Origin of the sequence: Arsukibacterium ikkense (assembly GCF_000987775.1) — a bacterium.
GTDB classification, from domain to species: domain Bacteria; phylum Pseudomonadota; class Gammaproteobacteria; order Enterobacterales; family Alteromonadaceae; genus Alishewanella; species Alishewanella ikkense.
The window spans coordinates 57,341-115,011 of record NZ_LAHO01000016.1 but is presented as its reverse complement, the minus strand read 5'-3'; the positions used below and the strand labels follow the sequence as shown (position 1 = coordinate 115,011).

The 57,671-nt window shown below is 50.2% G+C and carries 58 protein-coding genes (2 of these 58 running past the window's edge); 39 read left to right on the top strand and 19 right to left on the bottom strand.

The window, feature by feature from the left end:
- The 17 genes from miaA to alr all read left to right on the top strand — a co-directional run.
- On the top strand, nt 1–914 hold the 3' portion of the coding sequence (miaA, locus tag WG68_RS15770; protein WP_046558684.1) for a tRNA (adenosine(37)-N6)-dimethylallyltransferase MiaA. 13 nt of this gene lie to the left of the window's left edge; the window shows 914 of its 927 coding nt (coding positions 14–927); the start codon falls outside the window, past its left edge; the stop codon is at nt 912–914.
- Nucleotides 915–1,005: 91 nt separating this feature from the next.
- Nucleotides 1,006–1,269 (top strand): RNA chaperone Hfq, encoded by a 264-nt coding sequence (gene hfq / locus WG68_RS15765; RefSeq protein WP_046558683.1) that lies wholly within the window; start codon nt 1,006–1,008, stop codon nt 1,267–1,269.
- A gap of 21 nt (nt 1,270–1,290) precedes the next feature.
- Nucleotides 1,291–2,586, top strand: a complete 1,296-nt coding sequence (gene hflX, locus WG68_RS15760) for a ribosome rescue GTPase HflX (protein WP_046558682.1) — start codon at nt 1,291–1,293, stop codon at nt 2,584–2,586.
- Nucleotides 2,587–2,626: 40 nt separating this feature from the next.
- A complete protein-coding gene (gene hflK / locus WG68_RS15755) occupies nt 2,627–3,766 on the top strand; it encodes an FtsH protease activity modulator HflK (protein WP_046558681.1) in 1,140 nt (379 codons plus the stop codon).
- Nucleotides 3,767–3,769: 3 nt separating this feature from the next.
- Entirely contained in the window at nt 3,770–4,651 is an 882-nt protein-coding gene (gene hflC, locus WG68_RS15750) for a protease modulator HflC (RefSeq protein ID WP_046558680.1), read from the top strand.
- 67 nt (nt 4,652–4,718) lie between these two features.
- Complete coding sequence (locus WG68_RS15745) at nt 4,719–5,882, top strand: aminotransferase class V-fold PLP-dependent enzyme (RefSeq protein ID WP_046558679.1); 1,164 nt, start codon at nt 4,719–4,721, stop codon at nt 5,880–5,882.
- Between the two features lie 116 nt (nt 5,883–5,998).
- Nucleotides 5,999–7,294 carry an adenylosuccinate synthase gene (locus WG68_RS15740; protein ID WP_046558678.1) on the top strand — a complete coding sequence of 432 codons (1,296 nt, stop codon included), beginning with the start codon at nt 5,999–6,001 and terminating at the stop codon, nt 7,292–7,294.
- Between the two features lie 76 nt (nt 7,295–7,370).
- A complete protein-coding gene (locus WG68_RS15735; protein ID WP_052749133.1) occupies nt 7,371–8,687 on the top strand; it encodes a S41 family peptidase in 1,317 nt (438 codons plus the stop codon).
- Nucleotides 8,688–8,756: 69 nt separating this feature from the next.
- On the top strand, nt 8,757–9,386 hold the full coding sequence (locus tag WG68_RS15730; RefSeq protein WP_046558677.1) for a tetratricopeptide repeat protein: 630 nt from the start codon (nt 8,757–8,759) through the stop codon (nt 9,384–9,386).
- A gap of 68 nt (nt 9,387–9,454) precedes the next feature.
- Nucleotides 9,455–11,842, top strand: coding sequence for a ribonuclease R (gene rnr, locus WG68_RS15725; protein ID WP_046558676.1), 2,388 nt, complete (start codon nt 9,455–9,457; stop codon nt 11,840–11,842).
- 29 nt (nt 11,843–11,871) lie between these two features.
- The gene (gene rlmB / locus WG68_RS15720; protein WP_046558675.1) at nt 11,872–12,603 is read left to right on the top strand and encodes a 23S rRNA (guanosine(2251)-2'-O)-methyltransferase RlmB; all 732 of its coding nucleotides are present in this window, start codon (nt 11,872–11,874) and stop codon (nt 12,601–12,603) included.
- A 139-nt stretch (nt 12,604–12,742) separates the two neighbouring features.
- Nucleotides 12,743–13,138, top strand: a complete 396-nt coding sequence (gene rpsF / locus WG68_RS15715) for a 30S ribosomal protein S6 (RefSeq protein WP_046558674.1) — start codon at nt 12,743–12,745, stop codon at nt 13,136–13,138.
- Between the two features lie 5 nt (nt 13,139–13,143).
- Nucleotides 13,144–13,449 carry a primosomal replication protein N gene (gene priB, locus WG68_RS15710; protein WP_046558673.1) on the top strand — a complete coding sequence of 102 codons (306 nt, stop codon included), beginning with the start codon at nt 13,144–13,146 and terminating at the stop codon, nt 13,447–13,449.
- 11 nt (nt 13,450–13,460) lie between these two features.
- Nucleotides 13,461–13,688, top strand: coding sequence for a 30S ribosomal protein S18 (gene rpsR / locus WG68_RS15705; RefSeq protein WP_008218940.1), 228 nt, complete (start codon nt 13,461–13,463; stop codon nt 13,686–13,688).
- Between the two features lie 18 nt (nt 13,689–13,706).
- Nucleotides 13,707–14,159: a 50S ribosomal protein L9 gene (rplI, locus tag WG68_RS15700; RefSeq protein ID WP_046558672.1), complete on the top strand. Its 453-nt coding sequence runs from the start codon at nt 13,707–13,709 to the stop codon at nt 14,157–14,159.
- 156 nt (nt 14,160–14,315) lie between these two features.
- The gene (dnaB, locus tag WG68_RS15695) at nt 14,316–15,701 is read left to right on the top strand and encodes a replicative DNA helicase (RefSeq protein ID WP_052749132.1); all 1,386 of its coding nucleotides are present in this window, start codon (nt 14,316–14,318) and stop codon (nt 15,699–15,701) included.
- Nucleotides 15,701–16,786 carry an alanine racemase gene (gene alr / locus WG68_RS15690; protein WP_046558671.1) on the top strand — a complete coding sequence of 362 codons (1,086 nt, stop codon included), beginning with the start codon at nt 15,701–15,703 and terminating at the stop codon, nt 16,784–16,786. The genes dnaB and alr overlap by 1 nt, the downstream gene beginning before the upstream one ends.
- 9 nt (nt 16,787–16,795) lie before the next feature.
- Here alr and WG68_RS15685 read toward each other — a convergent pair whose 3' ends face one another.
- Both WG68_RS15685 and zur read right to left on the bottom strand, forming a co-directional pair.
- Entirely contained in the window at nt 16,796–17,260 is a 465-nt protein-coding gene (locus tag WG68_RS15685) for a chemotaxis protein CheX (RefSeq protein ID WP_046558670.1), read from the bottom strand.
- A gap of 102 nt (nt 17,261–17,362) precedes the next feature.
- Nucleotides 17,363–17,803, bottom strand: a complete 441-nt coding sequence (gene zur / locus WG68_RS15680) for a zinc uptake transcriptional repressor Zur (RefSeq protein ID WP_046558669.1) — start codon at nt 17,801–17,803, stop codon at nt 17,363–17,365.
- Nucleotides 17,804–17,968: 165 nt separating this feature from the next.
- Here zur and dusA point away from each other — a divergent pair, with 165 nt between their 5' ends.
- From dusA to WG68_RS15650, 6 genes are all read left to right on the top strand, one after another.
- A complete protein-coding gene (gene dusA, locus WG68_RS15675; protein WP_200897613.1) occupies nt 17,969–18,943 on the top strand; it encodes a tRNA dihydrouridine(20/20a) synthase DusA in 975 nt (324 codons plus the stop codon).
- A 224-nt stretch (nt 18,944–19,167) separates the two neighbouring features.
- Nucleotides 19,168–19,422 carry a hypothetical protein gene (locus tag WG68_RS15670; RefSeq protein ID WP_046558668.1) on the top strand — a complete coding sequence of 85 codons (255 nt, stop codon included), beginning with the start codon at nt 19,168–19,170 and terminating at the stop codon, nt 19,420–19,422.
- Nucleotides 19,423–19,653: 231 nt separating this feature from the next.
- On the top strand, nt 19,654–20,091 hold the full coding sequence (locus tag WG68_RS15665) for a copper chaperone PCu(A)C (protein ID WP_052749131.1): 438 nt from the start codon (nt 19,654–19,656) through the stop codon (nt 20,089–20,091).
- Between the two features lie 9 nt (nt 20,092–20,100).
- Nucleotides 20,101–21,078 carry a DUF2333 family protein gene (locus tag WG68_RS15660; RefSeq protein ID WP_046558667.1) on the top strand — a complete coding sequence of 326 codons (978 nt, stop codon included), beginning with the start codon at nt 20,101–20,103 and terminating at the stop codon, nt 21,076–21,078.
- Between the two features lie 5 nt (nt 21,079–21,083).
- Nucleotides 21,084–21,854: a TIGR04219 family outer membrane beta-barrel protein gene (locus WG68_RS15655; RefSeq protein WP_046558666.1), complete on the top strand. Its 771-nt coding sequence runs from the start codon at nt 21,084–21,086 to the stop codon at nt 21,852–21,854.
- A gap of 137 nt (nt 21,855–21,991) precedes the next feature.
- Nucleotides 21,992–24,142, top strand: a complete 2,151-nt coding sequence (locus WG68_RS15650) for a response regulator (protein ID WP_152663131.1) — start codon at nt 21,992–21,994, stop codon at nt 24,140–24,142.
- A gap of 8 nt (nt 24,143–24,150) precedes the next feature.
- Here WG68_RS15650 and WG68_RS15645 read toward each other — a convergent pair whose 3' ends face one another.
- Nucleotides 24,151–25,053, bottom strand: coding sequence for a TIGR03899 family protein (locus WG68_RS15645; protein WP_046558664.1), 903 nt, complete (start codon nt 25,051–25,053; stop codon nt 24,151–24,153).
- A 188-nt stretch (nt 25,054–25,241) separates the two neighbouring features.
- On the opposite strand from WG68_RS15645, the gene WG68_RS15640 reads away from it, so the two are divergent.
- Nucleotides 25,242–27,482 carry a two-component system response regulator gene (locus tag WG68_RS15640; RefSeq protein ID WP_046558663.1) on the top strand — a complete coding sequence of 747 codons (2,241 nt, stop codon included), beginning with the start codon at nt 25,242–25,244 and terminating at the stop codon, nt 27,480–27,482.
- A 72-nt stretch (nt 27,483–27,554) separates the two neighbouring features.
- On the opposite strand, the gene ppa is transcribed toward WG68_RS15640, so the two are convergent.
- Complete coding sequence (gene ppa / locus WG68_RS15635; RefSeq protein ID WP_046558662.1) at nt 27,555–28,082, bottom strand: inorganic diphosphatase; 528 nt, start codon at nt 28,080–28,082, stop codon at nt 27,555–27,557.
- A 57-nt stretch (nt 28,083–28,139) separates the two neighbouring features.
- The gene (locus WG68_RS15630) at nt 28,140–29,111 is read right to left on the bottom strand and encodes a class 1 fructose-bisphosphatase (protein WP_046558661.1); all 972 of its coding nucleotides are present in this window, start codon (nt 29,109–29,111) and stop codon (nt 28,140–28,142) included.
- Between the two features lie 136 nt (nt 29,112–29,247).
- Between WG68_RS15630 and mpl the strand changes: the two genes are divergently transcribed.
- The 5 genes from mpl to panP all read left to right on the top strand — a co-directional run bounded on the left by mpl (nt 29,248) and on the right by panP (nt 34,753).
- Nucleotides 29,248–30,603 (top strand): UDP-N-acetylmuramate:L-alanyl-gamma-D-glutamyl-meso-diaminopimelate ligase, encoded by a 1,356-nt coding sequence (mpl, locus tag WG68_RS15625; protein ID WP_046558660.1) that lies wholly within the window; start codon nt 29,248–29,250, stop codon nt 30,601–30,603.
- Between the two features lie 2 nt (nt 30,604–30,605).
- Nucleotides 30,606–31,250, top strand: coding sequence for a flavin prenyltransferase UbiX (locus tag WG68_RS15620; RefSeq protein ID WP_200897612.1), 645 nt, complete (start codon nt 30,606–30,608; stop codon nt 31,248–31,250).
- Nucleotides 31,247–32,173, top strand: coding sequence for an ABC transporter ATP-binding protein (locus WG68_RS15615; protein WP_046558658.1), 927 nt, complete (start codon nt 31,247–31,249; stop codon nt 32,171–32,173). The genes WG68_RS15620 and WG68_RS15615 overlap by 4 nt, the downstream gene beginning before the upstream one ends.
- Nucleotides 32,173–32,943 carry an ABC transporter permease gene (locus WG68_RS15610; protein ID WP_046558657.1) on the top strand — a complete coding sequence of 257 codons (771 nt, stop codon included), beginning with the start codon at nt 32,173–32,175 and terminating at the stop codon, nt 32,941–32,943. Before WG68_RS15615 ends, WG68_RS15610 begins: the two co-directional genes overlap by 1 nt.
- A 154-nt stretch (nt 32,944–33,097) precedes the next feature.
- Complete coding sequence (gene panP / locus WG68_RS15605; RefSeq protein WP_046558656.1) at nt 33,098–34,753, top strand: pyridoxal-dependent aspartate 1-decarboxylase PanP; 1,656 nt, start codon at nt 33,098–33,100, stop codon at nt 34,751–34,753.
- A 9-nt stretch (nt 34,754–34,762) separates the two neighbouring features.
- Here panP and frdD read toward each other — a convergent pair whose 3' ends face one another.
- From frdD to WG68_RS15580, 5 genes are read right to left on the bottom strand one after another with little or no spacing between them, the layout of a single operon-like run.
- Nucleotides 34,763–35,152: a fumarate reductase subunit FrdD gene (gene frdD, locus WG68_RS15600; RefSeq protein WP_046558655.1), complete on the bottom strand. Its 390-nt coding sequence runs from the start codon at nt 35,150–35,152 to the stop codon at nt 34,763–34,765.
- Complete coding sequence (locus WG68_RS15595) at nt 35,149–35,550, bottom strand: fumarate reductase (RefSeq protein ID WP_046558654.1); 402 nt, start codon at nt 35,548–35,550, stop codon at nt 35,149–35,151. Before WG68_RS15595 ends, frdD begins: the two co-directional genes overlap by 4 nt.
- A 14-nt stretch (nt 35,551–35,564) precedes the next feature.
- Nucleotides 35,565–36,275 (bottom strand): succinate dehydrogenase/fumarate reductase iron-sulfur subunit, encoded by a 711-nt coding sequence (locus WG68_RS15590; RefSeq protein ID WP_046558653.1) that lies wholly within the window; start codon nt 36,273–36,275, stop codon nt 35,565–35,567.
- Entirely contained in the window at nt 36,272–38,068 is a 1,797-nt protein-coding gene (gene frdA, locus WG68_RS15585) for a fumarate reductase (quinol) flavoprotein subunit (protein WP_046558652.1), read from the bottom strand. Before frdA ends, WG68_RS15590 begins: the two co-directional genes overlap by 4 nt.
- 15 nt (nt 38,069–38,083) lie before the next feature.
- Nucleotides 38,084–38,980 (bottom strand): prenyltransferase, encoded by an 897-nt coding sequence (locus WG68_RS15580; protein WP_046558651.1) that lies wholly within the window; start codon nt 38,978–38,980, stop codon nt 38,084–38,086.
- Between the two features lie 159 nt (nt 38,981–39,139).
- On the opposite strand from WG68_RS15580, the gene WG68_RS15575 reads away from it, so the two are divergent.
- From WG68_RS15575 to WG68_RS15560, 4 genes are read left to right on the top strand one after another with little or no spacing between them, the layout of a single operon-like run.
- The gene (locus WG68_RS15575) at nt 39,140–39,775 is read left to right on the top strand and encodes a DUF2959 domain-containing protein (protein ID WP_046558650.1); all 636 of its coding nucleotides are present in this window, start codon (nt 39,140–39,142) and stop codon (nt 39,773–39,775) included.
- 53 nt (nt 39,776–39,828) lie between these two features.
- On the top strand, nt 39,829–40,053 hold the full coding sequence (locus WG68_RS15570) for a hypothetical protein (RefSeq protein ID WP_046558649.1): 225 nt from the start codon (nt 39,829–39,831) through the stop codon (nt 40,051–40,053).
- 50 nt (nt 40,054–40,103) lie between these two features.
- Nucleotides 40,104–42,053 (top strand): SLC13 family permease, encoded by a 1,950-nt coding sequence (locus WG68_RS15565; RefSeq protein ID WP_046558648.1) that lies wholly within the window; start codon nt 40,104–40,106, stop codon nt 42,051–42,053.
- Entirely contained in the window at nt 42,050–44,407 is a 2,358-nt protein-coding gene (locus WG68_RS15560; RefSeq protein ID WP_046558647.1) for an SLC13 family permease, read from the top strand. Before WG68_RS15565 ends, WG68_RS15560 begins: the two co-directional genes overlap by 4 nt.
- A gap of 9 nt (nt 44,408–44,416) precedes the next feature.
- Here the strand turns inward: WG68_RS15560 and WG68_RS15555 are convergent, their stop codons facing one another.
- Entirely contained in the window at nt 44,417–44,941 is a 525-nt protein-coding gene (locus WG68_RS15555) for a cytochrome b (protein ID WP_046558646.1), read from the bottom strand.
- Complete coding sequence (locus WG68_RS15550; RefSeq protein ID WP_046558645.1) at nt 44,934–45,914, bottom strand: catalase family peroxidase; 981 nt, start codon at nt 45,912–45,914, stop codon at nt 44,934–44,936. The genes WG68_RS15555 and WG68_RS15550 overlap by 8 nt, the downstream gene beginning before the upstream one ends.
- A gap of 323 nt (nt 45,915–46,237) precedes the next feature.
- Here WG68_RS15550 and WG68_RS15545 point away from each other — a divergent pair, with 323 nt between their 5' ends.
- From WG68_RS15545 to WG68_RS15530, 4 genes are all read left to right on the top strand, one after another.
- Nucleotides 46,238–47,008: a GGDEF domain-containing protein gene (locus WG68_RS15545; RefSeq protein WP_052749130.1), complete on the top strand. Its 771-nt coding sequence runs from the start codon at nt 46,238–46,240 to the stop codon at nt 47,006–47,008.
- A gap of 58 nt (nt 47,009–47,066) precedes the next feature.
- Entirely contained in the window at nt 47,067–47,681 is a 615-nt protein-coding gene (locus WG68_RS15540) for a hypothetical protein (protein ID WP_046558644.1), read from the top strand.
- Nucleotides 47,682–47,875: 194 nt separating this feature from the next.
- Nucleotides 47,876–48,439, top strand: a complete 564-nt coding sequence (locus WG68_RS15535) for a flavodoxin family protein (RefSeq protein WP_046558643.1) — start codon at nt 47,876–47,878, stop codon at nt 48,437–48,439.
- A gap of 11 nt (nt 48,440–48,450) precedes the next feature.
- A complete protein-coding gene (locus WG68_RS15530; RefSeq protein ID WP_046558642.1) occupies nt 48,451–49,002 on the top strand; it encodes a YIP1 family protein in 552 nt (183 codons plus the stop codon).
- Nucleotides 49,003–49,085: 83 nt separating this feature from the next.
- Here the strand turns inward: WG68_RS15530 and WG68_RS15525 are convergent, their stop codons facing one another.
- From WG68_RS15525 to dksA, 7 genes are all read right to left on the bottom strand, one after another.
- Complete coding sequence (locus WG68_RS15525; RefSeq protein WP_046558641.1) at nt 49,086–49,940, bottom strand: DUF72 domain-containing protein; 855 nt, start codon at nt 49,938–49,940, stop codon at nt 49,086–49,088.
- 3 nt (nt 49,941–49,943) lie between these two features.
- Nucleotides 49,944–50,786 carry a pantoate--beta-alanine ligase gene (gene panC / locus WG68_RS15520; protein ID WP_046558640.1) on the bottom strand — a complete coding sequence of 281 codons (843 nt, stop codon included), beginning with the start codon at nt 50,784–50,786 and terminating at the stop codon, nt 49,944–49,946.
- Nucleotides 50,787–51,581 carry a 3-methyl-2-oxobutanoate hydroxymethyltransferase gene (gene panB / locus WG68_RS15515; RefSeq protein ID WP_046558639.1) on the bottom strand — a complete coding sequence of 265 codons (795 nt, stop codon included), beginning with the start codon at nt 51,579–51,581 and terminating at the stop codon, nt 50,787–50,789.
- 19 nt (nt 51,582–51,600) lie between these two features.
- A complete protein-coding gene (gene folK / locus WG68_RS15510; RefSeq protein ID WP_046558638.1) occupies nt 51,601–52,173 on the bottom strand; it encodes a 2-amino-4-hydroxy-6-hydroxymethyldihydropteridine diphosphokinase in 573 nt (190 codons plus the stop codon).
- Nucleotides 52,166–53,629: a polynucleotide adenylyltransferase PcnB gene (pcnB, locus tag WG68_RS15505; RefSeq protein WP_046558637.1), complete on the bottom strand. Its 1,464-nt coding sequence runs from the start codon at nt 53,627–53,629 to the stop codon at nt 52,166–52,168. Before pcnB ends, folK begins: the two co-directional genes overlap by 8 nt.
- A gap of 122 nt (nt 53,630–53,751) precedes the next feature.
- Entirely contained in the window at nt 53,752–54,666 is a 915-nt protein-coding gene (gene gluQRS, locus WG68_RS15500; protein WP_046558636.1) for a tRNA glutamyl-Q(34) synthetase GluQRS, read from the bottom strand.
- Nucleotides 54,667–54,683: 17 nt separating this feature from the next.
- Entirely contained in the window at nt 54,684–55,133 is a 450-nt protein-coding gene (gene dksA, locus WG68_RS15495; RefSeq protein ID WP_046558635.1) for an RNA polymerase-binding protein DksA, read from the bottom strand.
- Between the two features lie 305 nt (nt 55,134–55,438).
- Here dksA and pepB point away from each other — a divergent pair, with 305 nt between their 5' ends.
- Together pepB and hrpB are read left to right on the top strand one after the other, a co-directional pair.
- Nucleotides 55,439–56,755 carry an aminopeptidase PepB gene (pepB, locus tag WG68_RS15490; RefSeq protein ID WP_046558634.1) on the top strand — a complete coding sequence of 439 codons (1,317 nt, stop codon included), beginning with the start codon at nt 55,439–55,441 and terminating at the stop codon, nt 56,753–56,755.
- Nucleotides 56,756–57,671, top strand: partial view of an ATP-dependent helicase HrpB gene (gene hrpB, locus WG68_RS15485; RefSeq protein WP_235357755.1) — the beginning only. 1,637 nt of this gene lie beyond the right edge of the window; 916 of the gene's 2,553 nt are visible here — the first part of the coding sequence; its start codon is at nt 56,756–56,758; its stop codon lies beyond the right edge, outside the window.

Below are 57,671 nucleotides of genomic sequence, written 5' to 3'. Positions count from 1 at the left end.
TACCTGTTATATTTATTATGGGGCCGACGGCATCCGGTAAAACTGCCTTGGCGATAGAACTACTAAAGCACTTGCCGGCCGAGCTTATCAGTGTCGACAGTGCATTAATCTACCGCGGTATGGATATTGGTACAGCTAAGCCGACGGCAGCAGAGCTGCTGCAGGCGCCACATCATTTAGTGGATATACTGGAACCTGAGCAAAGTTATTCCGCAGCCGATTTCCGGGATGATGCGTTACGGTTGATTAGTGAAATTCAGCGCCGGGGCCGGATCCCGATTTTTGTCGGTGGCACCATGTTGTACTTTAAAGCGTTGCTTGACGGTATTTCACCCTTGCCGGCTGCTGACAGTAAAATCCGGGCAGCATTAGAGGCCGAAGCAGCCAGCAAAGGCTGGCAAGCATTGCACCAGCAATTGCAACAGATTGACCCGGTATCGGCCCAGCGTATTCATCCAAACGATCCGCAGCGGATTAACCGGGCGCTGGAAGTGTATAGGTTAACCGGCAAAACCATGACGGAATTAACTGCAGAAAAAGGGGAACCTTTTCCGTTTAAAGTACACCAATTTGCCATTGCACCTACTGATCGTGCGGTATTGCATCAGCGTATAGCGCTAAGATTTGAGCAAATGCTGGCCAGTGGTTTTGTTGAGGAAGTGGCCAATCTGCAGCGCCGCGTGGCCTTGCATCCAGACTTGCCAGCCATGCGCTGTGTTGGTTATCGCCAGGTCTGGCAGTATCTGGACGGTGATTATAGTTACGATGAGATGGTGGCCAGAGGGATCGCGGCTACCCGGCAACTGGCCAAGCGACAGCTTACCTGGCTGCGGGGCTGGCCGGGTGTCATCTGGTTAAAAAGTGAAGCCAGTGCCACAGAAAACTTGCAAGCGGTACTTTCTTCGCTAAGCTAGATAAGATGGAAAAAAAGTTAGCTTTAACAACTTGAAATAAAAAAAATAATACCTATATACAGCTCACTAATAAAAAAAAGGAAAGCGGCACATGGCAAAGGGCCAATCTTTACAAGATCCATTTTTAAACACCTTAAGACGCGAGCGCATTCCGGTCGCTATTTATCTGGTGAATGGAATTAAACTGCAGGGGCAGATTGAGTCTTTTGATCAATTCGTCATTTTGCTGAAAAACACGGTAAGCCAAATGGTTTACAAGCACGCTATCTCTACTGTTGTGCCATCCCGGGCAGTTAACACCATGGTGAGCCATGGCGCCGGTCAGGGCGACAGTGAAGGCGAGGATGTGGAATAATAACGCCAGGAGCAATAGCGCTTGTTTGACTTAGCTGAGCTTGCAGAACAAGCTATTCTGGTTCATGTAAATTTTCCGCAAGAGCATAGCAACGAAGATTTGCAGGAGCTTACCATGCTGGTAGCTTCTGCGAACGTGACTGCTATGCATACGATTACTGCTAATCGCAGCGCACCTGATACCCGCTTGTTTGTCGGCTCTGGTAAAGCCGAAGAAATCAAAGACGCGGTTGAGCAATTTGCGGCTTCTGTGGTTATTTTTAACCATGTGTTAAGTCCCAGTCAAACCCGTAATCTGGAGCAGTTGTTCCAGGCCAGAGTGATAGATCGCACCACCCTTATTCTTGATATTTTTGCCCAGCGTGCACGCACCTATGAAGGTAAGCTGCAAGTGGAACTGGCTCAGCTGCAGCATTTAGCCTCTCGCCTGGTGCGGGGCTGGGACAATGCTGAACGGCAAAAAGGCGGTATTGGTTTACGCGGCCCGGGTGAAACCCGATTGGAAACCGACAGACGCCTGCTGCGTGAGCGGGTGCGGGCGTTATTGCAGCGGCTGGAAAAAATCAGCACCCAGCGTGAGCAGGGGCGTAAAGCCCGGCAACGCAGTGCAACGCCTGTGGTGTCGATAGTGGGGTATACCAATGCTGGAAAATCAACTCTGTTTAACCGGTTAACGTCTGCCACAGTGTATGCTGCAGATCAACTGTTTGCGACATTAGACCCGACCCTGCGCCAGATTAAACTGGACAATTTCGGGCCCATAGTGCTGGCTGATACCGTCGGTTTTATCCGTCATTTACCCCATAATTTAGTGGCTGCGTTTAAATCTACCTTGCAGGAAACCCGCGACGCTGATTTACAACTGCACGTGATTGATGGCGCAGATCCCAGAAAAGAAGATAACATAGCCTCGGTACAGCAAGTGTTAACAGATATTGACGCTGCGGAGGTGTTGCAGCTGCAGGTGTTTAATAAAGTCGATCAGTTTGGCCAGAGCGCCCGTATAGAATATGGTGATGATGGCCTGCCGCGGGCCGTCTATTTGTCCGCTCTGACGGGTGAGGGGATGCTGCTGTTACAGCAAGCCATCGCTAACCTGCTGTCGGTAGAGCATTTACAGCTAAGCTTAGCGTTACCGCCGCAATGTGCGGCCTGGCGGGCAAAGTTACATGAGCAGCAGGTCATCAGCGCTGAACGCTTTGACGAACAGGGGACATGTTGGTTGGATATCCGGTTATCGGTAGCGCAATGGGCCCGGATGTTAAAGCAAAGCGATGGTGAGTTGGAAAACTATATCGTCATAGCGCCTGTTATTTGATACATTAACCTTTAATTTATAACTTGAGATGGAGTTAAACATGGCTTGGAATGAGCCGGGTAACAATGGCAAAAACAACGACCCCTGGAAACAGGGTGGTCGTGACCAGGGTCCACCCGATTTAGATGAAGTATTCCGCAACTTTGGCAAAAAATTTGGCGGTATTTTTGGTGGTGGTAATAAGTCATCAGGCAATGGTGCTTCAGCTGCGTTTATCCTGATTTTGGTTATTGCCGCTGTGGTATGGGGCATAAGTGGTTTCTACACCATTAAAGATGCTGAACGCGGGGTGATCTTGCGGTTTGGCCAGTACCACACTGAAGTTGGTGCAGGTATTCATTGGAAACCGACCTTTGTCGATACGGTAACGCCGGTAAACGTGCAGGAAGTAAAATCACTGCGTGCCGATGGCTTTATGCTGACCCAGGATCAAAATCTGGTGCGGGTAACGTTCGAAGTACAGTACCGGATATTCAATGCCCGGGATTATTTGTTTTCAGTGGTGAATGCTGATCGCAGTTTAGGTGAGGCAACAGACGCCGCGCTGCGTTTCGTAATTGGTCATTCCATCATGGATGACGTGTTAACCCGTGGCCGGGAAGTGGTGCGCCAAAATACCCGTCAGGAGCTGGAAGGCATTATCGAACCGTATAACATGGGTATCACCCTGGTTGATGTTAACTTCCGCGATGCACGGCCACCAGAAGAGGTGCGTGATGCTTTTGATGATGCAATTAAAGCGCAGGAAGATCAGGAGCGTTTTGTGCAGGAAGCGACTGCTTATGCCAGAGAAATCGAACCACGGGCTCGTGGTCAGGTTAACCGGGTTATGCAGGAAGCCGAAGCGTATAAGCAGCAAATTGTGTTGAAAGCCCAGGGTGAAGTAGCCCGCTTTGAACGGCTGTTACCAGAATATCTGGCTGCACCGAAAGTCACCCGTGACCGCCTGTATCTGGAGACCATGGAATACGTTTATAGCAATACGTCAAAGGTATTGGTTGACGTGAAAAACAGCAATAATATTATGTATTTACCGTTAGACCAGCTAATGAAGCAAGGTGGCGGCAGTACCGGTAGCAACAGTGCGAACCCAATGCCATTGCCAGCCCGTAGCAGTGATACCATCACGCCGCGGCAGGATACGGTACGTGGTAGTACGACGCGTAGCGGAAGGGGCTAATTTATGAAAAACTTTATTATTGCAATTATTGTCGTTGTTGCGCTTATTGTGGTTTCCGCCTTATTCGTGGTGCCGGAGGGGCAACGCGCTATTGTTACGCAGTTTGGCAAAATTCAGCGTGATGCTACTGGTCAGGTTGTAGTGTATGAACCGGGTTTACACATAAAAATACCGATGATAGAAATGGTACGTAAGCTTGACTCCAGGGTGCAAACTTTGGATGACCAGCCAGACCGTTTTGTCACCGCTGAGAAAAAAGATTTATTGGTCGACAGTTATGTAAAATGGCGGATTAAAGATTTTGGCGCTTACTTTCTGTCAACCGGTGGTATTTCTGCTCAGGCTGAAGTGCTGTTAAAGCAATATATCAACAACGGCCTGCGTACTGAGTTTGGTACCCGTACCATTCAGGAGATTGTTTCTGGCGAGCGAACTCAGCTGATGCAAAGCGCCCTGGCGCAAGCTGCCGCTGCGGCTAACGAGCTGGGTATCGAAGTGATTGACGTACGGGTTAAACAAATTAACCTGCCAACGGAGATCAGTGAGTCAATTTTTGCCCGGATGCGCGCCGAGCGAAAAGCAGTAGCTGATGAGCATCGTGCCCGTGGTCGTGAGCAATCAGAGATTATCCGCGCCGATGTCGACGCCCGCGTTACGGTAATGCTGGCAGATGCCGAGCGTAACTCACGTTCAGTGCGCGGTGAAGGTGATGCGTTAGCTGCCCGGGTGTATGCTGATGTGTACAACCGCAATGCTGAGTTTTACTCTTTTGTGCGCAGCCTGGAAGCGTATCGGAACAGCTTTAACAGCAAAGACGATATTCTGGTAGTGCAACCGGATAATGACTTCTTTAAATATATGAAGTCAGATAAAGTGCAAAACTAACTTATCATCTGTATTAAAAAGGCCCGCAAGGGCCTTTTTTGTCTGAGCGAAAGACAGCGGAGTTATTATGTATCAACAATTTTATCAGCGCTTTTTACAGGCCAATCAGGGTAAGCAGCATTTTACCAGCCACTCACATCACTACTGGCCTGATGTTACCCGCGATGCCACCATTGCCTATTGGGACGACAGTGCCCGTTTGGTAGACGATAAATGGCAGCATATATTTGGTGCAGTGATACCGCAGACCCAGCAATTGATTGCAGATGTACTGAACCTGCCCACACCAGAGCAAATTGTTTTTGCCGGTAATACCCATGAATTAGTGATGCGGTTGTTTAGTTGTTTTGATTTAACTAAACCGCTTAAGGTGTTAAGCACCGACAGCGAGTTTTACAGTTTTCAGCGCCAGGCGAAGCGCTTGGCCGAGTTTGATAACATTGAACTCATCACCGTGCCGACTGAGCCCTTTGCCAGCTTTACCGAACGCTTTATTGCCGCCGCTTCGGCACAGCAGCCGGATATGATATTTTGTAGTCAGGTGTTTTTTAACTCTGGTTACGCGATAACTGATTTAGCGGGTTTTGTCATGGCGCTGGCAGAGGTAAGCGACGCCATGCTGGTGATTGACGGATATCATGGCTTTATGGCACTACCGACCGATTTATCAGCGGTTGCCGAGCGCGCCTTTTATCTGGCGGGCAGTTATAAATACGCCCAGGGTGGTGAGGGGTGCTGTTTTATGGCGGTACCGCCCGGTAGCCAGCAACGGCCCTGGTATACCGGCTGGTTTGCCGAATTTGGTACCTTAGCGGCGGAAAAATCAGCTCTGGTGTTATACAGCAAGGATGGTAATCACTTTGCCGGTGCGACCATGGATTATACCGCCCTATACCGGCTGCATGCGGTATTGCTGTTATTGAAACAACAGGGCATCACCGTGGGCCGTATTCATCAGTATGTGCAGCAGTTGCAGCAGAGCTTTATGACTGAGCTGGCACGCCAGCAGCATCCGAAACTTAATTCGCACAATTTACTGTTAAACGACCCGGAACAACATGGCCATTTTTTCACTTTTAAACTGGCCAGTACCTGTGAAGTCGCTGAACTGGCTGCTTTTTTAAAAAACAATGACATTTTTACCGACTATCGCGCAGACCGTTTGCGGTTTGGCTTTGGCTTGTACCAAATCGGTAGTTCCTTTGATTTATCTTGTCTGCGACAAGCCTGATTATTGGCATTTACGGCAAGCCGAATAAAAAACCGGCTTTTTTTTGGTAACACAGCTGTAAGTTGGCTAACGATTTGGTAGAATCCACGCCTAATTTTTTCCATGATGTAGGAACCATGGCCAAAAACGTTGTTGTTCTCGGCACTCAATGGGGTGACGAAGGTAAAGGTAAGATCGTTGATTTACTAACGGATAAAGCCAGCTATGTGGTGCGCTATCAGGGCGGTCACAATGCCGGCCATACGTTGGTTATTGACGGTGAGAAAACAGTACTGCATTTAATTCCATCGGGCATTTTGCGTGCAAACGTAAAGTGTGTGATCGGCAATGGTGTAGTGCTTTCTCCAGAAGCCTTTTTAAAGGAAATGACCATGCTGGAACAGCGTGGCGTACCAGTTAAAGAGCGCTTACTGATCAGCGAAGCCTGTCCGTTAATTCTGCCCTTTCATGTAGCACTTGATGTTGCACGCGAAAAAGCCCGTGGTGATAAACCTATTGGTACTACAGGGCGTGGGATTGGTCCGGCGTACGAAGATAAAGTGGCGCGCCGTGGTCTGCGGGTAGGTGATCTGTTTAATCCGACGTTGTTTGCGGAAAAACTGAAAATCGTGATGGACTTGCATAACTTTACCCTGACCCAGTACTACAAGGTCGAGGCTATTGATTATCAGACCACGCTGGACAATGCATTAGCGATGGCTGACTTACTGAAATCCTTAGTGGTTGATGTGACTGATTTGCTGGATAAAGCCCGCAAGAACGGTGACAAAATCATGTTTGAAGGCGCCCAGGGTACCTTGCTGGACATTGATCACGGCACCTATCCTTATGTAACGTCATCAAACACGACTGCCGGCGGTGTAGCCACCGGTTGTGGTTTTGGGCCGCGTTATCTGGACTATGTATTAGGTATCGTCAAGGCCTATACCACCCGTGTAGGCTCAGGTCCCTTCCCAACGGAGCTGGATTGCGCTGTCGGCGAACATCTTGGCGTGAAGGGGCACGAGTTCGGTGCTACCACCGGCCGCAAACGCCGTACCGGCTGGTTTGATGCTGTAGCCGTGCGCCGTGCCGTGCAGCTGAACAGTATCTCAGGTTTTTGTTTAACCAAACTGGATGTGCTGGATGGCCTGGAAAGCCTCAGTATTTGTGTTGGTTATCAGCAACCCGATGGCACTGTGCTGGATACGCCACCTTTGGCCGCTGAAGGTTATGAGCTGGTTACGCCAGTGTATGAAACCATGCCGGGCTGGTCTGACAATACCTTTGGCATTCAGCAGCTGGAGTTACTGCCACCAGCGGCACGTAATTACATTCAACGGCTGGAGCAGCTAACCGGGGTACCGATAGATATTGTCTCTACCGGGCCAGACAGGGTGCAGACCATAGTGTTAACGCATCCATTTGCGTAACGCACTCGTATAAAAAAACGCTGCCATTTGGTGGCGTTTTTTTATACGCTGTAACCATCAATGTGAGAGGTGTCTGATGAACAAGTTCCTGGTTATGGCGTGTTGCCTTGTGCTGGCTGGTTGTGGTGGCTCTGATAGTAGCGACAGTGCTGACAATAACATCGCTGAGTGTGGCCGTAATGATATTAACAGTCAGTTGTATTGTAAGCTGCACGCTGACTATCTGTGGTACAACGAACTGAAAACCGGTGTTGACCCACTGGCGTTTAGCACCCCTGCCGCTTACTTAAGCCGGGTGCTGGCTGATCGTGACCGTTACAGCTTTGTCATAACAGAGCAGCAATATCAGGATCGCTATATTAATGCCGTTTTTTTCGGCTTCGGTTTTGCTACTCAACGCACGGATAACAATACCGCATTACAGGTGTTGTATGTGTTCGATGCCGGATCCGCAGCCCAGCGAGGCTTGCGCAGGGCTGATAAAATTATGGAAATAGACGGTATCAGCGTGGCGGAATGGTTAGCCAGGCTGGATGCAGGCACCGCTACTAATGACGATATCTATGGCCCAAACGAAGAGGGCGTGGTTCGCAATTTTGTCTGGCGTAAGCCTGACAGCAGCCAGCAGCAGGCCGATTTTGTTAAAGGAACGGTCAGCACCAATACGGTAATGCATCGCTCGGTTAGTCAGGTTGCTGAGAAAAAAGTAGGGTATCTGGTGTTTAACACCTTTATCGAATTATCGGAAACTGAACTGGAACAGGCATTCAGTTATTTTGCTCAGCAAAATATTGATGAGTTGGTGTTGGATGTGCGTTATAACGGCGGAGGGTTAATCCGGGTCGCCAACCAGTTAAGTTCGCACATTGCTTTGCCACGCTTACAGGGCAAAACCTTTGTTAAATATCGCTACAACGATAAAAATACCAGTAAAAACAGTACAGTCACTTTTGCGTTGGGTGCCGGCAGAACTAACCTGAATTTACCTCGGGTATTTGTGCTTACTACCGCAGGTAGTTGTTCTTCCAGTGAGCTGGTGATCAATGCTCTGAGCCCCTTTATCGATGTGGTGCAAATTGGCGAAACAACGTGCGGTAAGCCAGTCGGTCAGATGCCTGACAGGGTAGCTGGTTATCGTTTATTCGCCATTAACTTTCAAACCGTTAATGCGCTGGATTTTGGTGATTACTTCGACGGTTTAATGCCAAATTGCCAGGTAAATGCCACGGTAGCAGGTGACTGGGGCGTCAGTAATGACCCCCTGTATGCAGAAGCTTTGGCCTATATCAATAATAGCAACTGCAGTGGCGTAGCCGTTAGTAGCCAGAGTGTGCAACAACAACCGGCACAGTTGCGGGTGCAGCCACAATGGCTGCGTTATAACGAGCAATAACTCCAGACGGCATGTTTTTTGCTTCTGGAAGGTATTGTTCTGGATTAACTAACGGTTATTTGACGCCTTATGAAAACAGTTTTGTTATTACCAGCTACGCTGTTGCTGCTTGGGTTAGTGGTGCCGGCAGCCGTCACGGCCCAGCAGATAGATGCCGTACAACTTTACAGCCAGGATGAGCTGTTAGATTTAATTAAAACGAACAGTCATTTACGTCAGGTACGGGCAGACGACTGCCAGCTGGTACAGGATATTGAGGCGCGTGCCGATATAATGCGCCTGCCGGCCTATCAGTTTTTATACGGCGATATGCTGGCGTATGCGGTTTGCGTACCCCGCAATGTCGAGCGTGGCTGGGATTTAATGCTGCAAGCCGCCGCCCAGGGTTTGCCTGAAGCGTTAGAGCAAGTTGGACGGTATTACCATATCGGCCGGTTTGTGCAGGTCGATATCGACAAAGCGCTGGTGTATTTGCATGAGGCCGCGGCGATGGGCAACCTGAATGCCAAGCTGCGTTATGCCCAATTACTGGTAGACGGTTACGGTTCGCCGGTAGATTATGAGCAAAGCTACCGCTGGTTGCATCATGCTATTAGTGCAGATAGCGCCACTCATGCTAGAATACAACAACTACTGCAACAGCTTGCCAAAAAGATGCCAGAACGGGTTGTGGCCAATGCCAGACGACCTGTCAAATGAAGTTCATCCAATTTATTCGCTTAGCTGTTACACTCAATATATGAAAACAGGAAATAAAAGTTTAATTAATGACGGTAAATGATCCGCATCTTGCGCGTGAGCAAGAAAAATACGACAACCCTATCCCCAGCCGCGAATTTATTCTCGAACACATCGAAAAGCGGCAACAACCTGCCTACTTCGAAGAGCTGGTCAGCGAACTGGGCCTGACAGATGATGATGCTATTTTCGCGTTGAAAAAGCGTTTACGGGCAATGGAGCGTGACGGCCAGCTGCTGTTTACTAAGAGTAAACGTTATGGTCTGGTTGATCATATGGATTTGGTCAAAGGCACTGTTATAGGCCACCGCGAGGGTTTCGGTTTCTTAAAACTGGAAGAGGGCGGGCCGGATTGGTACCTGCCATATCATGAAATGCAACGGGTGTTGCCGGGCGATAAAGTGTTGGCCACCGCAGCCGCGATGAAAAGCAAAGACAAAGTAGAAGCACGGGTAGTACGGGTGCTTGAGCCGCGCACTGAGCCGATTGTTGGTCGCTATTATAAAGATAATGCCGTGTGCGTAGTGGTACCCGACGACCCGCGAATTACCCAGGATATCATGGTGCCGGAAGGTGAGCAGGGCGCAGCGCGCCACGGCCAGATAGTGTTAGTGGAAATTACTCAGCGCCCGTCTAAGCGGGTAAGTGCTGTGGGCAAAGTGATTGAAGTATTGGGCGAGCATATGGCACCCGGTATGGAAATTGAAGTGGCTATTCGCAATCATCAAATTCCACATGAATTTCCACAAGCAGTATTACAGCAAGTGGCCAAATATGGCGAGCAGGTACCAGCAGAAGCCAAGTTGGGGCGGGTTGACCTGACCAAATTGCCGCTGGTGACTATTGATGGCGAAGATGCCCGCGATTTTGACGATGCTGTTTATGCCGAAGCCAAAGAGAATGGCGGCTGGAAATTGTGGGTGGCTATTGCTGATGTCAGTGCTTACGTCATGCCCGATACGCCACTGGATCGCAGTGCGCTGGAGCGCGGTAATTCGGTGTATTTTCCCGACCATGTGGTGCCGATGTTACCAGAGGCATTATCTAATGGGCTGTGTTCGCTTAATCCACACACCGACCGCTTATGTTTTGTCGCTGAAATGCAGATTAGTGCCAGCGGTAAGCTGGATAGCTATCAGTTTTATGAAGCGGTAATGCACTCCGCTGCCCGTTTTACCTATAACAAAGTGCATGCCATATTGCAGGGCGACCCGGAGCTGCGTAAACAATACCAGGCAAACCTGTCCAATCTGGAAACCCTGTACAGCCTGTATAAAAAGCTAGCCAAGGTGCGCGGTCAGCGTGGCGCTATTGAGTTTGAAACGGTGGAAACCCGCTTTATCTTTAACAGCCATCGCAAAATTGAGCAAATTGTACCGGTGCATCGCAACGAAGCCCATAAAATCATTGAAGAATGTATGATTATGGCCAACGTAGCCTCGGCCCGTTTTGTTGAAAAACATGAAGCTCAGGCGCTGTTCCGGGTGCATGAACGGCCTGATGGCGATCGTTTTGCTAACTTCCGGCGCTTTTTAGCTGAATTAGGTATTGAAGCCAATCTTTCCGCCGAACCAACGCCTTTGGAGCTGACCCAAGTATTGGCAACGCTGGCAGACCGGCCTGATCGGGAGCTGATTGAAACCACTATGTTACGCTCGATGAAGCAGGCGGTGTACCAGGGTGATAATCAGGGCCACTTTGGTTTAGCACTGGAAGCCTATGCCCACTTTACCTCACCCATTCGCCGTTACCCGGACTTGGTATTACACCGCGCCATTAAAGCCATTCTGGTGAAGCAAAACCAAAAAGTGACAGGTGAGCGGGCGTATAGTGACAAAGAAATAACCCATTTTGGCGAGCAGTGCTCGATGACCGAGCGCCGCGCCGATGATGCTACCCGGGAAGTGTCGGACTGGCTGAAATGCGAATATATGCAGGATCACCTGGGCGCCGAATTTGAAGGCGTTGTCTCCACTGTAACTAATTTCGGTTTATTTGTGCGCTTAAGCGATTTGTACATTGAAGGCCTGGTGCATGTTACGTCGCTGCAGAACGATTACTACCGCTTTGATGCTGAACGCCAGGTGCTGACCGGTGAGCATAGCGGAGTGAACTACCGGATGGGCGATCAGGTTAAAGTCAAAGTACTGGCTGTCAGCCTGGAATCGCGCAAAATTGATTTAGCCGTAGTGGGCGAGCCTATCCATAATGTCTCAGGCCGGGCAGTTAAAGCCAGCCGCAACGCCGCTTCTGCCGAAAGAGACGCCAAAGCAGGTGGCGGCGCCCGGCGCAGTGGCAAAGGAAATGCAGGCGGCGCGGCCAAGCCAGCGGCCAAAGCCGGCGATAAACCGAAAGCTGCGAAAAGCGGGCCGAAGAAACCGCGACGCCGGGCGAAAAAGCCTAAGGCAAGTAGTTAAAACACCTAGATATTGAGAATAAGCTAACGATGAGCGCAGATTTTGTATTTGGTATTCATGCGGTAAATGCCCTGTTAGAGCGGGCGCCGCAGGATATTTTAGAGTTGTTTATTATGAAAGACCGCGAAGATAAGCGGATGCAACCACTTATTCAGCAAGCGCGGCAACATGGTATTTCAATTCAGTTTTGTAACCGCCGAACTTTGGATGACATGGTCAGTGGCCAGCATCAGGGCATAGTTGCCAAGGCGCGCTTAGCCAGCAGTGGCACGGAAAGCGACCTGGCGACCATACTTGAGCAAAAAGATAAGCCGTTTTTACTGGTGCTTGACGGCGTAACTGACCCACATAACCTGGGCGCTATTTTACGCAGCGCTGATGCGGCCGGGGTGCATGCAGTAATTTCACCCAAAGACCGTTCAGTAAAATTGACCGCCGTGGTGCGTAAAGTGGCCTGTGGTGCCGCTGAAGCGGTGCCTTTTATTACGGTGACCAATTTAGCCCGCACCCTGCGCGAATTGCAGGAAGCCGGGGTTTGGGTAGTGGGCACTGCCGGTGAAACCGAAACCACCATTTATCAGGCTGATTTTAAAGGCCCGCTGGCCATTGTATTGGGTGCTGAAGGCGAAGGCCTGCGCCGCTTAACCCGCGAAACCTGCGACAGCCTGGTGAAGATTCCGATGTTTGGCACAGTGTCCAGCCTGAATGTATCGGTAGCAGCGGGGATTTGTCTATTCGAAGCAGTACGCCAGCGAACGTAGACCTTTTAGCATATATTCTGCTTGTTATTTACCCGCTAACTCCGTAAAATACGCGACCTTCGGCCATACACTCACGTTCCTTGCCTCTATGCGAGCCCGGCCGAGCTCACCCGAGGCTTACTAACCGTAAGGAGCTACAATGCGTCATTACGAAATCGTTTTTATGGTTCACCCTGATCAGAGTGAACAAGTGCCTGGCATGATCGAGCGTTACACTGGCTCAATCAAAGAAGCGGGCGGTACTATCCACCGTTTAGAAGACTGGGGCCGTCGTCAACTGGCTTACCCAATCCAAAAACTGCACAAAGCACACTATGTGTTGCTGAACGTGGAAGCACCACAAACAGTGATTGATGAGCTGGAAACTAACTTCCGTTTCAACGATGCGGTTTTACGTAACCTGATTATGCGCACTAATGGTGCCGTAGTTGAGCCATCTCCAATGGCTAAGGTACGTGATGAGCGTTCTCGTGACGAGCGTCCTCGTGACCGTGCTCCTCGCGAATCAGAAGAGCAGGTTGAAAACGAAGAGTAAGTTTGATGGACAACTTGACCGTGCTTAGTGGCGCCGTTTGTCGGCACCCTGAACGCAGTGAGAGTCCGGCGGGTATCCCGCACACTGTTATCACCGTAGAACATCGCAGTCTCCAACAGGAAGCCGGCCTTAACCGTCAGGCTTATGTCAGGATGCAGGTGGTGTTAAGCGGCACAGTGTTACATCAGCAAGCTCAAACTTTGACGTTGGGCAGTATGGTAAAGGTTAGCGGGTTTTTAAACCGGCACCAGAACCGCAGTGGTCAGGCAAAACTGGTACTGCACGCCCAGCAGATTGAACAAATAAGTTAGGAGACAGACAAATGTCACGTTTTTTCCGTCGCCGTAAATTCTGCCGTTTTTCTGCAGAAGGCACTGTAGAGATTGATTACAAAGATACCGCTGTTCTGAAAAACTACGTTACAGAAAGCGGCAAAATCGTACCTAGCCGTATTACTGGTACCAGCGCTAAGTATCAGCGTCAGCTGGCTCGTGCTATTAAGCGCGCTCGCTACCTGGCCTTGTTGCCGTACAGCGACTCACACAGCTAATACAGAAGGGGTATAAGTATGCAAGTAATTCTGTTAGACAAAGTCTCAAACCTTGGTGGTTTAGGTGACAATGTTACTGTTAAGTCTGGTTATGCTCGTAACTTCTTATTCCCACAGGGTAAAGCAGTTCCGGCTAACAAAGCTAACACCGAAAAGTTCGAACAGCGTCGTGCTGAATTAGAAGCCAAACTGGCTGCTGATTTAACGGCCGCTAACGACCGCGCTGCTAAGCTGGCAGCACTGGCTGAAGTGACTATCGCTTCTAAAGCCGGTGACGAAGGCAAGTTGTTCGGTTCAGTAGGTACCCGCGATATCGCTGATGCCATTACTGAAGCTGGCGTAAAAGTAACCAAAGCTGAAGTGAAATTACCTAACGGTACTTTACGTGAAACTGGCGAGTTCGACATCGATCTGCAGTTACACGCTGAAGTAGTAGCAACCATTAAAGTTGTTATTATCGCAGAAGCCTAAGGCTGTTGGCGCACTGCAGTGCAGTGCGCCATTCTGTTCTCCCTCTCGCTCTTCTCTCGCTGTACCGCATCATTTTAAAAAAAATCTCAACGTTGCTTTTTATTCTGCCGCTTGCAAGGTAGCATTGCACAGTTATTTCCAATTCTGTCAGGTGTTATGAGCAGTAATAAAGACAAGCAAGTCGCCGGCCTGAAAATGCCACCGCACTCTATCGAAGCTGAGCAGTCTGTGCTTGGCGGTTTAATGCTGGATAATCAGGCCTGGGACCGGGTATCTGAAAAGGTGGTCGAGCAGGATTTTTATCTGCGCTCACACCGGTTTATCTTTAGCGCTATGGCGCGGATTGCCGAAGCCAACCAGCCGATAGATTTGATTACTGTATCTGAAGCACTGGAAGCCAACCAGCAACTGGATGATATTGGTGGCTTTGCCTATTTGGGTGAAATTGCCAAAAACACCCCCAGCGCCGCCAATATTATGGCCTATGCTGACATTGTACGGGAACGTGCTGTGGTGCGCGATATGATAGCGGTTGCGCACGATATTGCCGATGCCGGCTATGACACCCAGGGCCGTACCAGCGCTGAACTACTGGATTTTGCGGAAAGTAAGGTGTTTAAAATTGCCGAGCAACGGGCCAATGCCAATGAAGGCCCGGAGCCGATTAATAATATTCTGGCGAAAACCATCGATAAAATTGATGCGCTGTTTCGCTCGCCACAAACCGGTGTCACGGGCTTATCATCGGGTTATATGGACCTGGATAAAATGACCAATGGCTTTCAGCCATCTGACTTAATTATTGTCGCGGCCCGGCCTTCGATGGGTAAAACCACTTTCGCCATGAACCTGTGTGAGCATGCCGCCATTACCAGCGACAAACCGGTGCTTATTTTCAGTCTGGAGATGCCTTCAGACCAGATTATGATGCGGATGCTGGCTTCATTAGGCCGGATCAACCAAACCAAGGTTCGTACCGGTCAGTTGGAAGATGAAGACTGGGCGCGGCTTTCGTCAGCCATTGAGCTGTTAAACAGCAAAGGCAAAATGTATATTGATGATGCCTCTGGCCTGACCCCGACCGAAGTGCGCTCACGGGCCAGAAGGGTAGCGCGCGAGCACGGTGGCCTGAGTATGATCATGGTCGACTATTTGCAATTAATGACGGTGCCGGGCTTAAGTGAAAACCGCACCCTGGAAATTGCCGAAATTTCCCGTTCGTTAAAATCGTTAGCCAAAGAGTTGAAAGTGCCGGTGATTGCCCTGTCGCAGCTTAATCGTGGCCTGGAGCAGCGGGCCGATAAACGCCCGGTTAACTCTGACTTGCGCGAATCAGGCTCTATTGAACAAGACGCCGACTTAATTATGTTTATCTATCGCGATGAGGTGTATCACGAAGATAGCGCCGAAAAAGGCCTGGCTGAAATTATCATTGGTAAACAGCGAAACGGCCCCATCGGTAAAGTTCGGCTAACTTTTCATGGTCATTTCTCCCGCTTTGATAACTACGCCGGTAGCGCCCGTTTTGAGGACGAGTATTAATGTCACGCCGGCCGGTAGCCCAAATTAATCTGGCTGCCCTTGGCCATAATTTACAGCGGGTGCAGCAGCTTGCTCCTGCCAGTAAGGTATTGGCAGTGTTAAAAGCCAATGCTTACGGCCATGGCCTGGTAAAAGTAGCGCAGGCTTTAACCGCCGCCGATGCCTTCGCCGTAGCACGGATTGATGAAGCGCTGGCTCTGCGTACCGCTGGTATCGTCAAGCCGATTGTATTACTCGAAGGCTTTTACGAAGCGGCTGAATTGCCCATTTTGCTGGCCAATAACCTGCAGACCGTAGTGCATAATGAGCTACAACTAATGGCACTGGAACAGGCAGAGTTGGATGGACAGCTGAAAGTCTGGTTAAAAATTGATACCGGTATGCATCGGCTGGGGATAGCACCAGAACAGTTTGCTGAGTTTTATCGTAGGTTATGGCAATGCCCGGCTGTGCAACCAGGTATTCGCTTAATGAGCCATTTTTGCTGTGCCGATATACCAGGCTCGGATAAGACCGAACAGCAACAGGCGCTGTTTCAACTACTTTGCAGCGATAAAGCCGAGCAACAAAGCCTGGCTAATAGTGCAGCAATCATTAGCCTGCCACAGAGTCATGCCGACTGGGTACGTCCGGGACTAATGCTGCATGGCATTTCGCCACTGCCAAATCAGAGCGGCCAGCAACATCAGTTGCAACCTGTTATGCGCTTAAGCAGCCGGCTAATTGCCATGCGCCAGGTCCAAGCCGGAGAGACAGTGGGTTATGGCGGCAACTGGCAAGCAAAAGTTACAACCTGGATTGGAGTAATTGCTATTGGCTATGGTGACGGTTATCCGCGCCATGCCAGTAACGGCACACCAGTATGGCTTGAGGGGCGCGAGGTGCAGTTGGTTGGGCGGGTTTCAATGGATATGATCACCGTTGATCTTGGCGAGTGTCCAACTGAAACCATTGGAGCTGAAGCGGTATTATGGGGCCCGGAACTGGCCATTGAACGGGTAGCTCAATGTGCCGATACCATTCCCTATGAGCTGTTATGTAATATCACGCCGCGGGTCAATTATCAGTATCTGACTGGCCAGTAGCCTGGCCGTTTACCTGTCGAAGCTGACTTCAATATGCACTTTGCCAAATTCAGAATCGAATGGCATTAAAATGGTCGGCCCCTCGCATTTATGGGTAATGGTATGGGCTTTGCCGGATACGACTATCGGCGTGGCCATCGAGAACTCATAACCTTTGTCACCTAAAATCCGTTTGGCGCCACCGGTAACCATGTTGGTGATCTCACCAACCATATCGGTGACATCGGCATTGATGGTTTTCGGTTTTTCACCGAGCATCCGGTACATCACCTCCAGGGCTAAGCCTTCTTCAAAACTGACTGAAAATGAGCCTTTAATATCACTGCCTACCATGCCAATTAAGCCTGAAACATCACCTCGTGCTACTTCGTCTTTTTTAATTCGAGGCTGACCAGGCACGATAGTGGTATTGGCCATGGTAGCTAACACATTCACCAGCGAAGAAAGAAATGGATTTATGTACTCAACATTCATGAAGCGCGCCTGTTAGTTATATATTGAAGTTTTTGTGGATGCCCTTATAAGACTAGGAGCATTTAACTGATCCTACAAGTCAGCTTATGGGTTTAACGTTATTTATGCAACTTGCTGGCATTTATGACAAAAACCATGGGCCTCAATAGTCTGATGCTTAATTTTAAAACCTTGTTCGCTCGCCAGTCTGCTGAACTCTTGTTGCAATACTGCGGAATGTAATTCGCTTACGCCGCCACAGCTGTCGCAGATCAGTAACTGCGCCGGGTGATGATGGCCAAAATGATGACACAGCATAAAAGCATTGCTGGATTCTATTTTGTGAATAAACCCCTGCTCGGTTAAGAATTCCAGTGCCCGGTAGATGGTGGCAGGTTTAGCGGCGGGTTCAGTTTGTTTTAACTGCTCCAGCAAATCATACGCACCCATACCGCCATCAGTTTTTGCCATTAATCGAAATACTTTTTCCCTGATAGAGGTAAAGCGAGCGCCATTTTTATCGCAAATTGCTTTGGCCCGGGTTACTAATGATTCAGTTGACATTCTTACTCTATTCTCCTGACAGCAGTCTTTGGCAGTGTAGCATATTAGTTTCTAAGTGCCACGCCTGGTGCTGCTTGATAAATATCCGCTAGCGCCCTAATTAACCATAGATTGTTGTACAATATGTGGCTGAATCATTCATCTTTTACTGCAGGTACGAGCATTTTGGCTACTAAACTTATTGACCATAAATTTTCTGTCGCCCCGATGCTGGATTGGACTGACAGGCATTGCCGCTATTTTCACCGGTTGATGACCAGGCACGCCGTGTTGTATACCGAAATGGTAACAACCGGGGCGTTGATCCATGGTAAGGGCGATTATCTGGCTTTTAATCAGCAAGAACATCCACTGGTGCTGCAATTGGGCGGTTCCAATCCGGCCGATATGGCCAGGTGCGCGCAGCTGGCCGAGCAGCGAGGCTATGATGCGGTCAATATTAATGTTGGCTGCCCGTCCGATCGGGTGCAAAACGGCATGTTTGGCGCCTGTCTGATGGCCCAGCCTGCGTTAGTGGCTGATTGTGTGCAAGCGATGCTGAATGTGGTATCGATCCCGGTCACGGTAAAAAGCCGGATTGGGATAGATGAGCTGGATAGTTACCCGTTTTTAACCGATTTTATCGGTACTATTGCAGATGCGGGCTGTCAGCAATTTATCGTGCACGCCCGTAAAGCCTGGTTAAAAGGGTTAAGCCCGAAAGAAAACCGCGAAATACCTGAGTTGGATTATCCCAGGGTGCATCAGCTGAAGCGTGATTTCCCGCAGCTTGATATCAGCATTAACGGCGGTATTAAAACGCTGGACGATGTGCGCTACCAGCTGCAACTGGTTGACGGTGTGATGGTAGGGCGGGAGGCTTATACCAATCCGTATTTACTGAGCCAGGTTGATCATTTGATCTATGGTGACGAGCAGCCAGTGCTGACGCAGCACGAATTGGTGCGTGCGATGTTGCCTTACATTGAACAGCAAATGCAGCAAGGCGCCCGTTTCTGGCACATTGCCAGGCATATGCTGGGTCTGTTTCAAGGCTTACCCGGTGCCCGTTTGTGGCGGCGCCATCTGAGTGAAAACGGTCATCTGGCTGCTGCCGGGCCTGAAGTACTGGTGCAGGCGTTGGCGGCAGTGCCAGAGTAAATGGCGGCGATAATGTGCAAGTGAACCTCACATGAAGATTTTGACTAACATGGTGGTTAAATTGGCTATTTTTTAGTATTGAGCCAATGCTTGAAAAATAACCAATCAAGTGCTTCGTAAAAATTTAGTTATATATCAATGATTTAGTCTTGGTTGAAAGTTGGCACAAGCTTTGTAATAGGTAAGTTGTAGTACTGACTAACTTAATTATGAAGGAATATTATATGAAAACTTTCGCTGCTCTGACTCTAACTGCTGTTGTATGTTTAACTGCTGCGCCAGCCCAGGCAAATCCTGTAACTGACGCTATGCAACAATTAGCGGCTAATCAATTAGCCGATATTAAAATAACGGTTGTGCAGCAAGCACGCCAGGCCATGGAGAAAACGGCTGCCGATCTGCGTCTGTTACTGCAAAGTGAGCCGCAACTGGCTCAGCAGCAGGCAGAGAAAACGGATACTAAGCCTGCGGCGGAGTAACCGATGTTATCTGCCAGCAGTTTGTTGCTGCTGTATTTATTACCGGTAGTTACCATGTTTTCAGCTTTTATCGTATGGTGCTACTTGTTGCCGCTTTTGCTGTGGTGGCAGCGTGCCCGGAGTTAGCTGTGCCGGGCTGCTGCCATTTATCAGGCTATAACTTTGTGCTAAGTCGCTGTTCGCTGCCAGAATTTGGTGTAAGATAAACTAAATTTGTTAAGGGAGCGTAACATGGTGCGATTTATTGCTTTGCTGATTTCTGCCACAGTTAGTCTGACAGCCTTACCGGCATTGGCGACAGAGTTAACTGTTACCGATGGGCAGGTTCGGGTGCCGATGCCGGGACGCACTGTTACGGCAGGCTATTTCACTATCCATAATCATGCTGCAACTGCCGTTAGTTTAGTTAGCGCCCAAAGTAATGCCTTTGAGCGAGCTGAATTACATCAACATACGCATAAGGATGGTGTGATGCGGATGGAGCAGGTTGATCAAATTGATATTGCCGCCAATAGCAGCGCAACGTTGCAGCCCGGTGGCTTGCATCTGATGTTATTTAATCCGCAACAGCCGCTAATGGCAGGCGAAAGCGTGACATTAGATCTGAGTTTTAGTAATGGTGAAGTGTTATCCCTGAGCATGCCACTTACTGAGATGCCCCGACGCTAAGGACGAGATATGAACAAGCGTAATGTCGCTTTGCTGGCTGCCAGCCTGTTATTGGTTTTGTTTGTAGTAACGAGCTGGTGGGTTAGCCGTGAGCCTGCGATTATGGTGACGCAGATTCAACAGGCACACCTCGATGATAAGGTCAGTGCCACAGTAGGTTACACTACTACCACTGCGCTGATTAAAGTAACGGAAACCCTGCTGGATAAGCCGGGCGGCTATTTGTCGAACGACATTTTGCCGCCTTTTAGTTTACTGGATAATATGCCTGCCTGGGAGTTTGGTGTACTGGAAATGTCCCGTGATCTGGCGTTGGCCTTTCGCAAAGATTTCAGCCGCTCGCAATCACAATCTGCTGAAAATGCCTACCTGAAAATTGCCCAGCCGCAGTTTAATATCGATCATCGCAGCTGGGCTATTCCCAGTGCGGAGTCTGAATATCGTAAGGCTATTGCCCAGTTATATTTATACCGTGATGCCTTGTCTGATCGAAATATGGCCGACAGCCAGTTTTATGCCCGGGCGGATAATTTGCGTGACTGGCTGAAAAATGTTGAGAAGCGGCTGGGCAGTTATTCGCAGCGCTTAAGTGCCAGCGTAGGTCAGGAGCGGCTTAATACTGATTTAGCTGGAGATGCCGATGCCCGCCAATCAACCGTAACAGCGGGTCAGCAACGAATTAAGACCAGCTGGTGGAAAATAGACGATGAATTTTATGAAGCGCGTGGGGCGGCCTGGGCCCTGTTGCACTACCTGAAAGCGGTTGAAGTGGATTTTGCCGAAGTTTTACACCGGCGTAATGCCATGGTCAGTCTGCAACAAATTATCCGGGAACTGGAGGCGACTCAGCAACCGATTTGGAGCCCGATGGTACTCAATGGCAGTGGCTTCGGCGTGCTGGCGAACCATAGTTTGGTAATGGCTAATTATATTTCCCGCGCCAATGCGGCGCTGATTGATTTATCTGAATTACTGACTCAAGGATAATCGATATGCAAAGATCCACCATCAAAGCAGCCGTTATGGTGGCGTTTAGTTCGATGCTGATAGCAGGACAGGCTTCGGCAGATACCCTGCTAGGTTTGTATATAGGTGCCGATGGCTGGCGCAGCAAGGCGACCGGCAGTTTTGGCAATAGCGAGCCGGCGCCAGCGTTTAATTTTAACAGCAAAACTCAAGGTACGGTCTATATTGCACTGGAGCACCCAATACCGCTGATACCCAATATTCGGCTGGCGCATAACCAGCTTGCAGCCAATGGTATTACCTTGCTTGATGGCGATTTTAGCTTTGCAGGGGAAGATTTTGCTATCAATACCACCCTGGCAAACCGGGTAGATCTGACTAACACTGATGTCGTGTTGTACTATGAGTTGTTAGATAACCGCCTTATTGAGCTGGATCTTGGCTTGAACGCCAAGCATGTCAAGGGGTCGGTGTCGGTTATAGAGCAGGCAGCTAATGGCTTGCAGGGCGAAGAGTCGGTGTCGCAATGGCTACCCATGTTGTATGCCCGCAGCAAGATAGGTTTGCCGTTAACCGGCCTGGATGTGTTTGCTCAGGGCAGTTATATTGGCTGGAGTGACAGCCGGCTATATGATCTGCAAGCGGGCATTGGCTACCAGCTTATTGATTCACTGGCGGTGGACGTTCGTTTTAAGCTGGGTTACCGGGTAGTTAACGTGCGGCTGGATGATCTTGACGAGCTGTATAGCAACCTCGATTTTAAAGGGGTGTTCGCTGGTGTTGAATTGCATTTCTAGTGCAGCCGCCAGACGAGGGATAGCCGCCAGGTAGTTTGTTTGGGTGGCTAAACTTGTCGCTGCTGCTGAAGCGCTTTATAGTAACTATTTCTGAATGTGGCGGCAGCAACGTTTTGATAAATATCTTCAGACAGTTAATGATTCCATGGTTGCTGGCGCTGTTGTTAGCCTGGTTGCTGATGGTGCAGTGGTTACACAATGAGAATCGCAGCCAACAACAACAGCAAATACAACAATTAGCTATTACCGTTAACTATGCTATTCAGGCTAATCTTGCGGTTGCGCCAGCGGAGACGCTTGCCAGTCAGTTAAGGCAAATTCATAATAGTTCGCCACTAGCGGTGCAACATATTACTGCTTATAACGCCCAGCGCCAGTTCATTGCCAGTAGCACATTGCCGACCGAGGCCCCGGTGCTTGAAGGCGCACCATTAGCATATCAGGTAAGCACTCTGGCCAATGGCAGTCAACTTGCTGTATTGCCAGTCAGTGCTGGTCTTGGCCGCGCTGGCGATACGCTAACGGGGCAGTTGCCGGATAACGGTTATATCGCGGTAGTGTTTGATACTGAATTTGCCTGGTTGGTTTGGTTAATGCCACTGGCATTGCTTAGCGGGGCCTGGGCGGTAGGTATGCTATTAAGCTTCGGCTTGGTAAAGCGCAGCCAGCAGCACCATCATACCGATATTGAGTTAGTGACGCATCATTTACATCGCTTGCAGTCTGCTCAGCAGCAATGTCAGATCTCGGCTCAGTTGGTTCCGACACTGCGACCTGTACAACAAGCCTTTAATGACCTGGTTAGTGCATTGGATAACAAACAGTCGGCCCATGAACAGTTGTTACTGCAGTTAAATCAGCGATTGCAACAGCTGAGTTCTCAGTGTAACGACCTTGACCAGCAACGGCAGCACTTCAGTATTCAGCAGCAACAGCAACAGCGTCAGATCCGGCACTGGTTTGAACAAAGCTTGATCCTGTGGCAGCGTAAAGAGCAGTTACAGCCGGCGCAGTTTCAACGTTTGTTACAACTGCACCTGCTGACAGGACATTATCAGTTTAGTGCAGCAGACTTCCGGGGAGAATCACTGAGTCTGACGCATTGGCTGAGTCAGCATCTGCAACAGCTTGGGTCGGTATTGCCTGTAGCAGAGGTCAATCTTGACTGGCAGGAGCACCCGAACACCTTAAATTGTGCAGTGAACCTCTGCCAGCAAACGTTAAACTCGTTGTTACAGGCGCTGATACTGTTGTGTTTGCGTGCAGAGGATGTTAGCAAAATGACGCTGGATATTCAGTTCGATACTGGCGGGGAACAAGACTATTTGCAGTTAACGGCCCGTTGCAATGGCAATGGATTACCTGCACATTGCCGGCAACTGCTGCAATCCGCCGACATGCTTGATTTTCAGTGGAGTGATGCTGATATCGCCCTGTTAAAGGCGGTTCAGGTTAGTGGTGCCACCTTTAGCTGTCAATCACTCGATGGCCTGGGGTGTATTTTACAACTGAAGGTGCCGGTACAGACTGAGCCCGTTAGCTCCCCCAGGTTACTGCAGCAGTTATTGCTGTTTGATGAAGATACTGAGCGTTTACAGACTCACGCGACGGCATTAACTGGAATAGTGGCGCAGGTGACCAAATGTAACAGCCTTAGTGAGCTGGAGTTGCTGATAAATAGTAATGCATTTGAACTTGTGTTGCTGTTTTTACCCGTAGTGGCACCGCCCTCAGAGTGGCAAGTGCTGTTTGCTCAGCTGCGACGAGGGCCCAATGTGCTGAGTTTTGCCGCACCGGCCAGGTTGCCCGATTGGCAAGATATTATGCCCACAGTGCAGGCCAACCATCAGTATTGTCTGGCGCAGGTCATTGCCTTTGCCGAGATACGACCAAAACACACTGGCCTGCAACATATTCTGGTGGTTGATGATAACGAAACCAACCTGGCTTTTGTGCAAGTACTACTGAAAAACAAGCCCTTGTTGCTGCATACGGCTACCTCTGCTGCGCAAGTGTTTACCCTGTGTCAGCAGCATAAATTTGACATGATTTTACTGGATATTCAGTTACCGGATATGTCTGGGGTTGACGTTGCCAGGCAACTGCGGCAGCAGCCTCAATATCAGAAAGTTCCTATCGTTGCTTTTACCGCGCATGCTATGCCTGATGAAATCGCCTGCTACCATGAGGCCGGCATGGACGATATTATTTTCAAACCGTTAGAACCGGCAAAACTGGATAGTTTGCTGGCGAAGTTTTCACTGACAGCGAGCGTCAAAGCACCCTAGTGCATGGTTTATTTAAATTGCAGTACGCCTGCCAATTGCTGCTGCAGCGCTGCTAAATAGCCACTGTGGGTTGGGCTGTTTAGCAGTGGGAGCAATTCGGTACCCACGGCGGTGTATTTGTAGTACTGCAAAACAACACCGCGTTGCAGGGCTGTGCACTCCAGAGTCTGGCTTTGAAATTGCCAGCTAAAAGCTTGTCCGGGTTGTAATTCACCACTTTCAATCTCGACACTATGCAAAATGCCGATATCTACCAGGTTCAGAATTTGCGGATACGATAAGCCAAACTGGCTTAAATTAAGCAGCGCCATGCTACGACCGGTAAGTAACTGCCACAATGACGGCTTACGAATATAGCCAAAATATATCCGGCCGCTTTGTTCCTGTCGGTTGCGGCAACTTAAACTGGCTGCCAATTGCAGGCTTTGTGCTTCTTTATGGCTCATTTGCTGCAAAGTTTGCAGCGTTTTTAAGGAAAAACGGCCTGGTGTGGCAATCTCTCCAGCCAGGATTTTTGCCCATAGTTGCTGCATATTGTCGTTAGAAATATCCAGTACTAATTCACAGTACTGAGCAAACCAGTCAGGGTCGACCTCCTGGGCTGATACTCGCTCTGGACAATACTCCAGCGCTAACGCCATGATTTTTTCCAGATTTTGCTGCTGGCGTTCACGTTGCATTTGTAAGCGGCGGTTAACTCGCTGGGCCAGGCTTAGCTCAGCGACGGGTTCAGGTGCGCCTGAGCGGGCTGCAAGTTGCTGATGTTTAGCGCTGCCCGGGGTGTTGTCTGCATTTTCATGGTTGGTATCAGTAAGGGGGGCTGAGGTTCTGTTGGTGACCGGGGCGCCAAGGTGATAGCGTGCCAGCCTTAGCAGCCGCTGCTGGCCAGATGCCGGGGTTACTTTACTCAAAATAAATCCGATATTTGTCGAATAATTAATGTTATCTTGGCATTAAGCCGCTGCAGCAGCAAGTAGGCCGGCATTATTTGTGCCCGGCACTATCAAAGTTAACTAAGCTAAAAATAAATGATAATTCGTTTTTTGTTTTTTAACTTATACATGTATATTTAAGTTAAGAGTCTGAGCAAGGCGTAATCATGAAATCAAATGAAACAGATGAAGATTTTCTGTTTTTCGCAGAAGACGAGCAGCCCTCGTTGGAACCGGAACTGGCATTAGGTGTTTGGAATATTCTTATCGTCGATGATGACGAAGAAATCCACACCGTCACTAAGCTGGCACTGAATGACCTTATCGTCATGGGCCGCAAGCTGAGCTTTCACCATGCCTACTCTGGCGATGAAGCCATTCGCTTTTTACAGCATAACGATAATATTGCCATGGTATTACTTGATGTGGTGATGGAGTCAGATGATGCTGGGTTAAAAGTGGTGCAGCGGATCCGTGACGAACTGCATCTGGAAGAGTTGCGAATTGTGCTCAGAACTGGCCAGCCGGGTTACGCGCCTGAAGAAAGCGTGATTAAAGAATACGATATAAATGATTACAAAACCAAAACTGAATTAACCCGCGGTAAATTGGTTACCGCTATTATTGCCTCGCTTCGTTCATATCAGCAAATCCGCACCATTAATCAAAACCGGATTGGCTTACAGAAAATTATTAATGCTGGTGCTAATTTACTTGAACAGCATTCATTACATGAATTTTCAGAAGGCGTGGTTACCCAGATTGCCTCGTTAATTGGTCTGCATGCCGAAGGCGTGCTGTGTGCTCAGATAGAAGATGACGGCAGCGCCAGCGATAAAATATATGTGTTGGGCGCGGCCGGGCATTATGCGCCTTTTATTAAGTGCCAGCTGGATCGCATAGATAATCCGCGTATCGTGCAACAGATTAATTTATGTTTGAGCCAGCGCCAGAACATTTTTGGCCAGCAGGATACGGTGTTGTATCTGGGGAGTGATAGTCACTGCGCGGCGGTTTATATTGAAACTAACCGGCCGATAGAGGCTTTTGATCGGCAGCTGATAGAGGTATTTTTAAGTAATATCTCGATAGGCTATGAAAATGTCACCTTATTTCAGCAGCTGAAGCATGCCGCCTATATTGACCCGTTGACCAAGACGCCAAACCGCAACGAGTTTATTCAAATCTTGCAGGATACCCGCCGTTTTGATGCTGAGGGTATGGTGGCAGTACTAATTGACATTGATCATTTCTCCGATGTGAACGATGGCTTAGGCCAGGATGTTGGCAATGAATTACTGATCGCCCTGACCTTACGCTTAATTGCTTTTTTTGGCACCAGTTGCCAGTTAGGCCGCATCGGCGCTGACGTATTTGGGGTGGTAGGCCCTGCGCAAGAGTTAACCCCCGAGCGCTTAGAAGAAGTGTTTAACGAGCCCTTTCAGGCTTCAGAGCATGCGTTGCAGGTTACCGCTACCTTTGGCTTGTGTCGCTTAACTGATTCAGCTGAGCAAGGGCTGACTATCCTGAAGCATGTGTATATTGCGCTGAACAAAGCTAAAAAAAGTATCAGCCAGAATTATCAATTTTATCAGCCAGAAATGGAAGATGAAATGGCAGAGCGCTTATCGTTATTGCGCAAGCTGCGCACTGATTTCAGCCGTGACAAACTTGAGCTCTGGTATCAGCCACAAATATCGCTGAGTACCAAGCAGGTTGTTGGCATGGAGGCATTGCTGCGTTGGCCGGTGGCTGATGGCCAGTATATTTCACCGGCGGTGTTTATTCCGCTGGCCGAATACTCAGGGCTTATCGTCGAAATCGGCAGCTGGGTGTTGGAGCAGGCCTGTCAGCAAATAAAGCATCTGGCAAGTCAGGGCTACAACAACTTACGCATTGCCGTCAATGTATCAATGCCGCAGTTTCGGAATCATCATTTTGTGCAGACGGTGATTGACTGTGTTAATCGATACAGTATTGACCCGGCATTGTTAGAGCTTGAGATCACCGAGTCGGTGGTAATGGATGAGCCAAAAATCGTGATTGATGCGCTGCAAAAGCTAAAGAATGCTGGTATTAAAGTGGCGATAGATGATTTTGGCATCGGCTTCTCCTCATTAAGTTACTTACAGCAGTTGCCACTGGATCGGATAAAAGTGGACCGGGCTTTTGTACGGGAAGTAACTGAACCAGCCGGTGAGGTGATTGCTCAAACTATTATTAATCTGGGTAAACGTCTGGGCTTATCTACCATTGCCGAGGGGGTGGAAACTGTCGAGCAGCAACAGGCGGTAGAAGCCATGGGGTGTGATGAGGTGCAGGGCTTTTTGTTTGCTAAACCGATGCCAACCGCTGAATTGCTGCAGTATCTCGCTGCAAACAATACAGAGAAAGTGGCTAAGTCATGAGCAATCAGCATTAAAAAAAGCCGCATAAAGCGGCTTTTTTTAATGTATAACACCCCCCTTAACAGTGAGTTGTTATTTTTTAGCTCGTTCAAACGATGTCATAATTTCAGCCTTGGCAGCAGCAGCATCAGCCCAACCCTGTACTTTCACCCATTTACCTGGTTCCAGCTCTTTGTAGCGCTCAAAGAAGTGTTGAATTTGCTGCTTTAACAATTCCGGTACATCATTGATATCCTGAATATGGTCATACAGTTTGGTCAGCTTGCTGATTGGCACGGCAATCACTTTGGCATCTTCGCCTGACTCATCAGCCATATTTAATACCCCAACCGGCCGGCATCTGATAACCGAGCCTGGCACTAATGGGTAAGGGGTTGGCACTAACACATCAACCGGGTCACCATCAAGCGATAGGGTATGGTTTACAAAACCATAGTTGCAAGGGTAGAACATTGGCGTTGACATAAAGCGGTCAACCCAGACTGTACCCGTGTCTTTATCTACTTCATATTTAATCGGGTCGGCATTGGCCGGAATTTCAATAATAACGTTAATTTCGTCTGGCAGGTTTTTACCTGCTGCTACGTCGCTTAAGCTCATGTTGCTTCCTTATCGTTTAATCAGCGCCGGCTATTATAGCGGCGGCAGTAAAAATGGCTATGCTTTGTGATATCCAATACAGGTTTCTACTTCATGTTTTGAGCCCAGAATAACCGCGACCCGCTGGTGAATATCGGTTGGTATTATTTCCATGATACGCTCATACCCCGTTGAGCTGATACCGCCAGCCTGTTCTACCAGAAAACTCATCGGATTGGCTTCATACATTAGTCGCAATTTGTCCGGTTTGGTTGAGTCTTTGGTGTCCCGCGGGTAGGCAAAAATGCCACCGCGGCACAACACCCGGTGCACATCACCCACCATGGCCGCAATCCAGCGCATATTAAAGTTTTTACCGCGCGGGCCGGTTTTGCCCAGCAGTAAGTCAGCGACATAGCGCTGCATAGGTTCCTGCCAGAACCGTTGGTTAGACATATTAAGCGCAAACTCGGTGGTGTATTTTGGAATGGCAGCCTGATCGCCGGTCAGCAAAAAACCACCATAGGTATTATCAAGCGTGTATAAACGGGTGCCATGGCCGGTAGTCAGTGCCAGCATAGTCGAGGGGCCGTATAGTACATAGCCGGCGGCAACCTGAGCAGTGCCAGGCTGTAAAAATAAGCTGGCATCGTCCGGCGCTTTGGCCGGGTCGGCAGGCAGAATAGAAAAGATAGTACCAATTAAGCTGTTGATATCGGTGTTAGACGAGCCGTCCAGCGGGTCAAAGGTTACCAGGTATTTTCCCTGCGGGTTGCCGGCAACGATATGATCTTCTTCTTCTGAGCTGATGGCTTTTACCACGCCTGTTTCCAGGATAACTTCTTTTAATAATTCATTGGCTATGACATCAAGTTTTTTTTGGGTTTCCCCTTGAATATTCTCGCCAAGGGTAGAACCTAATACCCCTGCCAGTTCACCCTGACTGACCCGGAAAGAGATTTCGCGACAGGCAGCCAGAATGGTTTTAAGCAGGGCAATTAACTCAGGTTCGACTCCGTCCTGCTGCAGTACCGGGGAAATACGGCGCATGTTGTTATTCCTTTTATTGCTGTAGTGAATGTGTAGGGCTGGGCTATTTTAAAGAATTTATTGTTAAATTGCAGTTTTGATCGTAGTTTTATCTGTTTTTCTGTTATCAACGGGCCTGCGCAGCAGGAAATAACTGATGCATATTCATATTTTAGGTATTTGCGGCACCTTTATGGGCGGCATTGCCGCTATTGCCAAAGCGCTGGGCCATCAGGTGACCGGCTCCGATCAAAATGTGTATCCGCCAATGAGTGAGCAGCTGGTGGCACTGGGTATCGGTTTGGTGCAGGGCTACGACAGCAGCCAGTTTTCGCCCGAGCCGGATTTAGTTATTATTGGTAATGCCTTATCCCGCGGCAACGAGGCGGTTGAATATGTGCTTGACCGCGGCTTACGCTATACCTCAGGCCCACAGTGGCTGGCTGAACAAGTATTGCACGACCGCTGGGTGCTGGCGGTGGCCGGAACGCATGGTAAAACCACCACCAGCAGCATGCTGGCCTGGATTTTAGAGGCGGCCGGCCTGGAGCCGGGCTTTTTAATTGGCGGCATTCCGCAAAATTTTGATACATCGGCCCGGCTCGGTCAATCGCCATTTTTTGTAATTGAAGCGGACGAATACGACACTGCCTTTTTTGATAAACGCTCGAAGTTTGTTCATTACCGGCCGCGCACCCTGATAATTAATAATCTGGAGTTTGACCATGCTGATATCTTCCCGGATTTAGCCGCTATTCAGCGCCAATTTCATCATTTACTCAGAATGGTGCCGGCTAACGGTCTGGTGTTATCACCAGAAGATACCAAAGCTGTCAGCCAGACGCTGGCCATGGGGTGCTGGAGTGAGCGTCAGAGTTATGGCCAGGACTGGCGGGCAGAGTTGATTCAAAACGATGGCAGCGCTTTTAAATTGTTTTATCAGCAGCAGTTGCAAGGCGAACTGCACTGGCAACTGTGCGGTCAGCATAATGTTGATAATGCCGTGATGGCCATTGCCGCCGCGCGCCATGCCGGCGTGCCGGTTGCTGTGGCGTTAGAGGCGATGAGCCAGTTTGTGGCACCGAAGCGGCGAATGGAGCTAAAAGCGGAGATTGCCGGCATTAAAGTTTACGATGACTTTGCCCATCACCCAACCGCCATTGCCACTACTTTGCAGGGTGTGCGCAATAAAGTGGGCCAGGGCCGGTTAATTGCCGTACTGGAACCACGCTCTAATACAATGCGCATGGGGGTGCACGAAGCGGCGTTGCCGGTGTCGTTAGCCATTGCCGACCAGGTGTATTTGTATGAGCCGGCAAACGCCAACTGGTCATTGGATGCCTTAACCCGCAGTTTAAGCCCCAAGGCCCATTTGTCGCATGATATTGCGGCACTGGTCGGTTTACTGGTCGGGCAAGCCGCCAGGGGTGATAACATCGTAATTATGAGTAACGGCGGCTTTGCTGGTATTCACGATAAGCTGATTAGCGCCTTAGCGCAAAAATGGGAGTGAGTATGCAGGACATAACCTTAGCCTTTACCGGCGCTTCAGGTGCGCCTTACGGCTGGCGTTTACTCGAGCTATTGTTAGTGCAGGGAGTGCGGGTGCACTTACTTATTTCCAGTGCGGCGCGGGTGGTATTTGCCACCGAGCATAATATTAAGTTGGCCGGCGCACCGGATAAATGTACCGAACAGTTGCAGACGCAGTTTAACTGCGCCCCTGGCCAGTTAACGGTATACGGCAAAGATGACTGGTTCTCGCCGGTAGCGTCGGGTTCAGCTGCACCAAAGCAGATGGTGATTTGCCCCTGCTCAACCGGTACGGTGTCGGCGATAGCATGCGGCGCCAGCGATAATCTGATAGAGCGGGCGGCCGATGTGGTGATTAAAGAAGGCGGTAAGCTGATTTTAGTGCCACGGGAGAGCCCGCTCAGTGCCATTCATCTGGAAAACCTGCTGAAACTGGCGCGGCTTGGGGTAACGATTATGCCGGCGGCCCCCGGCTTTTATCACCAGCCGAAACAAATCAGTGATTTAGTCGACTTTATGGTGGCGCGCATTTTAGATCAGTTAGGGCTGCAACAGCAGCTTACGGCCCGCTGGGGTTATGGCGGCGAGCGTGACAACAACGATAGTACAGCAGGAGAGCGTGAGTGAGTCTGGCGTTAGATATTTCAGCCTTACATAAGGTGTATAAAAGCGGCACTGTCGCCCTTACTGGTATTGATTTGCAAGTTAAGCAGGGCGATTTTTTCGCTTTGCTGGGTCCCAATGGTGCGGGTAAAAGCACCACTATTGGCATTATTACCTCGCTGGTTAACAAAAGCAGCGGTAAGGTCAGCGTATTTGGTTTTGATATTGATAGCCAGCTGGAACAAGCGAAAAGCCAGCTGGGCTTAGTGCCGCAGGAATTTAACTTTAATCAGTTTGAAACCGTGCTGCAAATAGTGGTTAACCAGGCCGGTTACTATGGCGTCCCCAAAAAGCTGGCGTTAAGCCGCGCCGAAAAGTATCTGGGGCAGTTGGGGTTATGGGATAAACGCTATGCCCGGGCCCGGGAATTATCGGGTGGCATGAAGCGGCGGTTAATGATTGCCCGCGCCTTAATGCATGAGCCTAAACTGTTAATTCTGGATGAACCTACTGCCGGCGTCGATATTGAGCTGCGCCGTTCCATGTGGGATTTTTTGCGCACAATTAACAAAGCCGGCGTTACTATTATTCTCACTACGCATTATCTGGAAGAAGCCGAAATGCTTTGTCGCAATATCGCTATTATCGATAAGGGCCGGATCATCGAAAACACCAGCATGAAGGCGCTATTAAATAAGCTGACCATTGAAACCTTTATTTTCGATTTAGCACATAAACCGGCCAATCTGCAATTGGACGATGTAACCTGGCGCGAGTTGGACGAGCACAGTATTGAAGTGGATGTGCAAAAAAGTCAGGGCTTAAACCCGATTTTCAGTCAGCTTAGCAGCCAGCAGGTCAATGTTTTGTCGATGCGGAATAAAGCGAATCGCTTGGAAGAGCTATTTGTGACGCTGGTCGAAAACGGCCGGGGAGTAAGCCACTAATGCGTGCCAGTTATCTGATAGCCCTGCAGAGTATTTTAGACAAAGAAATCACCCGCTTTATGCGAATTTGGGTGCAAACCCTGGTGCCACCAGCCATTACTATGAGCCTGTATTTTGTGATCTTTGGCAGTTTAATTGGTTCGCGGATTGGTGACATGGGCGGCTTTAGCTATATGGAGTTTATTGTGCCCGGCCTGATAATGATGGCGGTGATCACCAACTCTTACGCTAATGTTGCGTCATCGTTTTTCAGTGCCAAGTTTCAACGTAATGTGGAAGAGTTGCTGGTGGCGCCGGTGCCTAATTACCTGATTGTGCTGGGGTATGTTGGTGGCGGTATGGCCCGTGGCATGCTGGTTGGTATCATCGTCACCATTTTATCGCTATTTTTTGTCGACATTCATCTGCATAGCGTGGCAATTATTATCGTTACCGTAGTGCTGACTTCGATGCTGTTTGCACTGGGCGGCTTAATTAATGCCATTTACGCGAAAACCTTCGACGACATCAGTATTATTCCGACTTTTGTGCTGACGCCGTTAACCTATCTGGGTGGGGTGTTTTACTCGCTAACCATGCTGCCCGGCTTCTGGCAAAAAGTGGCGGCGCTGAATCCGATAGTCTATATGGTAAATGCCTTTCGCTATGGTTTTCTGGGGGTGAGTGATGTCAGCCTGGTTGTGGCATTAACGGTAGTGATCAGTTTTATTGTAGTGATGTTTAGCTTTGCTTTGTATTTAATTAACAAGGGTATTGGCCTGCGCAGTTAGGGCGGCTGCTGTCATTGAAATTTTTGCAGACATTTTATGACAGTTGCAGTAGAGTTAGGCCCTTTCTGCACAGCTGTCTGCGCGCTTTTGCTGTAGACCAGAAGTTATAAACCTATAGTGGGCTGATGTTTCGGCTTAGTGAGTAGCATAACGCATGACAGAACCGACCAAAAGGCAGGCCGCCGCCTCTGAAGATGCGCTTTGGCGTATTTTTACCGTACCCGAGGCGCCGGATTCTACTTTAAGTATTATTGAACAGAACCTGTCACAGAATCTGGCGGGTTTTTTACGTGAAAGCATCGTCGCGCTGGAAAAGCCATTATGGCAGATTGAGCGTGATTTTCAGGCGCACCAAATTCCGTTGTCGCCGCAATTTGTATCCGATTATGCTGAAAGCATCATGCAAAAGCTGGTGGCGCATTCAGTGCATACCGCCTCGCCCAGCTTTATTGGTCATATGACCTCAGCCTTGCCCTATTTTGTACTGCCCTTGTCAAAAATGATGGTGGGGCTGAACCAGAACCTGGTGAAAATTGAAACATCGAAGGCCTTTACCCCGCTGGAGCGTCAGGTACTGGGTATGATGCACCATTTAGTGTACGGCGAAAAAGACAGTTTCTATAAAAAATGGATGCACAGTGCCAACCATTCGTTAGGTGCCTTTTGCTCTGGCGGCACTGTTGCCAATATTACCGCGCTGTGGATCGCCCGTAACCGCTTATTACGCGCCGATGGCGAGTTCAAAGGTATCGCCAGAGAAGGCTTATTCCGGGCTTTAAAGCATTATGGTTACGATGGTCTGGCGTTAGTAGTGTCAGAGCGTGGCCATTATTCACTGGGTAAAGCGGCCGATGTGCTTGGCATCGGCCGCGATTATGTGGTGAGCGTGAAGACTGACGCTGATAATAAAGTTGATGTGGCGCAAATGCAGCAAACGCTGACTGAGCTCAGCGCGCAAAATATTAAAGTGTTGGCCATTGTTGGCGTAGCCGGCACCACTGAGACCGGTAATATTGACCCGTTAGCAGAGCTGGCTGATTTAGCTGAACAGTTTCAGTGTCATTTCCATGTTGATGCCGCCTGGGGCGGTGCCACCTTACTGTCTGATCAGTACCGCCATTTGATGGCCGGTATAGAACGCGCTGATTCGGTTACCATTGATGCCCATAAGCAAATGTATGTGCCAATGGGCGCTGGCATGGTGGTGTTTAAGCACCCGTCATCGGCGCATGCCATTGAGCACCACGCAGAATATATTTTGCGTAAAGGCTCAAAGGACTTAGGTAGCCAGACGCTGGAAGGCTCGCGGCCGGGCATGGCGATGCTGGTGCATGCCTGCTTGCAGGTCATTGGCCGCGATGGTTATGAAATTCTGATTAACCGCTCTTTAGAAAAAGCCCGCTATTTTGCCACCTTAATTGAGCACAATATCGATTTTGAACTGATTACCGCGCCTGAGCTGTGTCTGCTAACCTACCGTTATGTACCGGCGCAGGTGCAAAAAGCCATGGCTATTGCCAGCAGCGAGCAGCGCCAGCAGTTTAATGAGCTGCTAAATGGCCTGACCAAGTTTGTGCAGAAACGGCAACGGGAAGAAGGTAAGTCGTTTGTGTCGCGTACCCGCTTAACCCCGGCAGCATACGATCGGCAGGAAACGATCGTGTTTCGGGTGGTGCTGGCTAACCCGCTGACCACCGAGCAAATTCTGCATGATGTGTTGGTTGAGCAGGATCAGATAGCCCAGCAAAGCAAAGAGTTTTACCCGAAGTTGTTGCAGCTGGCCGCGCAGTTAACCAAAGCAGCCAGTTAACCAAAGCAGCTAGCTAACCCAAGCTTTCACTAACAGCCAAACGCCTGTGGCACTAGTCAGTGCCGCCAGGCCATAACACAGCAGTTTACTTGCTAAACCACCGCCCAGCTGTAAATCATGCAGGCCGTGGTGAATGCGATGCGCCGCATGAAACAATGGCAGGCAAATGGCGGCAGCCACAAAAGCTAAGCCAGCCAAACCCCAGAGCGAGTGATATACCATATCTGCCATGCGCGCGTAACTCAGGCTATCGCCAGTTGTGAGCCCCAGTGCTGGCAGGATTGCCAGCGCTAAAATAGCGCCGGGAAGCACCACCGCAAAACAGACACCACCGGCGCTGAACAGTGCCCACCAGATAGGTTCATCCGAGCGTTTAGGTTGCGCTGTTTCGATCTTCATATCCAGCCTCCCAGTATAACAATCAGACCCGCTGCCACCAGCAAGGTGGCCAGCCACTGGCCGGCAATCATGAAGCCGGCTGGCGCCAGCGGCATCACTCTTGGAAACAGTTCGAAAAACGTTTTGGCATGAAACAGGCTGGCAATAAAGGCCAGCAGATTAAGGAGCACTACCCAGGGCTGGGCCATAAACGCCAGCCAGCCTTGCCACTGTGCTTCACTCTGGCCCAGACAATACAGGCCATACAGCAGGCAGCCAATAAAAAATAACAGTGGCAATACGGTGGCTTCACGCAGCATATACAGCCTGAAGTAACGGTGCTGCAGCCACCAGTAGCGGTGCATTACCGGCTGGTAGGGGCCGGGTGCTGTTTTGTTGCTGACAGGCTTGTCACTCATCGCGGCCTCGCTCCTTAAGATTTAAACATGCTGATAATAAAATCACCGGCCGACGCTACCTTGCCCTGGTTAATTGCCGCTGCCGGGTCGACCTTTTTCGGGCAGACATCAGAGCAAAAGCCGACAAAGGTGCAGCTCCAGACGCCGTTTTTACCATTAAGCTGCGGCATTCTTGCTGCTTTGCCCTGGTCGCGGCTGTCCAGGTTGTAGCGCTGGGCCAGGGTAATGGCGGCCGGCCCCAGAAACTCCGGGTTTAAACCAAACTGCGGGCAGGCCGAATAGCAAAGGCCGCAATTAATGCAGTTTGCAAATTGCTGATATTTGGCCAGCTGCGCCGGGGTTTGCCGGTGTGGCTCTGCGCTTTGTTCACTGTTAATCAAATAAGGTTTTACGGCGTTCAGATGTTGTAAGAACGGTTGCATATCCACTATTAAATCTTTTTCCACAGCAAAATGCGCCAGCGCGCTGACGGTAAGCTCGTCTGGGTAATCCCGCAAAAAGGTTTTACAGCCCAGCTTAGGTATGCCATTCACCATCACACCACAAGAGCCACATATTGCCATCCGGCACGACCAGCGAAAACCCAGGCTGGGGTCTTGTTGCTGCACCTGCAGCAGCGCATCCAGCACCGAGGTACTGTGATCGCTTTGTACCTGATACGCCTGTAGTCGTGGCTGGTTATCTTGTTCGGGGTGATAACGGGCAATACTGATGCTTTTGTTCATTGGCTGCTTCCTGTTGTGTCATTCCCCGGTGAACCACTTGCTTGAGAGCCATAGTGTCTGGCGGCGGGTGGCAGGCTGGTAATGGTGACCGGCTGCCAGCTGATAGCGGCACTGCCATCTTGCTGACGCAGCGCCAGGCTGTGTTGTAAAAAGTCAGTGTCGTTTCGTGTAGTCATGCCCTGATCCAGCCGCTGATGCGCACCGCGCGACTCGGTGCGGGCCAGCGCGCTGCGGCAAATGGTTTCAGCCACGTCCAGCCCAAAGCCCAGCTCCAGATGTTGCAACAAGGCACTGTTAAAGAGGTTGCTGTTATCGGTCACTTTCAGCTGCTGAAAACGGTCTTTTAATGCCTGCAGACGGTTTAAGCATAGCTGCATACCGGCGTTGTCACGGTATATGCCGCAGCCTTGCTCCATGGCCAGGGTAAGCTCAGTGCGAATCGCTACGCTGGAATCACTGCAGCTGTCGGCAAACAGGCTGCTGATATAACTTTGCTGGCGTTGGCATTGCCCGGCAACGGCACTAAACGGCGCTATGTTTGCCTGCTCTGCCTGCGCAGCCGCTTGCTCGCCGGCGACCTTACCAAACACCAGCAGCTCAGATAACGAATTCGAGCCCAGCCGGTTAGCGCCATGCAAGCCGACCGAGGCGCATTCGCCTACCGCAAACAGGCCGCTGATACTGGTTTGGCAGTTGATGTCGGTTAAAATGCCACCCATGGTGTAATGCACCGCCGGGCGAATGGGAATAGGCTGGCTGGCCGGATCAATATTGACATAGGCGTTGGCCAGCTCGCAGATAAAGGGCAGCCGGCTGGCTAAATGCGCTTTGCCCAAATGGCGTAAATCCAGATACACCACAGCATGCCCCTGATAGTCACCGGTTAAACCCAGTTGCTGTTGCTGCCAGAATGCCTGTGACAGTTTATCGCGCGGCCCCAGCTCCATATATTTATTTTTCGGCTGACCAACGGGCGTTTCGGGGCCAAGGCCATAGTCCTGCAAATACCGGTAACCGTCCTTGTTGAGCAAAATGCCGCCCTCGCCACGACAGGCTTCGGTGATTAAAATGCCACTGCCCGGCAGGCCTGTAGGGTGGTATTGCACAAACTCCATATCGCGCAGTGCCACGCCATGGCGATACGCCAGCGCCATACCATCGCCGGTAACAATGCCGCCATTGGTGTTGTAATGAAACACCCGGCCGGCGCCGCCGGTGGCCAGAATAACGGCCTTAGCGCGAATTTGCACCAGCTGGCCGGTACTGAACTGGATAGCCAGCACGCCTGCAATGCGTTGCTCTACCACTAATAAATCAAGTACAAAGTATTCATCAAAACGATGAATAGACGGGTAGCGTAACGAGGTTTGAAACAAGGTATGTAAGATATGAAAGCCTGTTCTATCGGCGGCAAACCATGTGCGCTCGGTTTTCATGCCGCCAAAACGACGCACCTGCACGCTGCCATCTGCTTTTCTGCTCCAGGGGCAACCCCAGCGCTCTAACTGCACCAGCTCCTGATAGGCATGTTTAACAAAATACGCTGCCACATCCTGCTCGGCCAGCCAGTCACTACCACTTACTGTATCCTGAAAATGGGCTGCCAGGCTGTCTTCAGTTAAGGTAACAGCAGCAGCGCCGCCCTCGGCGGCTACAGTGTGCGAGCGCATCGGGTATACCTTGGATAGCAGCGCTACCTGCAGCTTTGGATTCGCCTCGGCCGCGGCAATAGCGGCCCGTAAGCCAGCCCCACCACCACCGACTACAATAATATCCTGTTGCAATTGTTGCATAAGTTGTCCTTAGCGTCAGGCGGGGCCGGCCCACAGCAACCCGGCCAGCAATAACAGTGGATACAGGTGGCATAACAACACGTTCAGCCCCAGATAGCGACTCAGTTGCTCTGGCTTGTCGGCATAACGAAATAATCCTGGTAGCAGCTTTACTGCCAGCCCCAGGCTCAGCAGGCCCAGTAAACATTGCCAGGGTAAAATGCCAGAAATCACCCCTGCAATCAGTAGCAGGTAGCTGAGTAATAGCAGTAAGGTATAAACACTGGCGCTGTGGCGCCGGCCAATCACAATAGGTAAATGACGCCGGCCGACCTGGCGGTCAGCTTCAACATCCGGAAATTGGTTTAGCAGCAATAAATTACTCACCAGCAAGGTGACAATCAAGGCCAGCAGCCAGGCGCCGGCACTGATGCTGCCTGCCAGTACCCAATAGCTGCCCAGCAGCATAAAGACACCAAAACCCAATCCCGGCGCCAGCAAGCAAAGTAACGGCCAGCGGTTAACGTACCGGGTATAGCCGTAAATAAGCGCCACCCCCGGAATACCAATTAACAGGGGTTGCCAGTTTAGCTGGTAGCTCAGGTATAAACCGCCGCTAATTACCAGCAGTAAGCTGATAACCGCCAGCCATAATGCCGGGTAAGCGGCCTCCGGATAAGTGATCAGGGTACCGCTGCCACCACTGAACGGCGTGCGTTTAGTCAGAAAATCCAGCCCGGATTTAAAGTCCTGGTATTCGTTCAGCGCATTGACACTTATATGGGCGCACAATGCGATGGCAGTTACCAATAGCAGCGAGCCAACTGACAGCCCCTGGCCGGCTTGCCAGCTGGCGGTGGCGGCCAGGGCAACACATAGCAAGCTCAGGCTTAAAAAATTCAGGCGGGCAACGCCGCAAAGCTGTTTCAGCAAAAAATGCTCCTGTTAAACATATCTGTTACAGAGTATAGCTATTACAGTGCTTATAGCTTGATCTACGACATTTTTTTCCTGATTTATGTTGTAAACTAATAATGAATTGCTATTGTCGGAGCTGATAGCTAGCTGTCCAACCCCAACCAAGGAACTCCTATGCGTATCGTTTTACTGGTGTTGTCACTACTGTTGCTGGCAGGTTGTCAAAGCGCGTACTACTCGGCGATGGAGAAAGTCGGGGTGCATAAGCGTGACATCCTGGCTGAACGGGTTGAAAAAGCGCAAAACGCTCAGCAAGAGGCTCAGCAACAATTCAGCTCTGCCCTGGCGCAATTTAGCGAGTTAATCAAGTTTGAAGGCGGCGATTTACAACGCCAGTATGAATTAACAGATAAACAGTATCAGGCATGTAACAGCGCGGCTGCCAATGTGTCAGATCGGATCAACAGCATCGATGATGTTGCCAAAGCCTTGTTCGATGAATGGCAGGACGAGCTGAAAATGTACAGCAATCCTAAACTAAAGCAAGACAGCAGCGCCAAGCTGGCCGCTACCCAGCGCCAGTATAAACAACTGCTGAGCACCATGCGCCAGGCCGAAGGTTCTATGGCGCCGGTGCTGGATAGCCTGCGGGACAATAGTTTGTATTTAAAACATAATTTAAATGCCCAGGCCATTGGTGCCTTGCGGGGCGAGTTTGCCGGCATTGAACGTGATATCAGCGTGCTTCTCCGTAATATGAATAAAGCGATTAGTGAATCACAGCAATTTATTGCGACGCTAAAACAATAACGCGGACGTCGCAGTGTACTGGTAACGATTAACCGGATGAACAGGAGTGAGTTATGTCAGGTCAGGGCTCTGGCGGTAATGTTATCGCCGCACTATGTAATATTTTTATACCCGGCTTAGGCCAGTTAGTACAGGGGCGTGTGCTGGCAGCGCTGCTGTTTTTTGTTGTCTGCGCAGTTGGTTATACGCTTTGGTGGCTGATTATCCCCGCCATTATCGCCGCCATTGCCCATTTATGGGCGATAGTTGATGCCGCAAAATTCCGGGCGCGTTTCTAGCACAAGAAAGCCATTGTTACCGACGTTATTAGTTAATAAAAGAGCCCGCTATGACCATGCAACAAAGCATCATTATCTTGATCCTGCTGGTAACCATAGGCATGTTTTTGTGGGGCCGCTGGCGCCATGACATGATCGCCCTTGCTGCATTGCTGGCGTGTGTGCTTAGCGGTGTGATTGACCCCGCCATTGCGTTTAATGGTTTTGGTCATCCGGCGGTAATTACTGTTGCCTGTGTATTGGTGTTAAGCGCGGGTTTACAAAGCTCCGGGGCGGTAGATGTGCTGACAAGGCATGCCATGCCCAAAGATGCTGGCCCCTTAGTAAGTATGGGCGTATTAATAGGTGTTGGCGCCTTGTTATCTGGCTTTATGAACAATGTAGGGGCTATGGCGTTACTGATGCCGGTGGCATTACAAATCGCTAATCGATTAGAGCTCCCGCCAGGTCGTGTGTTGATGCCGTTGGCTTTTGGCACCATTCTGGGCGGTATGACCACCATGATTGGTACGCCGCCTAATTTAATTGTATCAGGCTTCCGGGCACAGCAAGGCTCGGCTGGTTTTGGTATGTTTGATTTTACGCCAGTGGGTTTTGCGGTGGCGCTGTTAGGTTGCGTGTTTGTGGTGCTGGCCTGGCGTTTGGTGCCGGCGCGTAAACAGGCGGGGAATGAAGGTTTTGAAACCGGCGCCTATCTTACAGAAGCGCGGGTCACCGAGAAGAGTAAAATAGCCGATAAGCGCTTGTATGACATTGAAAATGAGCTTGATGATAGCGGCGCGCAAATTGTAGGTTTAATCAGAAATGATGTAAAAATTAACGCGCCTAGTGGCGGCAGGGTGATCCGGGCGGGCGATATTTTAGTGCTGGAGGCGGAAGTCGATTCTCTGGGCACTGTTTTAGCTACTCTGGGGCTGGAGTTAGAAGAGTCAGTACCGGTAGCAAAACCTATAATGGATGAACCAGTTGTAGATGATAATGTAAAAAACAATACAAGCGTTCACTTACAGACCAAAGCTGACCCTTCGGTAACGCTGGCATCGACCACAGAGGATAAGCAGGGTAAAACGGTTAAAGCAGATGTAAAAGCAGAGAGTAAACCTGATGAGGCTGCCAAAAAAGAAGATAAAGGACTAAATAATGAAGAAGTGATTTTAATGGAGTTGGTAGTACGGCCCGAATCAAGTTTGCAAGGCCGTTCTGCCACCAATATCTTGCTTCGCACTCGCTATAGTTTAAATTTGCTGGCCATATCCCGCGCTGGCAGTCGCTCTAAATCGCGGTTACGAAATTTCAGAATGCAAGCCGGCGACTTGTTGTTATTGCAGGGTACTAACGAGAGTTTGCTGGAATTTGCCAGTGATTATGGTTGTGTGCCACTTGCAAAGAGGGAGTTGAAAATACCCGATAAGAAGCTGGCGTTTTTTGCTGCGCTCATTATGTTACTTGCGGTAGCCGGTGCGGCCTTTGGTTTGTTACCTGCAGCGGTATCCTTTGCCGTAGGCGTGTTGGCCTCTATGGCACTAAAAACAGTTCCGCCAAGGACAGTTTATAACGTTATAGACTGGCCAATTATTGTACTTTTGGCTGCGCTTATTCCGGTAGCCGGTGCTATGGAATCTACCGGTACCGCAGCGTTAATCGCCACGCTACTTATGGAATATGTTGCACAGGGCAATGCTATAGTGGCGTTGGCTATGATATTAATAGTCACTATGTTTTTATCTGATCTGATGAATAACGCGGCTACAGCGGCTGTAATGTGCCCCATTGCCATAGGTGCTGCTTTGGCATTGGGTGTTAATGGCGATTCGTTTTTAATGGCAGTGGCAATAGGTGCTTCCTGTGCGTTTTTAACGCCAATAGGGCACCAGAACAATACCTTGATCCTCGGCCCTGGTGGCTTTAAATTCAGTGATTACTGGCGCCTGGGTTTGCCGCTGGAAATTCTGGTAATAGTGGTCGCCTTACCGCTACTGATAGTGTTCTGGCCGCTATGACGCTGGATATTGCCCTGGTACTCCTCTTGCTGTTGGCAGCCCTGGTGTTGTTTGTTACAGAGTGGCTGCGCATGGACGTGGTAGCCTTACTGATGCTGTGTGCGTTGGCTATGTTAGGGTTGGTATCGCCGGCCGAGGCGGTCAGTGGCTTTAGCAACCCGGCGGTTATTACTGTCTGGGCCATGTTTATCATGAGTGAAGGTTTAACCCGGGCCGGTATTGCCGACAGTATTGGCCGGCGGGTGATCCGGCTATCAGGCAGCAGTGAAACCCAGATGATTATCGTTATTATGCTGGTATCGGGTTTGCTGTCGGCCTTTATGAGTAATATTGGTGTAGTGGCGTTACTGTTGCCCGTTACGGTGGAAGCGGCGCGGCGCTGCGGTATTTCGCCAGCCAAGGTGCTGATGCCGATGGCTTTTGGCGCCATGCTAGGTGGTTTACTAACCTTAATCGGTACGCCGCCCAATTTACTGGTCAGTATTGCCCTGGAAAATAATAACCAGCCGGGTTTTAACTTATTTGATTTTGCGCTGATTGGCCTGCCCATTTTGCTGGCCGGCACCTTATTTGTCGCCTTTATTGGCCGTCATTTGTTGCCCGCCACCGATCCTGGCCGTGCCGGCATGGCGGGTAGCCGCAACCTCAGCGATCAGTACGGTTTGCAAGAGCGGATTTTTGCGCTGCGTTTACCCAAATCTTCGTTACTGGCCGGTCGTACTCTGGAAGAATCGGGGCTGATTAACACCGTTGGTCTGATGGTGATAGCACTAACCCGCGGTAAGGAAACCTTTACCCTGCCATCGCGGCATACGGTACTTAAAGCCGGTGATATTGTGCTGGCGCAGGGTAAATTTAACCGCTTTGAACGGCTACGCAGCTGGAACTCATTAACCATAGAACGCGAAGCGCCAATGCTGCATGAGAAACTGCTGGCTGCCAGTGGTCTGGCAGAATTAGAAGTGGCTGCCGACGGCCCATTGGCTGGCGAAGTATTGGAGCATCATCGTTTTCGGGAGCACTACCAGCTAAATGTGTTAGCGGTTAAACGGCCGGGCCTGACTTTACGCACCCGCCTGGCCGATTTGTCGTTGGCCGGCGGTGATAAAATTCTGGTGCAGGGCAGTCGCAGCGCACTGGATGCCACCCAAAAGCAGGAAGCCTTCAGCGCAGTGGTACCGTTAAGCGCCGACGATGTAAAACGCCAATATAAGTTGGAGGAGCGGCTGTTTGTACTGGGCTTACCCGCCGATAGCCCCTTGGTCGATAGTACTTTTGCGGATAACCGGCTGGGTGATGCCTTTGACTTTCGTTTGCTGGGCTTATTTCGCCACGGCGAAATTATTCAACAATTTCACTCTGATGACAAACTGCAAGCGGGCGATTTACTGCTAATTCAGGGCCGGGAAGAAGACTTGGACATCCTGCGCGGCTTTAAAGAGCTGGAGCGGCTGGACGACATGTCGCCCTATCTGGATTTACTGGCTAAAGGCAAGCTGGAGTTGGTGGAAGCCACCTTGCACCCGCGCAGCAAATATATTGGCCAGAGTGTTAACGCGCTGCAACTGGATAAACGCTACAAAGTGGAAGTGGCCGCCATCTGGCGCGAGGGACGTTCGTATCGCTCGGCGCTCGGTAGCATGCTATTGCAGGCCGGTGATGCATTGCTGATTGTTGGCCCGCGCTCGCGTCTGGCGCAGCTCACCGACAGCGAGCATTTAATCGTGATGAACCCGGTACAGGTTAAACCCATTAATGCCAGCAAGGCGCCGCTGGCTGCCGGCTTAATGGGCTTAATGGTGTTACTGACAGTAGCCGGGTTACTACCGATTTATCTGGCGGCGATTCTGGCTGCAACGCTAATGGTGGCCAGTCGCTGTTTAAGCATGGAGCAGGCCTATGCCGCCATCGACTGGCGCTCTATTTTCCTGATCGCCGGCATGTTGCCGCTGGGGCTGGCGATGCAACATTCTGGCACCGCCGCCTGGCTGGCTGAGGGAGTACTGGCCGGCTTGGGTCAATACGGGCCCCTGGCCGTGCTGGCGGGCTTATATCTGGTAACCGCCCTTGGTACTCTGGTAGTGCCTACCGTAGCGCTGGTGCTGATTATGGCGCCGATTGGCCTGATGCTAAGTAGTGCGCTGGGGATTAACGGCCAAAGCGCCATGATGGTAGTGGCGGTGGCCGCCACCAGCCTGGCCAGCCCGGTATCGCACGCCGCCAATACCCTGGTAATGGGCCCTGGCGGCTATCGCTTTGTCGACTATTTAAAAGTAGGCGGGCCATTAAGCTTATTGCTATTTGTAATAACGATGGCTTTAATGCCACTGTTCTGGCCGCTGAGTGCCGGGTAATATAAACGCCTACAGCATACTTTTTAAGACATTATCTTTGCGAATAAAATGATGATGCAATGCCGCGCCAATGTGTAACGCAATCAGGCCAATAAGAGCAAAGGCCAGCCAGCCGTGCAACTCACGAAACAGTGCATAATTCTGGATATCAACCTGCAACGCGGCGGGTAGCCGAAACCAGCCGAACACCTCTATTGGCCGGCCAGCAAAATACTGCATTAAATAGCCGGAAACCGGCATGGCAAACAGTAAGCCATACAGCAGCCAATGTGACGCCTTGGCCACTGTTGTTTGCCAGTGGGATAACTCATTCGGTAAGGCGGGCAGTTGATGGCGTAAGCGGTTAATCAGCCGCACTGCAACCAGCACAAAAGCCAGCACCCCAGATGCCTTGTGGATAGTCATGATAGTCAGTTGCCAGGGTTCAAGTGATTTGATCATTAACAGGCCTGCGGCCAGCATGGAAATAACCAGCGCCGCCATACCCCAGTGCAATAGCCGCATAGAAAGTGAAAAACGATCTGAGTTAGTCATTATTGCTGCCCTCCAATGCACCCTGCAATTGCTCTTTTGCCCGGCGCCGATATGACTCGGCGTAAGCCGCAGAGCGCGCCCGCAGAATGGGATCTGCAGTTGCTTTAATGCCAGTAGGCAACACCAGCGGATCAAAATTAATAGCATGGCAGTCGCCTGCCAGCTGCGCGCTACTGCCGTTAAGTACTATCTGGCCTGCGTTAATTTGCTGGCGGCCAGCTGGCCACGCTTTGCTTGAGTTATTTTCATCATCTGTGGCATCTGCCAGGGTAAATACCCAATCAAACACCACTTGATCAGCGGCTATTCTGGTCGTTATTTCCTGTTGCAGCGCATCAGCATCTGTCAAATCAGTAGCAGCGACCGCGACCGTCGGTTGCATCGCCCAACGCACGGCTTGCTGTTGGCCGTTAGCGTTAACCAGATAAAATGCATTAATACTGTGATAAGTTTCAGCCGCGAAGCTACCTGATGGCTGGTATTGTGCGGCCCAGGCTAAGAACTCGCTACTTTGCGGGTGTGTAGCAAAAAACTGCTTTACTGCTGCAGGCCCGGCCTGAATGGCCTGTATTTGCTGATAAAAAGTATGCGGATCAGCTACGGCCATTACCGGTGGTGTATTCATTGCTAACCGCCATTGCTCGGTTCTGCTGCTGGTAAAACTGAGTGCCAGGCTGCGCACGGGCGCTTTTAAATCGGGTGCTGTTGGGTTATTGCCGGCAATGGATAAGCGGCCGATAAAGGGCGTGCTGCCTGGTTTAAAAAGGCTGGCCCGCGAATAATTGGCTAGTTGGCCATTAGCGCGAAACTCACCACTGACACAAATACCTTTGGCATGCGCCCGGCGAAACCCCGGGAAAGCGCTGTTGCCTTGTTGCAGGTCGACAAACTGCTGCGCTGAGACCTTGGGCGGGGCGTCGGCGCTAAAACCAAAGGCTGGGGCCAGTAATAGCACCAGATATAATGCTTTCATATTAAAATACTCATTGCTTATTTATCTTTAACTGAAGTTATATGCGCTTAAGCTGCATACGGTTCAAAGACCGGAGCATTGCCAAATATCTTTCAGCGCTACTGTCAATTAATGCCTGGTAGGGTTTGACATTAATGCGCCGATAAGTGTGCAAAGTTGTACCTTTAAGTATAATTTTGCGTTAGGTTATACCGCAGAACCTGGCTTGAGGAACTCATGCATTTACCCACTGTTATTCTGCTCGCGCTGGTAATTAACTTTATTGTGGCTGCGTACTTGTATCTGCTTTATCTTCGGAAGCCAAAAGACAGGTGCTTTAGACTATGGTCATTTTCCTGTGTGCCGCTTTGCTGCAGCAATCTATTATCACCGACCCGGCTTTTACCAGAACCCTGCAAACGGTTTTTCTGCTGCATGCGCTGGTCATGTTTGTGCAAGCCGCATTAGTTATTGTTAACTGGCAGCAGCTTAATCACCATGGCTTACCTGAAACCTCGGTGTACACACTGCTTAGCCATATTTTGCTGACCACTTTTACCGCTTTGTTGTTGCCGTGGTTAAGTTTTTTAAAACTTGAACGTAAACTTACTCTTAAATCACAACGTGATGGCTTAACCCGGCTAGCCAACCGGGAACACTTTTTTAATCAGGTTGAGCGTTACTGGCAGCTGCATCCGTCGGTTCCTGCGGTGCTTATGATGATTGATATCGATTTTTTTAAGAGTGTTAACGACACCTTTGGCCATGCAGTGGGCGACCGGGCCATTGCTGCAGTTGCGAAGCTGCTATCAAAACAATTGCGCAGCAATGATATTATTGGCAGGATTGGTGGTGAAGAATATGCCGCATTGTTAATTGATTTGGACGAACAAACTGCCTTAAGAATCAGTCAGCGGTTATGCCAGCAGGTGGCTGAGCAATTAACGTATATTGATGATGCAAAAGTGGAGCTTACTATTAGTATTGGTTTAGTGCACGTTGTACCATCGCAGCATAGCCATACTGCAGTGTTTAAAATTGCTGACGAAGCCTTGTACGCCAGCAAGCAGGCCGGCAGAAATACGGTAACGCTGGGAAGGCTGACTTCAACTTAGATTGGGGTATATGAGCATTCATTTATGAGGTCTTTTATGTCTGGAGTGTTAGTAAAATATGGATTTTGATCAGAACAAATACAAAGTATGGAAGCTACCTAACCCTTTGTTGTTGCACTGGGTCATTAACCCCGGCTTAGCATTTAATGAATTGGTTTTAGGGCAACGGATACCAAAAATTACCCTGATAGATAAAACCAGTGATGCGCCGCTGATTGAAAAGCAGTACGTGCCATGTCCGCACTGCCATACCATTCATGATGCGAGGCTCTGGGGAAAGAAGGGTGCTTTTAAAAATTGGTTTGGCTATTTGTGCCCGCAGTGTGACGAAGTGATCCCTTGTCTCTGGAATTTCACCAGTTTGCTTTTGTTAGCGGTGACGTTTCCTATCTGGGGGTGGTTTCGAAAGCCACTTAAAGCAAAGTGGAAAAGCTATAAAAAGAACAAACAGCTTGAGAATAAAGACAGTGAGCTTATTAAAGCAAAAGATATGTCTGCAATAAAAATGGGCCTGACTTTTGGTTCGCTGATGTTTTGTTTTATGTCTTTACCGCAAATAATCAGCCAGGATGCCTCGCTAAAAATGATTTTAACGCAGGTCGCAATTTGGCTGGTTGCTGGTCTGGCATTTGGCGGCATAATGAAGTTTATTTCAGGACGTATAAAAATATGAAACAAGATCAGCGATTTACATCAGCTATCTTTATGATGATAATGTGCCGGACGCCAGGCTAACTGGAATACTCCGGCTTCTTTGCTCATTCTCTGGCTAGTGCTCATTGTTGTCACCCTTTGGTTAGTTGAGCTGAAACCTGAAAAACCACTGCAATGAGCAGTCTCAGGCGTTAAATTTCTTAGGATAGTTAAGTGGTAACAGTCGCAGTGGTTTTTCATTCGGCCTCCGGTACAACCAAACAATTAGCCCAGGCCGTTGCTGCAGGGGCCGCCTCCATTCAAGGTGTCGCCGTTGTTACCGCTGCAATTTATGGTGCTGATATTGTTGAAGGCCGTTTTATAAACTCAGCGCTATTGGCAAAGTTACAAGAAGCTGACGCCATAATTTTTGGTTCACCGACGTTTATGGGCTGTGTTTCGGCGCAATTTAAAGCCTTCGCCGATGCCACTGGCGAGCTGTGGGCTGAAAAAGCCTGGACGGATAAAATCGCTGCTGGTTTTACTATTGGTTCTAGTGTTAGTGGTGATCAACTAAACACCATTCAATACCTGCAAGTGTTTGCAAATCAGCACGGCATGCTATGGACAAGTTTAGATATTCCTGGCAACTGTGATCCAGAGAATCGCAACAGGCTAGGTGCACAATCTGGCCTTATTGCACATGCGAAGGACGGCCGGTTAAACGAAATCGATTTAATTACAGCTAACTACCTGGGACAGCGGGTTGCCCGGGTTACCAAAAAGTTTGCTGCATAAAAATACAGCACATGGCCGTTGAAACCTGTGCCAATGGTATAGCGCTGGAAATATCACCAGACAATAAAACAGCAAAAGCCTTGTACGAAAGCCTTGGCTATCAGCAGCAAACTGAATATCTGCATTTGATCATGTTTGGGGCATTACTTGGGGGTATGGCTGGCGGACTGATCAGTATCTTTCTGTTTAGCTGGCTTTTGAAAATCTCCGGCCGTTGGATTGGCGGCCAAGCGACATCTGAACATCTCAGAGCTGCAATGGCGTGGGGGGCAATTCCAATTTTATGTACGTTACTATTGTGGGTTCCTCTACTGGCACTTTATGGTAATGCAATGTTCAGTTCTGACACACAACGCATTACTGATAACCTCGTTCCGTACTTTATTCTGATATTTCTGGAGTTGCTGCTCGCTATTTGGGGCGTGATTCTGATAATTAAATGCGTTGGCCAGGTTCAGGGCTTTTCAGCCTGGAGAGCGTTAGGGAATGTTATGCTGGCGATCTTACTCTTTATCGTGCCTGTCGTTTTGCTGGGAGTGTTAGTTGCAGTTATGACCGGCTGATGAAACCATGATGCCTGTTGTTGAATATCATCACCAGGGCATTGATACCTTGCAATATCTGAACAGAGCTGAGTGCGGTAAGGTTACCACAAACCCAGTTGCGCTTGCTGTTCGCCTGGCCAGGGCTCGAGTATGGGGTGGGGCAGTTGCAAATCTTTGGCAAACTGGCGGCATAGCTCTGGGGCCAGGGTGTTATCCGGGGTGTGGAAAAAGCAGTAGGGGGTTTTACCCTCACTCAGCCAGCTGCGAATTTTACTTAGCCAGGGCGCATAGAATTGCCTGTTCAGTGCTAAATCATCGGTGCCAATAAAACGCAGCATTGGCGTTGAGCTCAGGCTGATGGCATGCACTGGTAAGCGTGGTTTTTTGCCCTGAGCATCCAGCAAAGCCGGACTGGTTGCCGCCACTGAAAACAAAGCCCTGCTGTCCAGCACCACCCGCTCGGCATTGTATTGCTGCAATAAGCGGTTTAATGCCAGCTCATGTTCTGCTTTATCAAAAAAGGCCAGGTGCCGTACTTCAACCGCCAATGGCACGGCATTGCTTAATAGTTCCAACACCGAGATTAATTGCCTGAGTACAGGCGGGCCTGCACTGGCCGGCAGCTGTAAATGAATTAAACCAATAAAAGGGTGCACTGGCGCAAAGTGTTGCCACCAGGCCAACAGCGCGTTGTGATCAAGCTCGTTTAAGGCATGGCTAAAGCGGCGGGGGACTTTAAACACAAACCTGAAATGCTCTGATAGTTGCGCTGCCCAGCGTGCCAGCTGGCTTGCGGAGGGGTCAGCATAAAAGCTGGTGTTACCTTCTACACTGTTAAAATACTGGCTGTAACCGGCTAAAAACTCGTTATTGCTAAGATTATCGGCAAATAAGCTGCCTTTCCAGCGGCTGTTAGCCCACATCGGACACCCCAGGTATACCTGGGTATAGCGCATGATTTACAGTTCCAGGTTATCAATCAGCCGGGTAGTGCCTAGCCTGGCGGCAGCCAGCACCACTTTGGGCTCGGCTGCCTCAACAGCCAGCGCCAGGCTGTGCTGGTTGCTGATATTGACGTAATCCGGCACAAAACCTGCTGCTGTGAGCTGCGCTTTGGCTTGCTGCTCCAGCGCCCGGTAATCATGGTTACCCGCGGCAATAGCGGCTTTAAGCTGCTGCAGTATCTGAAACAGTGCCGGCGCTTTAACCCGCTCTGCAGCAGTTAAGTAGCCATTACGCGAACTCAGTGCCAGGCCATCACTGGCGCGCTCGGTGGCCACGCCAATAATCTGTATGGGCAGTGATAAATCAAGCACCATCTGGCGGATAATGGCCAGTTGCTGAAAATCCTTTTTACCAAAGCAGGCAATATCAGGCTGCACCAGATTAAACAGCTTACAGACAATAGTAGATACACCACGAAAGTGTCCCGGGCGGTTGGCACCGCAATGCAAATCGCCCAGTTGCGGCACTTCAACAAAGGTTTGCACCTCGAGGCCGCGTGGGTACATCAGCTGTGGGGTGGGGGTGAAAACAGCATCTGCCTGGTGCTGTGTTAAAGCGGCGACATCGGCATCCAGTGTGCGTGGGTAATTGGCCAAGTCTTCATTCTGGCCAAACTGCATCGGGTTAACAAAGATGCTGACAAGCACTTTATCGGCCCGGCTTTTTGCTATATCAACCAGTTGCAAATGGCCCTGATGCAGGTTGCCCATGGTTGGCACAAAGGCAATGGTTTGACCCGCGCGGCGCCAGTTGGCGATCTGCGCCCGAAGCGCGTCAATATTGGCAATAATATTCATTTAGTTAAAGCTGTGCTCGGTACCGGGGAACACCTGGCTTTTGACTTCGCTGACATAGGCAGCAATAGCGCTTCTAATCTCGCCGGTTTGTGCCAGGTAGTTTTTCGAGAATTTCGGAATATAGCCACTGCTGATGCCCAGTAAATCGTGCATCACCAGCACCTGGCCGTCGGTGACATTGCCGGCACCAATGCCAATAACCGGAATGCGCAGGGCTTCGGTGATCCGCCTGGCCAAAGGCGTGGGAATGCATTCCAGCACCAGTAGCTGGGCACCGGCGTCTTGCAGTGCTTTGGCTTGCGCCAGCATTGCGTCAGCGGCTGCATCGGTTTTGCCCTGTACTTTATAACCACCAAAAATATGTACCGACTGCGGGGTTAATCCCAGATGGCCACACACTGGCACACCGCGCTCGGTTAAGGCTTGAATGGTAGGCAGCAAAAAGTCACCGCCTTCTAACTTCACCATATTGGCACCTGCCTGCATTAGCGGCGTAACACTTTGCATCGCCTGCTCAGGAGTGGCGTAACTCATAAAGGGTAAGTCGGCAATCACAAAGGCGTCAGGCGCACCGGCCCGCACACTTTTGGTGTGGTAAGTAATATCGGCCACGGTAACCGGCAGCGTATCGCTATGGCCTTGCAGTACCATGCCCAGTGAGTCGCCAATTAACAGCACATCTACGCCTTGCTCGGCAAAGAGTTTGGCAAAGCTGGCATCGTAGGCTGTCAGCATGGTGATTTTATCTGCCTGCTGCTTCATTTTCTGTAACACGGCAGTGGTGATCTTAGCCATAAGGTTCTCGTCCGACCATTTATTCCGGGTGCGCAAGATCGCACAAAGTTCCTGCAGCTGCAAGTTGCTCGCTGCAAGTTTCGCTAAGTTTCTGCAGGCCATTTAACGGTACCTGGCTTAGCAAAGCCTGCAGCGGGGTGCCACAGGGTAGTTGTAACCTGGGCGCAATTTCGGCCAGCGGATACAAGACAAACTCGCGCTGGGCTAAGCCATAATGCGGTATGGTTAAACGCTCAGAGACCATAGTTTGGCTGGCATACAATAAAATATCCAGATCCAGCGAGCGCGGCCCCCAGCGTTCGGCTTTACGTTGCCGCCCCTGTTGCAGCTCAATTTGCTGCAGCGCATCCAATAATGCCAAAGGGGCAAGCCGGGTGCTGATTTTAGCTACTGCATTAACGTAGTCTGGCTGGTCTTGCGGGCCCATTGGTTTAGAGCCATACAAGCTGGACACGGCCAGCAGCGTGCTTTGGGGTAACTGCTGTAACGCGGTAATGGCATGTTGTATTTGCGCTATCGGCTTGGCCAGGTTAGCGCCTAAACCCAGATAGACGTCATGCGCTGCCAGCTGCCCAGACTGTTGCTCAGACATCCGGCGTGCTGCTGCGTTTTCGTTTGTAATTGTTGCGGCGACGCTTTGGTCTGTCGTGTGCTTCACGGCCCAGGCTGTTAATCAGCTCCAGTTTTTCGGTATCATCCGCAAACTGAAATTGCTGCCACCAGCTGGCCAGTTCAGTCAGGCTGCCGCCTTCGGCCTCTGCGCGTAGTTGCAGAAAATCAAAGGCGCCGCGAAATTTGGTTTGCTCAAGCATTTTAAAAGCACGGCGGCCGCCGCGCTTGGTTAGCCGGTATTGTAGTGCCCAGATGTCGCGCATGGTTAAACTAAAGCGTTTAGGAATGGCGATAGTGCGCTGAATATCGTCCAGCACTTCCGTCATGGCAATATTCAGCGCATCAATGTCATTTAAGCCGCTTTCAATCAGCAGGGTTTGGCTGCGCAGCTCTACCGGGTACCACAACATAGCGGCGAAAATAAAGGCCGGGGTAACAGGTTTATCAATAGCTACCCGATGATCAGTATCCTGCAGGGCCCGCGTTACCAGACTAAACGCTTTACCCTCAGGCTCCTGTTTTAACAGCTTGTCCAGTTGTGGCATCAGCTGTTTTAAAATCCGGGTATCACGTAACAACATAAAGTTGTCGAAGGCTTTACCAGCCAGCAGCATTTTTACCAACTCGTCGAATAAACGCGGTGCCGGGATGTTTTTTAACAGTACAGCCAGCTGGCTGATTGGCGTTAAGGCATCGGGCGCAATATCCATATTCAGTTTGGTGGCAAAACGAATTGCCCTGAGCATGCGCACCGGATCTTCCCGGTACCGTACGTCAGGGTCGCCAATCAGTTCAATCCGCCGTGCGGTAATGTCACGCATACCATTGGCAAAATCGTAAATGGCAAAGTCTTTTACCGAGTAATACAAGGCATTAATGGTAAAGTCACGCCGCTCGGCGTCTTCTTCAATAGTGCCGTAAACGTTGTCACGTAAAATCTGGCCATGGTCGCTTAAGCTGGCCGTTTTCAGCTTAGGTGCAATGCTTTCTTCATCGTCAGCACCACTGTGATGGCCGCGAAAGGTGGCTACTTCAATAATTTCCCGGCCAAATACCACATGCGCCAGCCGGAAGCGGCGGCCAATCAGCCGGCAGTTACGAAATACCTGCTTTACCTGCTCCGGGTGAGCATTGGTGACTACGTCAAAATCTTTCGGTTTTAAACCCAGCAATAAATCGCGGATACAGCCGCCTACCAGATAGGCTTCATAGCCGGCATCATTTAACCGGTACAATACTTTTAACGCGCTGGGGCTGATATCACGTCGGGATACGCTATGCTGACCGCGGCCAATGACTTGCATCGGCGGTAATATGGAACCTGCTATGGCATTGCGCAGCGGCGCAGCGGCAGCTAACGTCTTACCCGCAGCGGGTTCTGGCTGGTTGTCGCCCTGAGGCTTGCCGCTTAAGGTTCTGCGACAAAAATCTAACACACGCGAAATGATGATATCTCTCCTAAACCCAAACCAGCGTGGCTGGCGGTATTGGCATCTGACTATAAAAAACGGCTAATAATACCGCAGCACACAACAAAAAAGAATTAATCTGGTCAAAATCAGCCAAAATCGCTGGTTAGTACTTCCCGCGCGGCCGGAATATCCGCCGGGCGCCAGTGCAGCAGCGCATACGCGAGTTGCTCCACTGGCGGCGCTTGCTGTAAGTCCGGTGGCAGTAACAGGCCTAATATCGCCAGCGCTCTGGCCATAGTATAACTAACGGGCCAGTTGTGCAGGGCGGTGGCATGGTTCTGTTTACTGAGTTTATGGCCAGGTGCAGTTACCGCCAGCGGCAAATGGCCGTATCGTGGCGCTGTGGCACCAAGCAATAGAAATAAATGCTGCTGACGTGGTGTCATACTGAGCAAATCGGCACCGCGGATCACTTCGGTAATACCCTGGTCCAAATCATCTACCACCACCGCCAGCTGGTACGAAAATAAGCCATCCCTGCGCCGCAGTATATAATCTTCCCGGGCCAGCTCGGGTGAAATATGTTGCAGCCCAAGCAGCAAGTCAGTGAAATGACAGGCGACTCCGGCTGCATGCAGGCGCCAGCTTAAAAGTTCACCATTAGCTGGGGTCAGTTCTAACGCAGCACAGGTACCCGGGTACAGCCCGCCACTGGCACTGATTTGTTTGCGGCTGCACTTGCAGCCGTATAGCAAACCGCGTTGCTGCAGCTGGGTAAAGACATCGTTATAGCGCTCAAGCCGCTGGCTTTGATAAATAACAGTACCATCCCACAGTAAACCATGTTGTTCGAGCGCGTGCATAATGGCACTGTCGGCGCCGGGGCGCACTCTGGGCGTGTCAATATCTTCGATGCGCAGCAGCCAGCTGCCGGCTTGTTGTTTGGTGATCAGGTAACTGCCCACTGCAGCGAGCAGCGAACCAAAATGCAGCGGACCTGAAGGGGATGGAGCAAAGCGGCCAACAGCAATAGCTGTTGGCTGACTGTTAAGCGTTAGCATCGCCGGGCTGGCCGTAACTAGCCGCCTAATTGCTTTTCTTTTATCTCAGACAGGGTTTTGCAGTCGATACATTGATCGGCTGTTGGCCTTGCTTCCAAACGCTTAATACCAATTTCGATGCCGCAGGTATCACAAAATCCAAAATCATCGTTTTCGATTTTCTGTAAGGTTTTTTCAATTTTCTTTAAAAGCTTACGCTCGCGATCCCGCGCACGCAATTCCAGGCTGAACTCTTCTTCCTGTGCGGCACGGTCTACCGGATCAGGGAAATTGGCAGCTTCATCGGCCATATGCGTTTTAGTACGGTCAACTTCTTCGCGTAGTTGTTGGCGCCAGGCGTCAAGAATTTTGCGAAAATGCTCGAGCTGCTTCGGGTTCATATACTCTTCCCCGACCGCTTCCTGATAAGGTGTTACACCGGCCAGTGCCAGCAACCCTAATGTCTTAACATTCTTGCCTTCTGGCATGATCATCTCCTGTACAATACTGCCAAGCAAAAAAAAGTGGCGGCTATAGATAGCAGAATATTGCCACTACCGCAATCACTAATAAAAAAGCCGGCGAAGTATACAGATTGTGGCTCTGGCCGTCACCTGTTTTAGCCGCGACACTGACATTGGCTGAAAAGCACCCGGATTTAAGGTTTAACATCCTGGCAAACAGCCTGTAACGGCACCATTCTAACGCTTTGCGCTCGTGGACTTACGCTGCGCTATGTTACACTTCTGGCCTGGCCATTGCCGCTGATAAGCTTAATAAAATGGGGACCTTCATGTCTAATGCAACAGCAGAAATAGTACAAATTAGTATTGCTACCGCGAAAGCAGCCGCAAAATGGGGCAATAATGCATTAATTAGCCCAACCGCGCTGGGTTATCAGATCCACCTATCTGCAAATGAGCCGCTGCGCAGCATGCAAAAGGCGGGACGTAGCCTGGATAATCTGGGCATTTGCCAGTTGCAGCTCGCCGGCAGTGGCTGGAGCAAAGACTTGCAATGGGCGTTTTATCAGGGATTTTGCAATGCCAAAAGACACGACGGTGTCGCATTCAACAATGAGCAGGGTGCAGCTGAACAACTGGTGCAACTGGCGCAGTGTTTTAGTTTTGCCAAAAAAATGATTAATGAAACACCAGAAGTGTTATCGCCGCTGGCATTAGCCGAGCAAGCGGAAACCTTTATTCGTACTATTGCGCCAGAGGGCACGGTAAGCAGCGAGTTGATTAGCGCAGAGGAGCTGGCAAATGCCGGCTGGCACGGCATTTATCAGGTTGGGCGTGGCAGCAGCCGGCCGCCGGCATTGCTGGTACTGGATTTTAACCCCGGTAAGGATAACAGCCAGAGCGTTGCAGCGGCGCTGGTGGGCAAAGGGATTACCTTTGACAGCGGCGGCTATTCTATTAAGCCAACCGAAGGCATGGCAACCATGAAATGCGATATGGGCGGCGCTGCAACGGTAACGGCGGCATTAGCCCTGGCCATATTGCAGGGCCTTAACCAGCGGGTAAAACTGATATTGTGCTGCGCCGAGAACCTGATCAGCGGCCACGCCTATAAACTGGGCGATATTATTACCTATAAAAACGGCACTACGGTTGAGATTGTTAACACCGATGCTGAGGGCCGCCTGGTGCTGGCTGATGGTCTGATGTGTGCCAGCGAGACCAAAGCGCCGCTGATTATTGATGCCGCTACCCTGACCGGCGCGGCGATGGTAGCGGTCGGCGGCGAGTACAATGCTTTGTTCGCGCTCGACCAACCGCTGGCGACCCGCGCTCTGCAATATGCTGCCAATGAGCAGGAAGCCACCTGGCAATTACCACTGCAAAAATGGCATCAGCAACAATGTCCGTCACCTTATGCCGACACGGCCAACAGCCGGCCTGTAAAAGGCGGTGGTGCCGGCGGCGCCAGTAATGCGGCCGGTTTTTTAAGCCGTTTTGTGCCAAATGATGGCAAAGGCTGGTTGCATTTTGATTTGGCGGCGGCCTTTAATAATTCGGCCAATGGCTACTGGGCTGCCGGGGCTACCGGCCAGGGTATTCGCAGTATTGCTGCTATTTTGCTGGCAGAAACTGCTGCAAGCTAAGTGACAATACATAACACGCTATCAGGCATGAACCCAGCAGCATCAAGTTCATCTGTGGTACCTGAGTTGCCGGTAGCCGCCGTGCTGCCGCAGCTGTTGCAGGCCCTGACCAGCCAGAACCGGGTGATCTTGTCGGCCCCACCCGGTGCCGGCAAATCTACCTGGTTGCCATTACAGTTGCTGCAACAGCCTGCCCTGGCAACAGGCCAGATCATAATGCTGGAACCACGCCGGCTGGCAGCTAAAACCATTGCCAGCTATCTGGCACAGCAACTGAATGAGCCGGTAGGCCAGCGTGTCGGTTATCAAATCCGTCATGACAGTTGCCAGTCAGCTGCCACAAGGCTGTTAATTGTTACCGAAGGCATTTTAACCCGCAAACTACAACAAGACCCTGAACTTAGCGGGGTCAGCCTGCTGATTTTTGATGAATTTCATGAGCGCTCTCTGCATGCTGATTTAGCACTGGCACTGAGTTTGGAAGTGCAGCAACTGAGGCCTGATCTGAAAATTCTGGTGATGTCGGCCACGCTGGACGTTGCTGCGCTGGTTAAGTATTTGCAAGCGCCAGTTATAAGCAGCAGTGGTCGCAGTTATCCGGTCGATATTCACTATATTAAACCGGCTACTGAGCCTGCCTCCTTGCAAGCCGCCCGCCAGGCGCTGGCGGCTTTTAACGAGCAGCCTGGTAATATTCTGGTGTTTTTACCGGGTCAGGCAGAAATTAATAAAGCACGCGAGTATCTGGCAAGCCAGCCGTTACCTGCGCAGCTGAAAGTGTATTCGTTACTGGGTGCGCTGACCCTGGCCGAGCAGCAGGCTGCAATTGCCGCCCCCGCGCCCGGCCATTATAAAATAGTGCTGGCCACCAATCTGGCGGAAACCAGTTTAACCATTGAGGGCGTGAATCAGGTTA

Coding starts and splice junctions, on each gene's coding strand:
- WG68_RS15590 (WP_046558653.1), bottom strand. CDS start 36,275: ATGAACAAAAGCATCAGTATTGCCCGTTATCACCCCGAACAAGATAAC.
- panB (WP_046558639.1), bottom strand. CDS start 51,581: ATGGCTAAGATCACCACTGCCGTGTTACAGAAAATGAAGCAGCAGGCA.
- alr (WP_046558671.1), top strand. CDS start 15,701: ATGTCACGCCGGCCGGTAGCCCAAATTAATCTGGCTGCCCTTGGCCAT.
- WG68_RS15565 (WP_046558648.1), top strand. CDS start 40,104: ATGACCATGCAACAAAGCATCATTATCTTGATCCTGCTGGTAACCATA.
- folK (WP_046558638.1), bottom strand. CDS start 52,173: ATGTCTGAGCAACAGTCTGGGCAGCTGGCAGCGCATGACGTCTATCTG.
- WG68_RS15650 (WP_152663131.1), top strand. CDS start 21,992: ATGATTCCATGGTTGCTGGCGCTGTTGTTAGCCTGGTTGCTGATGGTG.
- mpl (WP_046558660.1), top strand. CDS start 29,248: ATGCATATTCATATTTTAGGTATTTGCGGCACCTTTATGGGCGGCATT.
- WG68_RS15740 (WP_046558678.1), top strand. CDS start 5,999: ATGGCCAAAAACGTTGTTGTTCTCGGCACTCAATGGGGTGACGAAGGT.
- WG68_RS15570 (WP_046558649.1), top strand. CDS start 39,829: ATGTCAGGTCAGGGCTCTGGCGGTAATGTTATCGCCGCACTATGTAAT.
- WG68_RS15730 (WP_046558677.1), top strand. CDS start 8,757: ATGAAAACAGTTTTGTTATTACCAGCTACGCTGTTGCTGCTTGGGTTA.
- WG68_RS15685 (WP_046558670.1), bottom strand. CDS start 17,260: ATGAATGTTGAGTACATAAATCCATTTCTTTCTTCGCTGGTGAATGTG.
- dksA (WP_046558635.1), bottom strand. CDS start 55,133: ATGCCAGAAGGCAAGAATGTTAAGACATTAGGGTTGCTGGCACTGGCC.
- WG68_RS15630 (WP_046558661.1), bottom strand. CDS start 29,111: ATGCGCCGTATTTCCCCGGTACTGCAGCAGGACGGAGTCGAACCTGAG.
- rnr (WP_046558676.1), top strand. CDS start 9,455: ATGACGGTAAATGATCCGCATCTTGCGCGTGAGCAAGAAAAATACGAC.
- WG68_RS15575 (WP_046558650.1), top strand. CDS start 39,140: ATGCGTATCGTTTTACTGGTGTTGTCACTACTGTTGCTGGCAGGTTGT.
- WG68_RS15530 (WP_046558642.1), top strand. CDS start 48,451: ATGGCCGTTGAAACCTGTGCCAATGGTATAGCGCTGGAAATATCACCA.
- pepB (WP_046558634.1), top strand. CDS start 55,439: ATGTCTAATGCAACAGCAGAAATAGTACAAATTAGTATTGCTACCGCG.
- dnaB (WP_052749132.1), top strand. CDS start 14,316: ATGAGCAGTAATAAAGACAAGCAAGTCGCCGGCCTGAAAATGCCACCG.
- WG68_RS15560 (WP_046558647.1), top strand. CDS start 42,050: ATGACGCTGGATATTGCCCTGGTACTCCTCTTGCTGTTGGCAGCCCTG.
- WG68_RS15555 (WP_046558646.1), bottom strand. CDS start 44,941: ATGACTAACTCAGATCGTTTTTCACTTTCTATGCGGCTATTGCACTGG.
- WG68_RS15540 (WP_046558644.1), top strand. CDS start 47,067: ATGGATTTTGATCAGAACAAATACAAAGTATGGAAGCTACCTAACCCT.
- WG68_RS15665 (WP_052749131.1), top strand. CDS start 19,654: ATGGTGCGATTTATTGCTTTGCTGATTTCTGCCACAGTTAGTCTGACA.
- hflC (WP_046558680.1), top strand. CDS start 3,770: ATGAAAAACTTTATTATTGCAATTATTGTCGTTGTTGCGCTTATTGTG.
- WG68_RS15525 (WP_046558641.1), bottom strand. CDS start 49,940: ATGCGCTATACCCAGGTATACCTGGGGTGTCCGATGTGGGCTAACAGC.
- rpsF (WP_046558674.1), top strand. CDS start 12,743: ATGCGTCATTACGAAATCGTTTTTATGGTTCACCCTGATCAGAGTGAA.
- gluQRS (WP_046558636.1), bottom strand. CDS start 54,666: ATGCTAACGCTTAACAGTCAGCCAACAGCTATTGCTGTTGGCCGCTTT.
- WG68_RS15550 (WP_046558645.1), bottom strand. CDS start 45,914: ATGAAAGCATTATATCTGGTGCTATTACTGGCCCCAGCCTTTGGTTTT.
- hfq (WP_046558683.1), top strand. CDS start 1,006: ATGGCAAAGGGCCAATCTTTACAAGATCCATTTTTAAACACCTTAAGA.
- WG68_RS15735 (WP_052749133.1), top strand. CDS start 7,371: ATGAACAAGTTCCTGGTTATGGCGTGTTGCCTTGTGCTGGCTGGTTGT.
- WG68_RS15640 (WP_046558663.1), top strand. CDS start 25,242: ATGAAATCAAATGAAACAGATGAAGATTTTCTGTTTTTCGCAGAAGAC.
- zur (WP_046558669.1), bottom strand. CDS start 17,803: ATGTCAACTGAATCATTAGTAACCCGGGCCAAAGCAATTTGCGATAAA.
- rlmB (WP_046558675.1), top strand. CDS start 11,872: ATGAGCGCAGATTTTGTATTTGGTATTCATGCGGTAAATGCCCTGTTA.
- panC (WP_046558640.1), bottom strand. CDS start 50,786: ATGAATATTATTGCCAATATTGACGCGCTTCGGGCGCAGATCGCCAAC.
- WG68_RS15620 (WP_200897612.1), top strand. CDS start 30,606: ATGCAGGACATAACCTTAGCCTTTACCGGCGCTTCAGGTGCGCCTTAC.
- WG68_RS15660 (WP_046558667.1), top strand. CDS start 20,101: ATGAACAAGCGTAATGTCGCTTTGCTGGCTGCCAGCCTGTTATTGGTT.
- WG68_RS15595 (WP_046558654.1), bottom strand. CDS start 35,550: ATGAGTGACAAGCCTGTCAGCAACAAAACAGCACCCGGCCCCTACCAG.
- WG68_RS15545 (WP_052749130.1), top strand. CDS start 46,238: ATGGTCATTTTCCTGTGTGCCGCTTTGCTGCAGCAATCTATTATCACC.
- WG68_RS15655 (WP_046558666.1), top strand. CDS start 21,084: ATGCAAAGATCCACCATCAAAGCAGCCGTTATGGTGGCGTTTAGTTCG.
- hflK (WP_046558681.1), top strand. CDS start 2,627: ATGGCTTGGAATGAGCCGGGTAACAATGGCAAAAACAACGACCCCTGG.
- frdA (WP_046558652.1), bottom strand. CDS start 38,068: ATGCAACAATTGCAACAGGATATTATTGTAGTCGGTGGTGGTGGGGCT.
- WG68_RS15745 (WP_046558679.1), top strand. CDS start 4,719: ATGTATCAACAATTTTATCAGCGCTTTTTACAGGCCAATCAGGGTAAG.
- rplI (WP_046558672.1), top strand. CDS start 13,707: ATGCAAGTAATTCTGTTAGACAAAGTCTCAAACCTTGGTGGTTTAGGT.
- ppa (WP_046558662.1), bottom strand. CDS start 28,082: ATGAGCTTAAGCGACGTAGCAGCAGGTAAAAACCTGCCAGACGAAATT.
- rpsR (WP_008218940.1), top strand. CDS start 13,461: ATGTCACGTTTTTTCCGTCGCCGTAAATTCTGCCGTTTTTCTGCAGAA.
- priB (WP_046558673.1), top strand. CDS start 13,144: ATGGACAACTTGACCGTGCTTAGTGGCGCCGTTTGTCGGCACCCTGAA.
- frdD (WP_046558655.1), bottom strand. CDS start 35,152: ATGAAGATCGAAACAGCGCAACCTAAACGCTCGGATGAACCTATCTGG.
- WG68_RS15610 (WP_046558657.1), top strand. CDS start 32,173: ATGCGTGCCAGTTATCTGATAGCCCTGCAGAGTATTTTAGACAAAGAA.
- WG68_RS15670 (WP_046558668.1), top strand. CDS start 19,168: ATGAAAACTTTCGCTGCTCTGACTCTAACTGCTGTTGTATGTTTAACT.
- panP (WP_046558656.1), top strand. CDS start 33,098: ATGACAGAACCGACCAAAAGGCAGGCCGCCGCCTCTGAAGATGCGCTT.